The 57,671-nt window shown below is 49.9% G+C and carries 44 protein-coding genes and 2 tRNA genes (1 of these 46 running past the window's edge); 12 read left to right on the top strand and 34 right to left on the bottom strand.

All coding sequences use genetic code 11. The annotated features are described in order from the left end of the window. From sulP to QZ311_RS03450, 3 genes are all read left to right on the top strand, one after another. Positions 1-579, top strand: partial view of a sulfate permease gene (sulP, locus tag QZ311_RS03460; protein ID WP_297063910.1) — the 3' end only. The gene continues 1,125 nt to the left of window position 1, outside the view; the window shows 579 of its 1,704 coding nt (coding positions 1,126-1,704); the start codon falls outside the window, past its left edge; the stop codon is at positions 577-579. 226 nt (positions 580-805) lie between these two features. After that, on the top strand, positions 806-1,879 hold the full coding sequence (locus QZ311_RS03455; protein ID WP_297063907.1) for a GNAT family N-acetyltransferase: 1,074 nt from the start codon (positions 806-808) through the stop codon (positions 1,877-1,879). Positions 1,880-2,157: 278 nt separating this feature from the next. Continuing rightward, positions 2,158-2,961, top strand: coding sequence for a KilA-N domain-containing protein (locus QZ311_RS03450; RefSeq protein ID WP_297063904.1), 804 nt, complete (start codon positions 2,158-2,160; stop codon positions 2,959-2,961). A gap of 90 nt (positions 2,962-3,051) precedes the next feature. Here QZ311_RS03450 and QZ311_RS03445 read toward each other — a convergent pair whose 3' ends face one another. The 8 genes from QZ311_RS03445 to QZ311_RS03410 all read right to left on the bottom strand — a co-directional run bounded on the left by QZ311_RS03445 (position 3,052) and on the right by QZ311_RS03410 (position 12,740). Then, positions 3,052-3,843 (bottom strand): glycosyltransferase, encoded by a 792-nt coding sequence (locus QZ311_RS03445; protein ID WP_297063901.1) that lies wholly within the window; start codon positions 3,841-3,843, stop codon positions 3,052-3,054. Positions 3,844-3,871: 28 nt separating this feature from the next. Next, positions 3,872-5,773: an alkaline phosphatase family protein gene (locus QZ311_RS03440; protein WP_297063898.1), complete on the bottom strand. Its 1,902-nt coding sequence runs from the start codon at positions 5,771-5,773 to the stop codon at positions 3,872-3,874. A gap of 120 nt (positions 5,774-5,893) precedes the next feature. Next, positions 5,894-7,738 (bottom strand): alkaline phosphatase family protein, encoded by a 1,845-nt coding sequence (locus QZ311_RS03435; protein ID WP_297063896.1) that lies wholly within the window; start codon positions 7,736-7,738, stop codon positions 5,894-5,896. 15 nt (positions 7,739-7,753) lie between these two features. Then, on the bottom strand, positions 7,754-8,791 hold the full coding sequence (locus tag QZ311_RS03430) for a glycosyltransferase family 9 protein (RefSeq protein ID WP_297063893.1): 1,038 nt from the start codon (positions 8,789-8,791) through the stop codon (positions 7,754-7,756). A gap of 35 nt (positions 8,792-8,826) precedes the next feature. Then, entirely contained in the window at positions 8,827-9,822 is a 996-nt protein-coding gene (locus tag QZ311_RS03425) for a glycosyl transferase family 90 (RefSeq protein ID WP_297063889.1), read from the bottom strand. An 18-nt stretch (positions 9,823-9,840) separates the two neighbouring features. Further along, the gene (locus tag QZ311_RS03420) at positions 9,841-10,578 is read right to left on the bottom strand and encodes a 3-deoxy-manno-octulosonate cytidylyltransferase (protein ID WP_297063885.1); all 738 of its coding nucleotides are present in this window, start codon (positions 10,576-10,578) and stop codon (positions 9,841-9,843) included. A gap of 51 nt (positions 10,579-10,629) precedes the next feature. After that, positions 10,630-11,502, bottom strand: coding sequence for a lysophospholipid acyltransferase family protein (locus tag QZ311_RS03415; RefSeq protein ID WP_297063882.1), 873 nt, complete (start codon positions 11,500-11,502; stop codon positions 10,630-10,632). After that, the gene (locus QZ311_RS03410; RefSeq protein ID WP_297063880.1) at positions 11,487-12,740 is read right to left on the bottom strand and encodes a glycosyltransferase N-terminal domain-containing protein; all 1,254 of its coding nucleotides are present in this window, start codon (positions 12,738-12,740) and stop codon (positions 11,487-11,489) included. The genes QZ311_RS03415 and QZ311_RS03410 overlap by 16 nt, the downstream gene beginning before the upstream one ends. 172 nt (positions 12,741-12,912) lie before the next feature. Here QZ311_RS03410 and QZ311_RS03405 point away from each other — a divergent pair, with 172 nt between their 5' ends. The 4 genes from QZ311_RS03405 to QZ311_RS03390 all read left to right on the top strand — a co-directional run bounded on the left by QZ311_RS03405 (position 12,913) and on the right by QZ311_RS03390 (position 15,973). Further along, entirely contained in the window at positions 12,913-13,584 is a 672-nt protein-coding gene (locus tag QZ311_RS03405) for a phenylalanine--tRNA ligase beta subunit-related protein (protein WP_297063877.1), read from the top strand. Between the two features lie 6 nt (positions 13,585-13,590). After that, positions 13,591-14,214, top strand: a complete 624-nt coding sequence (locus QZ311_RS03400) for an L-threonylcarbamoyladenylate synthase (protein ID WP_297063875.1) — start codon at positions 13,591-13,593, stop codon at positions 14,212-14,214. Positions 14,215-14,259: 45 nt separating this feature from the next. Then, positions 14,260-15,201 carry a GNAT family N-acetyltransferase gene (locus QZ311_RS03395; protein WP_297063873.1) on the top strand — a complete coding sequence of 314 codons (942 nt, stop codon included), beginning with the start codon at positions 14,260-14,262 and terminating at the stop codon, positions 15,199-15,201. A gap of 160 nt (positions 15,202-15,361) precedes the next feature. Further along, positions 15,362-15,973: a hypothetical protein gene (locus tag QZ311_RS03390; RefSeq protein WP_297063871.1), complete on the top strand. Its 612-nt coding sequence runs from the start codon at positions 15,362-15,364 to the stop codon at positions 15,971-15,973. A gap of 83 nt (positions 15,974-16,056) precedes the next feature. Here QZ311_RS03390 and QZ311_RS03385 read toward each other — a convergent pair whose 3' ends face one another. Genes QZ311_RS03385 through QZ311_RS03355 form a run of 7 tightly spaced genes read right to left on the bottom strand, consistent with a single transcriptional unit; the run spans position 16,057 to position 25,599 of the window. Further along, entirely contained in the window at positions 16,057-16,383 is a 327-nt protein-coding gene (locus QZ311_RS03385; protein WP_123613324.1) for a DUF2149 domain-containing protein, read from the bottom strand. After that, positions 16,380-16,991, bottom strand: coding sequence for a MotA/TolQ/ExbB proton channel family protein (locus QZ311_RS03380; protein ID WP_297063868.1), 612 nt, complete (start codon positions 16,989-16,991; stop codon positions 16,380-16,382). The genes QZ311_RS03385 and QZ311_RS03380 overlap by 4 nt, the downstream gene beginning before the upstream one ends. Before the next feature lie 45 nt (positions 16,992-17,036). After that, a complete protein-coding gene (locus tag QZ311_RS03375; protein ID WP_297063866.1) occupies positions 17,037-17,705 on the bottom strand; it encodes a hypothetical protein in 669 nt (222 codons plus the stop codon). 29 nt (positions 17,706-17,734) lie between these two features. After that, on the bottom strand, positions 17,735-22,105 hold the full coding sequence (locus tag QZ311_RS03370) for a cobaltochelatase subunit CobN (RefSeq protein WP_297063864.1): 4,371 nt from the start codon (positions 22,103-22,105) through the stop codon (positions 17,735-17,737). Between the two features lie 43 nt (positions 22,106-22,148). Beyond that, positions 22,149-24,083 (bottom strand): TonB-dependent receptor, encoded by a 1,935-nt coding sequence (locus QZ311_RS03365; RefSeq protein ID WP_297063862.1) that lies wholly within the window; start codon positions 24,081-24,083, stop codon positions 22,149-22,151. Between the two features lie 4 nt (positions 24,084-24,087). After that, on the bottom strand, positions 24,088-24,741 hold the full coding sequence (locus QZ311_RS03360) for an HmuY family protein (RefSeq protein WP_297063860.1): 654 nt from the start codon (positions 24,739-24,741) through the stop codon (positions 24,088-24,090). A 30-nt stretch (positions 24,742-24,771) separates the two neighbouring features. Further along, positions 24,772-25,599 (bottom strand): calycin-like domain-containing protein, encoded by an 828-nt coding sequence (locus QZ311_RS03355; RefSeq protein WP_297063858.1) that lies wholly within the window; start codon positions 25,597-25,599, stop codon positions 24,772-24,774. A 289-nt stretch (positions 25,600-25,888) separates the two neighbouring features. Between QZ311_RS03355 and QZ311_RS03350 the strand changes: the two genes are divergently transcribed. Then, positions 25,889-26,797 (top strand): LuxR C-terminal-related transcriptional regulator, encoded by a 909-nt coding sequence (locus tag QZ311_RS03350; protein WP_297063856.1) that lies wholly within the window; start codon positions 25,889-25,891, stop codon positions 26,795-26,797. A gap of 116 nt (positions 26,798-26,913) precedes the next feature. Here the strand turns inward: QZ311_RS03350 and QZ311_RS03345 are convergent, their stop codons facing one another. Then, positions 26,914-28,470: an alpha-L-arabinofuranosidase C-terminal domain-containing protein gene (locus QZ311_RS03345; RefSeq protein ID WP_297063854.1), complete on the bottom strand. Its 1,557-nt coding sequence runs from the start codon at positions 28,468-28,470 to the stop codon at positions 26,914-26,916. A 5-nt stretch (positions 28,471-28,475) separates the two neighbouring features. Next, positions 28,476-31,613, bottom strand: a complete 3,138-nt coding sequence (locus QZ311_RS03340) for a glycoside hydrolase family 2 TIM barrel-domain containing protein (protein WP_297063852.1) — start codon at positions 31,611-31,613, stop codon at positions 28,476-28,478. A 246-nt stretch (positions 31,614-31,859) separates the two neighbouring features. On the opposite strand from QZ311_RS03340, the gene QZ311_RS03335 reads away from it, so the two are divergent. Next, positions 31,860-34,115 (top strand): inorganic phosphate transporter, encoded by a 2,256-nt coding sequence (locus tag QZ311_RS03335; protein ID WP_297063850.1) that lies wholly within the window; start codon positions 31,860-31,862, stop codon positions 34,113-34,115. Between the two features lie 60 nt (positions 34,116-34,175). On the opposite strand, the gene QZ311_RS03330 is transcribed toward QZ311_RS03335, so the two are convergent. The 3 genes from QZ311_RS03330 to QZ311_RS03320 form a co-directional block, all read right to left on the bottom strand. Beyond that, positions 34,176-35,612, bottom strand: a complete 1,437-nt coding sequence (locus QZ311_RS03330) for a HAMP domain-containing sensor histidine kinase (RefSeq protein ID WP_297063848.1) — start codon at positions 35,610-35,612, stop codon at positions 34,176-34,178. Beyond that, positions 35,596-36,276: a response regulator transcription factor gene (locus QZ311_RS03325; RefSeq protein WP_297063846.1), complete on the bottom strand. Its 681-nt coding sequence runs from the start codon at positions 36,274-36,276 to the stop codon at positions 35,596-35,598. Before QZ311_RS03325 ends, QZ311_RS03330 begins: the two co-directional genes overlap by 17 nt. Before the next feature lie 64 nt (positions 36,277-36,340). Then, entirely contained in the window at positions 36,341-37,378 is a 1,038-nt protein-coding gene (locus QZ311_RS03320; RefSeq protein WP_297063844.1) for an alcohol dehydrogenase, read from the bottom strand. A gap of 169 nt (positions 37,379-37,547) precedes the next feature. On the opposite strand from QZ311_RS03320, the gene QZ311_RS03315 reads away from it, so the two are divergent. Then, entirely contained in the window at positions 37,548-38,456 is a 909-nt protein-coding gene (locus QZ311_RS03315) for an AraC family transcriptional regulator (RefSeq protein ID WP_297063842.1), read from the top strand. A 13-nt stretch (positions 38,457-38,469) separates the two neighbouring features. On the opposite strand, the gene QZ311_RS03310 is transcribed toward QZ311_RS03315, so the two are convergent. The 14 genes from QZ311_RS03310 to QZ311_RS03245 form a co-directional block, all read right to left on the bottom strand. Continuing rightward, complete coding sequence (locus tag QZ311_RS03310) at positions 38,470-39,477, bottom strand: hypothetical protein (protein ID WP_297063840.1); 1,008 nt, start codon at positions 39,475-39,477, stop codon at positions 38,470-38,472. Beyond that, on the bottom strand, positions 39,474-40,328 hold the full coding sequence (locus QZ311_RS03305; RefSeq protein ID WP_297063838.1) for a GLPGLI family protein: 855 nt from the start codon (positions 40,326-40,328) through the stop codon (positions 39,474-39,476). Before QZ311_RS03305 ends, QZ311_RS03310 begins: the two co-directional genes overlap by 4 nt. 11 nt (positions 40,329-40,339) lie before the next feature. After that, on the bottom strand, positions 40,340-42,835 hold the full coding sequence (locus QZ311_RS03300; protein WP_297063836.1) for a hypothetical protein: 2,496 nt from the start codon (positions 42,833-42,835) through the stop codon (positions 40,340-40,342). 181 nt (positions 42,836-43,016) lie between these two features. Next, positions 43,017-43,577 carry a Crp/Fnr family transcriptional regulator gene (locus tag QZ311_RS03295; RefSeq protein WP_297063834.1) on the bottom strand — a complete coding sequence of 187 codons (561 nt, stop codon included), beginning with the start codon at positions 43,575-43,577 and terminating at the stop codon, positions 43,017-43,019. A gap of 272 nt (positions 43,578-43,849) precedes the next feature. Continuing rightward, positions 43,850-43,921 (bottom strand) — tRNA-Arg (locus tag QZ311_RS03290). Positions 43,922-44,025: 104 nt separating this feature from the next. Continuing rightward, positions 44,026-45,387 carry an ATP-binding protein gene (locus QZ311_RS03285; protein WP_297063832.1) on the bottom strand — a complete coding sequence of 454 codons (1,362 nt, stop codon included), beginning with the start codon at positions 45,385-45,387 and terminating at the stop codon, positions 44,026-44,028. Next, the gene (locus QZ311_RS03280) at positions 45,384-46,733 is read right to left on the bottom strand and encodes a sigma-54 dependent transcriptional regulator (RefSeq protein ID WP_297063830.1); all 1,350 of its coding nucleotides are present in this window, start codon (positions 46,731-46,733) and stop codon (positions 45,384-45,386) included. The genes QZ311_RS03285 and QZ311_RS03280 overlap by 4 nt, the downstream gene beginning before the upstream one ends. A gap of 165 nt (positions 46,734-46,898) precedes the next feature. Continuing rightward, positions 46,899-48,365, bottom strand: a complete 1,467-nt coding sequence (locus QZ311_RS03275; protein ID WP_297064133.1) for a TolC family protein — start codon at positions 48,363-48,365, stop codon at positions 46,899-46,901. 85 nt (positions 48,366-48,450) lie between these two features. Next, complete coding sequence (locus tag QZ311_RS03270) at positions 48,451-49,707, bottom strand: FtsX-like permease family protein (protein WP_297063828.1); 1,257 nt, start codon at positions 49,705-49,707, stop codon at positions 48,451-48,453. A gap of 1 nt (position 49,708) precedes the next feature. Beyond that, a complete protein-coding gene (locus QZ311_RS03265) occupies positions 49,709-51,001 on the bottom strand; it encodes an ABC transporter permease (protein WP_297063826.1) in 1,293 nt (430 codons plus the stop codon). A gap of 32 nt (positions 51,002-51,033) precedes the next feature. Further along, positions 51,034-51,699, bottom strand: coding sequence for an ABC transporter ATP-binding protein (locus tag QZ311_RS03260; RefSeq protein ID WP_297064129.1), 666 nt, complete (start codon positions 51,697-51,699; stop codon positions 51,034-51,036). 60 nt (positions 51,700-51,759) lie between these two features. Next, on the bottom strand, positions 51,760-53,091 hold the full coding sequence (locus tag QZ311_RS03255; protein WP_297063824.1) for an FtsX-like permease family protein: 1,332 nt from the start codon (positions 53,089-53,091) through the stop codon (positions 51,760-51,762). A gap of 9 nt (positions 53,092-53,100) precedes the next feature. After that, on the bottom strand, positions 53,101-54,411 hold the full coding sequence (locus QZ311_RS03250; RefSeq protein WP_297063823.1) for an ABC transporter permease: 1,311 nt from the start codon (positions 54,409-54,411) through the stop codon (positions 53,101-53,103). Positions 54,412-54,465: 54 nt separating this feature from the next. Continuing rightward, on the bottom strand, positions 54,466-55,713 hold the full coding sequence (locus tag QZ311_RS03245; protein ID WP_297063821.1) for an HlyD family efflux transporter periplasmic adaptor subunit: 1,248 nt from the start codon (positions 55,711-55,713) through the stop codon (positions 54,466-54,468). A 270-nt stretch (positions 55,714-55,983) separates the two neighbouring features. Between QZ311_RS03245 and QZ311_RS03240 the strand changes: the two genes are divergently transcribed. Both QZ311_RS03240 and QZ311_RS03235 read left to right on the top strand, forming a co-directional pair. Next, complete coding sequence (locus tag QZ311_RS03240) at positions 55,984-57,114, top strand: AI-2E family transporter (protein WP_297063818.1); 1,131 nt, start codon at positions 55,984-55,986, stop codon at positions 57,112-57,114. A 215-nt stretch (positions 57,115-57,329) separates the two neighbouring features. Beyond that, positions 57,330-57,414 (top strand) — tRNA-Ser (locus QZ311_RS03235). The last annotated feature ends 257 nt before the right edge of the window (positions 57,415-57,671 follow it).

Genomic DNA, 57,671 nt, shown 5'->3' with positions numbered 1-57,671 from the left:
TTCCACAACCCGAAGAGCGACATCTCTGTGCTTGCGGTGACATTCCTTCTGACTGTCATCTTTGACCTTACGATTGCTATCGAAATGGGTCTGCTGCTTGCGGTCATACTCTTCCTGCGCCGTGTCATGGAAAATACGGAAATCAAGGCCTACTCAGGTCAGCTTGACATCGACGAAGGCTCTGAGATGGCTCACCACGAGGTGCTTGATGTCAATCCCGGAGTGGAGGTCTATGAAATCGACGGTCCGTTCTTCTTCGGTGTGGCTACAAAGTTTGATGAACTTATGCGCAGCGGCATGGGCCGTAAGCCGCTTGTCAGAATCATCCGCATGCGCAAAGTGCCTTTCATAGATTCGACAGGCATCCATAACCTTGAGACACTTATTAAATCCTCTCAGGAAGAGGGAATCCACGTGGTTCTCTCCGGTGTCAAGGATAATGTGCGCACAGCCCTTGTCAATGCCGGCATCAACCGCCTTATAGGTGAGGATCATATATGTTCACATATAACAAAGGCTGTCGAGATGGCCAACAGGATTGCTCCTGCATCATCGACGCTTTCAGCTGCAAATGCGTGAGGTCCGGACGACTTCATTGTTTGAGGCAATCTGTTAAGTTATCCGTAAAGTTATATTAGGTATAGTTTCTATTCTCAGTGGCCTGTCTGTGTCAAGACCGGCCACTGATTTTTTTTGCTGTCAGTGACCGTGATTTGGCAAAGTGGCGGAATTAGGCTAAATTTGTGGTAAATTAACCGGCCTCATTGTCATCGATTGGTTGCCGATGTGGTTAAATTCTATCTCTATGCCTGAAATTACATTTGAAGTTTTCGACAGTATAAAGCCTTTGAAATCATTCTGGAAGGAGTCAGATGAGCTGGCTGCCGCAATGATTGCCGAAGGGAAGATGCCAAGGATTGAATATACCTTCTATCAGACTTTCCGATGGAATGAATTCGTCGAACGCTACTATTCCCGACAGCCTTCTGTCAGACTCGGTCTGAAACATATCGAATATATTCTGGTCAGGAACGACGGAAACCCTGTGGCTATTCTTCCGCTTATGGTCTATAGGTCAGGCAAAGTGGAGATGACCTCATGGCGTACGTCAGGCATAAACAATGTGGTGTCTGTCTACAACAACGAGCGTCATGCCGGCATATTCAAGGCTCTTGTCAATTATATTTGCGGGCGCTATCGTGGGAAAAAGCTGCGTCTGTTTGAGCTTCCGCCTGCGACTCCGTTCACTCAGGAGCTTTCCGCAATTCCGGGTGCGCGTTACACCGAGCGTGGCAGCTATCACATTCCGCTGTCGGATTTCGAGGATTTCGATGCCTACTATCTGTCGCTCAACAAGAAATTGCGCCACAACATCAAGACCCGCAGTAACCACTTCACTCATGGCGATTTGACATCGGAGCTGAAAGTGTTCACGCGTGAAAATCCTCCTGTCGGTAATTATTGGAAAAAGATATGGCGTCTGTTTTTCATGCGTAAGAACGTATGGCGTAAGAGGGACATCACTGCATTCCGTCGGCTTGTCTGCGTGTGGGAGACCCATAAAGAATGTTCCGGCGGTATGAAGACTCTGAGTTTCAGTCAACTTGACGAGACTGTGCTCTTTGTTTTTGAGATAAACGGTGAGCCGGCAGCCTTTGCTTTCCTATATCTGTCGGATGGTTATATCGTCGTGCCCAAACTTGCCATTGACACCGAGCAGCGCGCCCATGCCCCGGGAATACTTATGCTTAAGGAAATCATGAAATGGTGCTACGACAAAGGTGTTAAGGATTTTGACCTCTGTCGTGGTGAAGAGCCCTACAAGCAACAGATGGGCGCTGTCAACCAGCCTGTCAGTCGCGTAGTGGCCACGCTGTGATTGACTCAGATTAAGAAGATGCGGCAACTGATGAAAAAGTTGGCAGAGATGGAAAAGTGAACCTTCTCGATTCATGTACTGCGGGATTAGGTCAAAGAGCGGAGTTCAATGAGTTCGCTTCAGTGGATATAGACTTTTCGCAACCGCATAGTCCGGAATGAGGCTATATGCTTAGATGAGAACGGCATCATCGACATGGCAAGAACACAGAGCAAATACGCTGTATGTCAGCAAAAATATTTAACTTTGCGTATTGGCATATAGTCATATCACAGGCAATGGCAAAAATTACAGTACAAAATACAGACATAGCAGTTGTAAAATACAACGAGGAAGATTATATCAGCCTAACGGACATGGCTCGCAGCCAAATGCAAGAGCATATAATTTTCCGTTGGTTAAGTCTTAAAAGCACCATCGAGTATCTCGGAGAATGGGAAATGCTCTATAATCCCGATTTTAATTGTACCGAATTCGGTACAATTAAAAATGCTGCAGGAAGCAACAACTTTGTGCTATCAGTAAAAACGTGGCTTGAACGTACAAATGCCATAGGCATACGTTCAAAAGCCGGTCGTTATGGTGGCACATACGCACATCGGGATATAGCTTACCATTTCGGAATGTGGATAAGCCCCAAATTTCAGTTATTGCTCGTCAAAGAATATCAGCGGTTAAAGACGGAGGAACAGCGGCTATTGGGTTGGTCGGCGAAACGTGAGTTGTCGAAAATCAACTACCGCATACATACCGATGCCATAAGGCAGAACCTTATCCCCGTTGAGGTTACACCGGCACAGGCGAGCATCATCTACGCTAATGAAGCTGATGTGCTGAATGTGGCGATGTTCGGTGTGACGGCAAAGCAATGGCGCGAATCCAATCCGGACCTCAAGGGGAATATACGCGACTATGCCACAATCAATGAACTTATCTGCCTGTCAAATATGGAAAACCTCAATGCGGTTTTCATCGAGCATGGTATTACGCAGAGCGAGCGACTTGTGAAACTGAATCTGATAGCCATTCATCAGATGAGCGTGTTGGAAAGTGACGATAACAATAGAAAACTATTGAAGTAATTGTGTATGGATAGCCACAACATGATTATTTCGTGCTTAGCGAAATGATTTATTGGCCTAAGGTTGCCGAGAATGGCAATACCTGAAGGATTATAAATGATCTGAAATACCGTGGACACACACAAATTCCCGTCGGGCGGCTTTTTCATGGCCGAGTGCCATGTTTTCGGACTGGTCAGTCCATGAGAGAGGATGCGACAGATGATACTGTACCGCTGCGTTGCGCAATGAGCGGAATTTGAATCCGGCCATTTTGAAACGCCACACAAGGTCTGTGTCCTCTCCGTAGGCCGGTTTCGTGTAATCCTCGTCGAATCCGTTGATCGCCATTATGGCCTTGCGTGAAAACGACATGTTGCAGCCTGTAAGATATTCAAGTTTCCTGAAACGGTTGAGTCCGGGGATATATAAACCCTCCTCGATTCGTTTCATTCCGTTTGGACGTATAAGAGCCAGCCACATCGCCGGTTGCAGCGACGTCACCGATTTAGGGTTTGCAATGAGCTTCTGCGACATAGATTCGTTGAGCATCACGCGCTTACCGGCATTGATGAGATCGGGATTGAAATCTCTTGTGTGGGCTTCGATAAACCGAGGGTGAAGCACACAGTCACCGTCTATGAAAATCAGCTGTTCGGCCTTGGCTGCGATTATCGCACGGTTCAATGCCCTGTTTTTTCTCCATCCGTCGTCTGTTTGCGTGAGATGCCGGAAAGGGTGGATGAAATTGTAGGACTTTACGAAGTCTCTCATTTCATCCGACTCTCCGTCCTCCGAAATAATAATCTCAAAATCATTTTCGGTCTGGTATCTGAGACTTTCGAGCACTATGTTGAGAAACTTCGTGTTGCGGTAGACCGATATGATGAGCGATGCTTTCATTAATTAACGTTTTGAGTTTTTTAGAAGGCTACTTTTTGACTGTCACATCGTCCTTGTCCATGCGCTGCATGTAGCTTTGGATGATGGCACACATGTGGTTGAACATATCCTGCTCTATGTCTTTTGGCATTTTACCTTTGAGGTTTTCTTTGAGCAGCGGGTCTTTTTTATAATTGTAGATTTCTGAAATCTGCTGGTTCTCCATGCGCATCACATAGTCACCCTTGAAATATTGAGGATAGAAGTCCCAGTTGAAAGCCCATGTCTCCTCGGCCGGAGTGTTGAAGATGTCTTTTCCGAATGCAACATAGGGTTTGTCGTAGCCGAGATAGTTGAGCATGGTGGGCATTATGTCCATCTGCTGTACTATGCCGGGCTGACGGCCTGTGGGGAGTTCGCCGGAGGGATCGTAGAAAATGATGGGGATGCGGAAGCCTCCGACCTCACCGAAATAGACCTCATGTGTGCGCTTGCTGCTTGCATGGTCGGCTGTGATGATGAAAATAGTGTTGTTGAACCACGGTTGCTTTCTTGCGCTCTCGAAGAAACGTTTGATCGAGTAGTCGGCATAGCGGATACACTTGTGGAGCTTGTGGAGACCTTCGTCAACAAACACGTCCTTATATTTGTCAGGAACGGCAAACGGATGGTGTGACGACAGTGTGAATATGCTTGCCATGAAGGGTTGAGGCATTTCGTTGAGTTCGGCGCAGAAGAACTGGAGGAAGGGCTCGTCCCAGATTCCCCATTTACCGTCGAATTCGTTCATGCCTCCGAAACGCGGGTCGGCGACAAATTCGTTTTTGCCGAAATATCTGTCGACTCCAGCCTGCTTGATGAATGCGTTGAATCCGAGCGATTCGTTATCACCACCGTGGAAGAAGGCTGTCGAGTAGCCCATGTTTTTCACTTCGCTCGCAAGGGAGTTGATGTGGTTGAGGGAGTGGGGCGACAATACAAACGGACGGTCCATGCGTGGAATCGAGGCGATGACAGCCGGAAGAGCGTCGATACTGAAACCGCCGTTGGCAAACGACTGCTCGAAATACATGCTGTGTTGCAGAAGCGAGTCGGTGAACGGTGTATAACCCTTGTAAGTCCCGTTGTCAAGATCTTTGTTGAGCGCTCCGACAAATTCCTGCGCGAAACTTTCGACTACGAGTATCACTATGTTCTTTTCGCGTTTTACGAGAGAGTCGCCGGGGAGATGGACTGGGTTGTAGACGGCTGAAAGCGCCGCTTCATCCTTGAACAGGATTGGCGTTTTCTCAGCCATCTGGTTGACGGTGCGGATTATTGAGAAAGGAGTGTTGAGGACGATGCCTGTCTGTATGGGTTCACTGGCATACTTGTGTGAATAGTTGACTGAAATCGGTCGGGTGGCGGTGAAAAATGTATTTCCACGCATGCCGAAGATTGCTATCGGGGTCATTACAACGAGTGAGATGACCTGTGTCAGATAGTATCGTTTGAGCGGTTTCACCGGTGTGCCGGGTTTTCGGTAGCACTTCCAGAGAAAGACCGTCATAAGTATGGCAAGTATCACCAGATACCAGTGGCCGGTGATTTCGCTGCCGACGATGCCTCCCAGATTGTTGTCGCCCTTGAATTCCTGAAAAATCGCCATCGAAGTGCGGTGTTTTCTGAACTCGAAGAAGACTGAATCTGCGAAATTCATTACTATACATGCTGAATTTATGATGACATAGATCCATTTGGTCATCAGCCAGAACCATTTTTTCTCTTTAATATGTAGAGGGAAGAGATAGAGAAGTATGACAAGTGAATTGGTATAGAATATGGCTGATGTGTCGAAGCGCCATCCACCGAGTGACAGTGTCCAGAAGGTGCGCCACGAAAGATTTGCACTGTAGAGACTCCAGTTCTCGAATATGAATGCCAGACGGCATATTTCGTAACAGATATACACCCACAAAAGGTTTAATATCAACCTGACGGGGTTTGAGTCAAACCATCTGTAACGTTCTCGTCTATAACTGTAGCTGTAATATGTTTGCATCGGCTATATATTATGTGTTAAGATTGTATTTTATCTGTTGGCTAAATCCTCGTAAAGTTTCTGGAGTATCGCCCGGCCTTTCTTTTCGCGTTCGGTGTCAGCCCCTTCGATGGCTTCACCCGACACGTTGTCGACGATGGTGGCTCCACGTTCGTCGGTAAACATGAAGCCGTTTGTGTAGGTATGGAATGAGAACGGTTCGCGATAAGTGTCGGCGAGCACGTCGCGGCTGAATAAGAATTCGTCGTGAGTGAGGTTCATCTGTCCGAGCAGGGTTGCTGCGAGGTCGGTCTGGCTCATCAGTGTGTCTATGCGTCCGCTTTCGGCGAGAGCTCCTCCTGTGAGAAGAATCGGAATGTGGGCGTATTTCTGACGGGAGACAGGATTGTGTGAGGCGTTATATCCGTGGTCGGCCACGCATATTACAAGGGTGTTGTCCCACGCCGGTGTGGCTTTCAGACGGTCGATGAATTCGCCGAAGCAGTGGTCGGTGTAGGCAAACGAGTTTGCGACTTCATCGTCAGGCAGACGGTTGTAGGGGACGGTGAACGGTTCGTGAGAGCTTAATGTCTGGAAGGTGGTGAACCATCTCTCGCCCTTCCCGGTCTTGGCCATTATGTCGTTGAATATATAGTCGAACATGTATCCGTCCTGAATGCCCCACTTGCATGTCGGTGCTGAGGAAGGAAGATCCTTCTGACTTACGAGAGTGTCGTGGCCCGATGCGAGATAGTAGTCCGATTTGTGCATGATGGTCAGCTCTCCGCCATGTACGGCTGTGGTGACGTAGCCTTCTTTTTTCAGTCTGCGCGGTAGTGCGGGAAGATTAGGGAGCTTGCGTGTGTAGCGGATGACACTTGTGGTCGGCTGGCCGAGGTAGCCGCTGAGCAGGCAGACAAGTCCGCGGTCGGTGCGGAAACTTCCGGCAGTGCAGCGGGTGAAGAGGATTCCACCGTCGGCTGCGATGCGGTCGACATTGACAGCGACATTCTCCTTGCCTCCGAGCGAGGGCACGAATTCCGCTCCGAGGCTCTCCCAGATTACAAGCAGGATGTTGGGGCGCTCGGTCTTGAGAAGTTTTCTTGTCGGATGTCCGGCGGTCGGGAATAGCCGGTCGGTCATCTCGTTGCATTCCTTGTCATCGAAAAATCGGAATTTCCCTTTGAATTCATCCTTTGTACCTAACGAATATATTAGATTGTAGGCCGGATTGAGCGCCCAGTGGTTGAAGAAGGGATTTTTGCTGTAGTAGACCACACTCGGATTGTTAGGCCTGATTTTCAGTCCGCGTATTATCACAAACAGACACCCTGCAGCCACGATGAATATGAAGAATGTCAGCAGGCTTTTCCACCATACCATCCATGTCCCGTCGAGCAACGTGGCAGAGACGCAGGCAGTGATTGTCTGTGCGCCTGCAAAAAATATTCCCGCGACGATGAACGCCACCGAAAATGCAGCGACGAGATACCCGGCCGACACACTGGCAAAAGCGCCTTTGAGTGAACGGAGGTAGACAAAGACCGACGAATCGAGTTTGTAGTTCCAGAATTTGTAGAGCAGTGTGTCCGACACACATATCAGCCCTATGGCGAGCGATATGACTATGTTGTAGACGGTCAGGACAACAGCTGCATTGAAACAGGGCAGCAACGTGTGCACCGCGCTTATGATGAGTGGCAGTGCGGTGAGATAGGATGCAATGATGAAGTCGGAGACAAGTCCGTGGGAATATACCTGTATTACATCTTTTGCCGTTGTCCTTTCAGCATTGACATGCCTGTTATACAGACCGAAAAACGGTTTCTGTATCACTTCGAAGAACAGTGTGCAGAAGATGAAGTATATAAGTGCGAATAATACAAATACAATCATAATGTGTCTGTCGGTTTATGAATGTTTCGGCTCTGAAGTCGGCAATGACGACGCATTCACAGTCTGCCGGATTTTGTCGACGATAGTGTCGGGCGACAGCTTGTTCATGCAGTCGAAATGTCCCTTGGGGCATTCCGGCGACCCTCCGACTGAACAAGGCTGACATGCGATGTCGAGACAGACTGCTCTTTCAGGTGTCTGTCCGTAGCCCATGAATCCGCATGCGGGAGTGGTGCTTCCCCAGATACTGATGACGGGAGTGCCGGCAAGGGCTGCCATGTGCTGGTTGGATGAATCCATGCTGACCATCGCATCCATCGCGCCCATGAGGGCTATTTCGTCTTCGAGCGGATAGAGTCCGGCAAGCGATGTGCATCCGGGTGTCGCCTCCGCCCATTCTTTCAGCTGGTCGGCTTCCTCGCCTCTGCCACCGAAGAGATAGACGTTATATCCTCCGGCTGTCAGCTTTGCGATGACTTCGCGCATCTGTGCGGCAGGATAAGTTTTGTTGAAATAGCGCGCAAATGGTGCAATTCCGATTGCCGGACGTGCAGGCTCAAACGGGAGTGTCGGGGTGTGGTTCTGATACAGGCTTTTGAATGTCAGGCCGACAGAATAGCCGAGTTCGGCAAAAACCTTTGCATAGCGGTCGATGAACGAAGGCTGTGGCTGCCCGGTACGGAACAGTTCGGAGCGTTTGGCGCGCATTTTGTCGACCATGACGACCTTGACTCCGCGCAGACGGAAGTAGCGGTCGATGATCCAAGACCGCAGGACGTTGTGGAGGTCTGCTACGCAGTCGGGTTTCAGTTGACCGAGTCTGCGCAGAAGGCGCAACATCCCTCCGACACCTTTGTAATCTTTCTTGAAGTCCACACCGATGACATTGACGTTGGCCGGTGCGTTGACAAACAGTCTCGCGAAGAATGGGCGTGTGACCACATCTATATTAAGGTCGGGATAGCGTGTGGCCAGTGAATAGATGGCCGGAACGGTCATGGCCACATCTCCGAGGGCTGAAAACCTGATAATCAACATGCGCTTGGATGCCATTCTTTGCAAAGTGTTAAAGGGTTGGAGTTGATGGTTTAAGGATGAAGTGGAAGCTGACCGGTGAGCCTGAAATATCGTCCGGCTGTGAGCCGGGCTATCAGCAGTTCGCGGTCACGGTCGCGGAATCGGTCGACATACTCATGGGCGTGGCGGATTATCGCTTCGGCCTTGTCGGGATTGGCAATGTAGAATTCAAGCTTTTCGATGAGGTCTGAATAATCGGGCTTGATTTCTATATAATGGTAGTCGGGGATGAGTTTCCCTTCCATGAACCATGATTCAATTCGGGGACGGGGCATGACGGCTATGGAGTTTGACGACATCACCCATTTGAGATTTGTCGCGACATCATTGCCTTCGATTGTGGCGATAAATTTGAAATCAAGCTGGTCCTCCATCGGGATGTAGGGCTTGACAAACCGCGGATTGTCTGTGTCGCGGTTTATCTGGCCTGCATCACACATCGGATGGTCGATATATTTTTCAAGGAAAAGCCTGCGGTGGGGCTGACGGCGCACGACGTTGCGAAACACAATCATGTCACGTTTCTCGCTGAAACAACGTGAATCATTGATGAAACGGAAATGGCGCACCTTGTTGAGCGGCATAATCACCGTGTTGCTTTTGCCCTGTGTGATCGGACGCGTCTTTGCGAATGTCGGTGTCGGCAAGTCCCACGCCACATCGCCCATCAGATATGAGAACCGCAGATTTTTTGGAAAACATCTCACACATTCGTAGAGGTCAAAGAAATATGTGGTGTGCTTTTTCTTTGCCCTCCATGGAAAACGGAAACCGCCGACAGTCACTGAATCTCGGCTGTCGACCTCCGAGCCCTCTGCACAACGTGCGTAATAGTCCACACGATGGCCGATTTCGTCAAGCTCCTCCTGCGACAGATGCTTTATTTTAAGCCCGTATATGGCTCTGAACAGCACATCGGGCAGGATGTAGCGTGAGAAGTTCTTCGTGTAGAACGATATGCGCTGATAACCTTTAATGAGAGAGCGGAAGTCTGTGCGGATTCTCATCTGCGCGTCAGTTTTTTATTATGCTTGTTTGTTTAGTTCCCGGAGATATGCTTCAACACCGTCAATGTCCTTGCGGTTGTCGACTGAAAGCGACTTGCAGTGACAGTTGTAGTAGTAGATGGGCATATGGTTCTCAAGGAAGCGGAATGAGTCGTTTTCCTCGATTTTTTCAATCGGTCCGCGAGGGGTATTGTGGTAGAAATCGAGTGCCTTGCGTGTGAAAGCGCCTACACCGACAAACTTGTGGAACACGTAGTCCATCGCTCCCTTGGGATAGGGGATAGGGCTGCGCGAGATGAACAGGCAGCGGTCGTCCTTGGCAGTGACAATCTTAAGGTTGGTTGCATCGACAACTTCGACAGGATTGCTGAAATCGGTCATGAGGTTCGACACGAAGAAGTCGTCGGCCTTAAGTCCGTCGGGGATACACTGTATGATGGCCTCGCGTGTGAGGAGCGGTTCGTCGCCGTTGACCATCACATAGAGATCGGCCTCGATGCGGGTCGACACCTCGTAGAGGCGTTCGGTCGCGGTGTCGTGGTCTGAACGTGTCATCACGACTTTAGCACCGAATTTTTCGGCTGCAACCTTGATTTTTTCGCTGTCGGTGGCCACATAGACCTCTTCGAAGAGTTCAACTTCCTTGCAATGGTCGTAGACCCATTGAATCATTGGCTTGCCACAAATCAGGGCGAGGGGTTTTTCGAAGAATCGGCTTGACTCGGCACGGGCCGGAATCACACAAATTATTTTCATTTGACAGAGTTTACGGTTAGTATGAGTATGTTTGTTTTTGAAATTGAAGTCTTATTTATAGCGCCAGCGTCTGTGAGACCACAGCCATAGTCCGGGACGGCGGCGTATGGTATCTTCAAGCATTTCAAGATAGCGGCGGGTGTATGGTGAATCGCCGTCAGCGCTGTCGGGCTTGATTTCCTTTACTGTGAAATGGTAGTGCCCGCGTCCGGTTTTTTCGACATCCAGATAGAGGTAGGCGGCGTTGATGCGGTTGCCGATTTCCTCTCCGCCGGGGCTGAACGGGGTCATCTGGTTGAGGAACGTTGTGCGGTGGTGTGACACGTTGAGATTGGACCGGTGGTCGGATATGAAGCCGACAATGAACTTCCGGCCTTCGTTGCGCCAGCGGACAAGCGAGCGGAACACCTGTTTCTGCGGGACGGACACAGGATTGAATCGCGAGCGCACTTTGAGCATGAGGCGGTCGAAAGCCTTGTCGTGCAGAGGCTTGTAGACCTGCGCGCAGAATTCGGGAGTTTTGAAGTGGCGCACGATCGACGGAACCCATTCCCAGTTGGCATAGTGGCCGAGATAAAGCACCACGGGATGTCCCTCGTCGATGTATCTGTCGACGATTTCTCCGCCTGTGACAGTGATGCGTTTGTCGACCTGACGGTCCGACATGTTGAGAAGCTTGATTGTCTCGACGATGTTGTCGGTGAACTGATGATAGAAATCCTTCTCTATTTCGAGCAGTTCGTGTCCGCTTTTTTCAGGGAATGAATTTCTGAGGTTTTCGCGGATGACTTTTCGGCGGTACTTCACTCCTTTTGCAATTACGAGATAGAGCAGGTCGCTCAGTCCGTAGAGAAGCGGGAACGGAAGCAGCGAAAGCGCGCCGAAAACTCCCCGGTAAAGTGCATATCTTAATTTTTCGCGCATAGATTCTGTCTGATTTTATTGACAACCCTCCGCGTAGCTCCGGCATTCTTGCTGACATACACGGCTGCTTTTTCGGCTATTTCCCGCAGCCCTTCGTCGTTGTCCTTAAGGTCGCAGAACCATTTGTCGAGAGCTTCGGGGGTTGCCGTTATCCGGCCGATGCCGAGCTCTATCATACGGCGTGTGACCGCCTTGCGGTTGACATTCGGCCCGAATGCCACAGGGAGGCCATAGACGGCCGGTTCGATCACACTGTGGAGCAGGCGTGTGAAGCCTCCGCCAACGTATGCCCATGTGGCGTAGCGGTAGATATAGGCCAGAGCACCGACAAAGTCGATGATCAGCGTCTGTGTGCCGGTCAGATCCGACTCAGGCGTGCAGCGTGAATAAAGTTCGGATTTCCCTTCGAGGTTCTCTTCAAGATGGCGCAATATCGACGGACTGATTTCATGCGGGACAATGATGAAACGGGTGTCGCGATGTCTGTTGGCAAGCGCTGTGACCAGTTTGAGGTCTTCGTCATCGTGAAGGCTTCCGGCGATAAACACCTTTTGGCCGTCGGTGAAACGCTCGATGATTTTATCTTCCCACGGTGTGGAGGCGACAAGAATTACATTGTCAAACAGCGGGTCGCCGTTGACGGTGACATTATCGACCCCGATTTTGCCCAATAGCCGCTGTGATTCGTCGTTGAGCGTGAATATTTCCTTGAAATAACTTACGCTTTTGCGGAAGAGGTGGCCATACCATTTGAAAAACGGCCCGTTTTCACGGATTACCGACGAGACAAGGTAGGCTGGAATGCCGCGTCGGTTCAGTTCGGACAGATAATTGTGCCAGTATTCCGACACCATGAAGACTGCGCATGCAGGCCTGATGCGGTCAAGGAAATGCCGGACATTGGCCGATGTGTCAAACGGAAGATATAGCACCCCGTCAATGCCTTCGGGCATGTTTTTCGTGAGCGCTTCGTAGCCGGTGGGAGAGAAAAATGTCACTACAATGTTGCAGTCACACTCGTCTTTAAGGAGTCTGATTATCGGACGTGCTATGCCGAATTCGCCAAGCGATGCAGCGTGAATCCACACCGTAGGGCGTTTGGTGTCAAGCCTTTCTGCCAGTCTGTCCACCTCGCCTGACACCTGTCGCTGTCCACGGGCGAAACGGATAAATTTTGATGGCTCAGCGCTACGCACCGTCTTCGCTATTGCGAAGATTGCACGCCGTCCTAATCTCATTCCTAAATCATATATCTCAAGCATTAAGCCGGTCGGTAGGGATAAAAAATGAGTGGCTTTCCGACGGATGTGACGGATAAGCCTTGTTTAAGACTACAAAATTACGATAAATGTTTGAATTAATTCAATAATTTTTGGCTAATTTTGCAATGGAAACCCCTACCGGAAGAACATGGAAATAAAATTTGAACCGATAATCGCCGAGGCAGCCCCTGCGCTTCAGGTTGTAACCATTGAGGCGACAGTCAATAACAGCGAGACCTCCGATGAACTCTGGAATATGATTGAACGCGCTGCCGCTGACCTGCGTGAAGTCACCGAACTTTCCGACATCAACAAGCGTCCCGGAATCAGGGCGACACGCGAGGCATACAAAGCCTGCGGGAAAGAGCCGAACCGCTATCGTCCGTCGGCGGAAGCCTTGTCGCGCCGTGCGGTCAAGGGGATGGAGCTTTACCGCATCAATACCCTTGTCGATCTGATAAATCTGGTTTCGCTTCAGTCGGGCTATTCGATAGGCGGTTTCGATGCCGACAGGATTGAAGGCGGTGTCATGACCCTCGGGGTTGGACGCGAAGGCGAACCGTTTGAGGGGATAGGGCGCGGAGAGCTCAACATTGCCAATATGCCTGTCTATCGTGATGCTGTCGGTGGCGTAGGCACTCCGACAAGCGATAACGAGCGCACGAAACTTAGTCTCGATACAACCCGTCTGCTGATGTGTATCAATGTCTACGGAGAGGAAATGCCGATTGACGATACGGTCGCGCTCACGCTGTCGCTGCTTGAGAAATATGCCGAGGCCGACGATGTCAAGGTCGATATTTACAAACCTGAAAAATGATAAGCCATGAAAACACTTAGAATTTATCCAACAAGCATCAACGACAGGTATCTTGACGAGGTTGTCGACTGTCTGCGCGACGGAGGAGTCATCATATATCCTACCGATACGCTCTATGCCATCGGATGCGATGCACTCAACAATTCAGCTATCGAGCGCCTTTGTAAAATCAAGGGTGTGAACCCTCAGAAGCAGGTGCTCTCGGTTGTCTGCGACGGCATATCCATGGCAAGTGAATATGCGCGCATCGACAACGAGGCGTTCCGCATTCTCCGCACCAATCTGCCCGGGCCGTTTACATTTATATTGCCGGCGGCTACGTCGCTCCCCAAGGTTTTCAAGGGGCGCAAGGAGGTCGGCATACGTGTCCCCGACAATCCGATCAGTCGGGCTATTGCCGAGAGGCTCGGCCATCCAATCCTTTCGTCGTCGCTTAAAGTCGACGATGAAGTGCCGGTGTTCGATGCCCACGAGCTTGCAACGGCTTTCGAGGGTGTGGCCTCGCTGCTTATCGACGACGGTGGCTCTAACGCCGATGGAGGTTTTGATGTTCAGCCTTCTACCGTGGTGGACCTTACAGACAGCTCGTCGCCTGAAATTCTTCGCGAAGGGCGCGGAGAACTTCAGTGACAAGTGTCGCAACGGTCTCTCTAATAATTATTTTCGCAAGGACTAATGAAAATTGTAAGATATAGCCCTGAGATGAAAGGTGAGTGGGATGACTTTGTTGAGTCATCGAAAAACGGCACATTTCTTCTCAAACGGGATTACATGGAATATCATGCCGACCGTTTCCCTGACCACTCCTATGTGTTTCTCGACGACAGTGGTTCTGTGGCGGCGCTCCTTCCGGCTACTCTGAGGGATGGAGGAGTGCTTTCGAGCCATGCAGGCCTGACTTATGGCGGTCTCGTGATGAGCAACAGGACTTCAGCTGCCGATCCTCTCGGGATGTTCGCTCTGTTGAGAGACAGGTTGCGCGAAGAAGGCATCTGCAAGCTTGTCTATAAGGCCATTCCCCACATCTATCACCGTCAGGGTGCTGAAGAGGATCTCTATGCGCTGTTCAGAAACAATGCACGACTCAGCATCCGCAACCTTTCGACTGCTATAAATCTCCGCGACCCGATTCCGTCGTCGCGTCTTGGAAAACGTGCTGAGAAACGTCGCCGCAAGTGGGATATACGTGTCAGCGAGCCGGATAGCTCAGATGCGTTCTGGGATATTGTCATCGAGGACCGCCGGCTGCGCCACAACACGCGTCCTGTCCACACGGCCGCCGAACTGAACTACCTGAAAAGCCGTTTCCCTGAAAATATCCGTTTCTACATCGCCACCGATTCTTCAGGCGAAGTGCTCGGCGGAGCAGTCATCTATCTTGACCGGGGTGTCATTCATCTCCAGTATGCCGCATGCACGCAAAAAGGGAAGGATATGTATGCTACCGATGTCATTTATCATGACCTGATATTCAATATCCTTCCCGGGAACAATTATTTTGATTTCGGAATCTCAAATGAGGATGCCGGACGTTATCTCAACGAAGGGATGATTCATCACAAAGAAGAGTTCGGAGGCCGTTCGGTGGTCTACGACATCTATGAGATGGATGTCTGACCCTCGGTTTTCTCAAGCATTCTTACGTTGTGGCGGAAAATCGTCTTCATAGTGTTACAATTTTCGATGGACACTGTGAGGAACGTGACGCTACGTCATCTTGTCAGTTTTGCTGTTTTTTGTATTATCGCATCTTTTTGGCCTTTTTCTATCATTAAATTTGCATAAACTAATGACTGAAAAAAACGAAACTGACATGAAAAAATCAATGAATCTCCCGGTCTCGAAAAATTTTTATGACGATCTCTGTAAGCGTGTGGCAGCTACGTGTCAGGCGGTAGGCTGTTTTGAAGCTTATCAGGCTGCGATGGCGGTGATTGACAATTATTTGATGTCGGTTTCGGTGGGTGATGACGGGGCGTTGGTTGTGCAATCAGGGATTACCGTCGGTAATATATCAGATAATACGATTCTGCTTATTTTCACTCTGCTGCGTAGCGAGATAGACCGTGCAATCGTGCGTTCTGCCTTAGCTCGTAGGCGCGCTGGGAGGAAAGATAAACAATCTCGCCGTGGAAGTGTGGGAGTGCGTACTCAAACTGTCGTTTCGGTCAGCCAATGTCAGGAGACGGCAGTCTGTCCGAATGACCCCTCCGCCGAAGTCAGCCGGAAAGCGAAAGACAACGACTGCCGTTCTGAGATTGGTGACGAGAATGATATTGACGATGATGGTATCCCTGCTGTACCTCTCAAAAACCGCCGTCAGCGTCGGCGTGAACAGCATGCCATGAAACGCATCATGCGCGAACGCATCAAACCATTGTGGAGATGAACGTTGACAGGTGGTAGGAATCGTATGTATATATGAATTGATTGTACGTACACCGTGTACTCGGAATAAGAATGATTATTGCGTTATTCCGGCACGTAGATTATGTCGCCGTTTTCGAGTTCGTAGGCTGTGCCTACGCGCTTGCCTTTGTTTCCTGAAGAATCATTGTTGTCGGAGGGGGTGTAGCGGTTGATTTTTTCGCCTTCTTTGGTGATTATCTCCATGTTCTCTTTCCCGGGATTCTTGACCATTGTAAAGTCTTCCTGCGAGAACATTTCGGTCATATTGTAGCGGCTCACGAGCGCCACCATCAGCGCTACGGCAAACACCATTGCGACATCAAAGAGATTGCTAACAACGCTCATCGGGTCGCTGTCTTCAGCGCGGGTCAGAAGTCGGCGGCGTCTCATCGGTCGTCAGTTTTAGAATCAGACATTTTCACTACCTCGGCAAGATATTCAAGCATAGTGATGTTTTTCACGGCCCAACGCTCCTTGACCTGCTGTGTCAGGAATCCTATGGCGCTCACGACGAGCCCGACAACCGTTGTGGCAAAAGCCACCTGCATGTTGTAGGCCATCGATGCGATGTCGCCTGTTGCGAGTCCGACCAGAGCCGGGCCCATGGGGATAAGAGTGCCCATAAGTCCGAGAATCGGCCCCATTTTTGTAAGCACTTTTGATGTCGACAGATCTTTGTCAGCCTCAATCTCGTATTCCGAAAGCAGCAGGTCGATTCGCGCATGGTTTTCGCGGTTGGCAATGATTTTTTTTGCATAGGCGGTCACAACCGTGTCGGATTTTTCGGGGAGCGATTCGCTGAACGTGTCGAGGGTGGCAGGAGTGAGTTTTACGATGCGCTTATGAAACGATTCGGAATGCTTTTTGACTTGTAGATACTGGCCGAAGAATGTCCCTATGAGGATGATTGCACGGATGAAGAAAAATATGAGGAGGACGATTACGGGGACGAGCAGTCCTGTCGAAATCCAGTAGAGAATGTTGGAAATTACGTTCATTGTATTGTTTTTTGTAATAAAGTTTTAATGTTTCTGAAAAGCCTCTTATTGAAGTTTTGAGATTGTTTTACGTATCGAGCGTCGATTGACCAGTATTCCGGCCACAGTTCCGGCTGCTATGATTAGCAAGAACCCTGCGAGGGCATCCCACTCGACACTGTTAGTGCCCTTGACCGCAGTGCGTCCGTTGACGGTGGCGATTATCCCGAGAATAGCCGTGATGGCATTGACCACAAACATGAGTTCAAGCCTGAGGTCTTTTTCGGGCAGCAGGAATCTGATGAGATATGAGAGGGAAGGAGTAGCGATAAGCACACATGTAGCCGTCGCCCATGAGAGTGTAGAGAAATCATTACCCGGAAATGAAAAGATTATCTCCACGAGCAATGCGAACAGAACCGGGAATATCAGTAGTCCCGGAAACCATAGCGCTACGGCGTAAATCGCCCTTTGGACTACCGACAGTTGTTCGCCGGCAATTTTCTTGGCCATCATCACGCAGAAGGTAATCTGGAAAAAGACATCGACGGTGAGGAGTACCGAGGTGTCGAGCATCAGGTCGGGGGCATTAAGCCAGTCGGTTATCTGTGTCTTTGACTGACTGGCTGCATAAGGCCACACCAGACCTACAAACAGTGCTGCGAGCATACAGGTGGCGGTTATGCCGACAGCTTTATGGTAGGTCAGTTTCAATGCGAAATTGAAACTGACCATAAGCATTATTATGAGGACAACCGTTTCCATCACTCAGCCTGTTGTTTTTTCCGACGGCGCAGAATCACAGCCACCACTATGAGGACCGCCACGACAAATATACCGACAATCACACCGTTGATCCGGCTTGTAGTCTTCTCTGTGTTGTTCAGTTCCTCTTTCTGCATCACCATGCCGTCGTTGTCGCTTCCTGCCACAGCTTCAGCGCGGACAGACCCGATGGCCTGACTGTATTTCGCAGCGGTCTCTTTCGATACTTTCGAAGCGATGAAGTCGCGTAGCTTTGCGTTGTCGCAGACGAAACCGGAGCAAGAGGGGGAGTATTCATTGACAATCTCCGTGTGTAGACTCGCAAGAGCCTCGACCTGTTCGGGTGATGCGTCCCACATCCCTTTGCGGACAGTCTCCAGCATGACGGCCGTCATTTCCTCTATGGCGGCGGGATTGGTGGAAGTGAAGTAGTCCTTGATTCCGAGGCCATGTCTGTCGGTAACATATGTATCATAGATGTCATTCCAAAGCTCATCGTCGATTGCCGCGGGTTTCATGACGTTCCATCCGTAGGTGTTGCGGATTATGTCGGCAAATCCCGAGGCATCGCCCGCACCGCCTTTCATCTTTTCCTTGATATAGGCCGGGTTGAGGATTGTGGTACGGCTTTCGACACCGATGGCTTCCTTTACTTCCTGCATGCGAGCGTTGTTGCGGTTACGGTAGTCGCTCAGGTAGGCTTCAGGGTCTTTGCCGGTCACGTTTCTGACGGCAAGATTCATTCCGCCCATGAATTCATACACATGGTCGAGGCTGAGCGCTCCCCAAGTGTTGCTCTGGCGGGGCTGCACCACTACGTCGGTGCGCGTGAGGGCTGCTTCAAACGCATAGTCGTGCATCTTTTCCCAGTCTTCCTCACTGCCATAGGCCGCACCCATATTGTTTATGTAGGTTTCGGCTATTTCAGACTCGTTTTCCCAGCGGTCGCCGGCCTCTACCATTCCCTGAATACCGCTTCCGTAGTTGCCGTTGACACCGCCGAATACGCGAGCCGTCGACAGCTCACGGGCCTCTTTGGGTGTCACGCCTTTCTCAACAAGATGACGTTCCGATTCAACCACTCCTTCAGCCACATAGTTGGGATATTCCTTATCGGTGGCTTCGGCTGCCATCCTGACGGCACGGCTGATGAGGAAGAGGCGCGAGGCTGCGAGGTCGCGCAGCTGACCGCTCGTCTGGACCACGACGTCGATGCGCGGACGGCCAAGTTCGGCCGAGGGTATGAGGCGAAGGTCGGTGACACGTCCGAACGGGTCGCGGACAGGTTCGACTCCGAGCATATAGAGCACCTGAGCGATTGTTGTTCCCTCTGTTTCGATGAATTCGCTGCTCCAAAGTGTGTAGCTGACCTTGCGTGGAACGGAGTCACCGTGCATTTTACGATACATTGAAATCGTGTTGTCGGCAAGGCTTTTGCCTTTTTCCCAAGCAACGGCCGACGGGGTTTCCTCGGCATTGACTGCAAACATGTTGCGGCCGGTCGGAAGTATGTCGGGGTTAAGCACCGGGTCGCCACCCGATGTCGGGGCTATGTAGCCGCCTGCAAGAGCGTTGACTACGGATGAAAGCTCTGCTTCGGGACTTTCGGTCAGCGCCGCACGGTAGTTCCCGACATTTTTGACCGCACGCTCCACTTCGGTGACGGCATTGGCGAAATCAAGTTCTCGCTTTGTGTATTCGGAGCGCTTCATTCCGTGTGGCTTTCCATGTGAGCCGGATTGAGTGGCGACACCTCCGGGGTGGCCTTGTCCGTTGCCACCGTCGGCAATCCGGCCTGTCTGTTGCTTGCGCTTCATGGCAGCTTCCATTTTTTTGACAGCTTCCTCGTCTGCACCCATTTTCTTGGCCATTTCAATGGCTTTTTCAGGCGACATGCCCGATCGGGCCATCATCCGTTTCATGCCTGATGTCGACTTCCGGTCTGAAAGCTTCAGGTTCTGTTCGGCCGGAGGTGTCATCATCGCTCCCATGACCATCATGCGCGAGAGCATGTCTTTAGAGCCGCTGACAGCGGCTGTTATTGCCCGGGCGCTGTCGAGTTCAGCCTGTGTTATGCCGGCAATCCGACACAGGTATTGGTCTGTAATCTCCTGACCACCTGAAGCGAGAAGCCGGCTGACGAGAGCACGTGCCTTGGCCTGATATGTACGTGTGAATTGCGAACGGTTCTTTTCATAGTCGATAGCGGTGCGTCCGCGTTCCTTGTCGAGCCCATAGAGACTGTAGGCAACGGGGTCGACAGTCATGGCATGTACCGTCGAACTGATATGCTCATCCGAATATGGGACTCCCATTACATAGAGCGCCCCGGTGATTTTCTCATTGGCAAGTTCCTCGGCAAAATTTTCGATGCGTACAATATCGTCGGCGCTGTAAGGCTGCGAAAGAGTGCTGTCCATGCGAAGTTCGCGATGGATACCAAGCTCTACGGTGTATTTTTTGACAAGAAGCGAGGCTCTGTGTAAGGCATTCACGTCGGGACGGTCAGCGCCTGAGAGACGGTTGTAGTCATTGATTGCATCTGAAAGATTCTTATAGATGCCACGCACCTCGCTTTCCATGAATGGCGGTGTGAGATAGTTGATGATACCTGCGTATGAACGGCGTTTCGCCATCATCGCCTCACCGACATTGCTTGTCGAGTAGACATAGAAGTGGGGGATTGTCCCGACGAGTCTGTCGGGCCAGTCATCACTGCTGAGCGCCACCTGCTTGCGAGGTGTGAATTCGAGACTGCCGTGCGCACCGAAGTGGATGAGTGCGTCGGCATTGAATCCGTAGCGGGCCCAGAGATAAGAGGCCACGTAGTTGTGTGGCGGGGCAGCTTCCGTCCCATGTACAATCTTGAACTCGTCGTCGCCAAGTCCGGCAGCGGTCTGCGGTATGAGAACTGCGTTGCCGAACCGAAGGCGTGCGAGCGCGAGCTTCCCATCGTCAGTTTTCAGGCCGTGACCCGGGAAACTGCCGTCGACAGCGTCGATTTCATCACGCATTTTTTTCGAAAAGGCAGCTTTACACCAGTTGTCATAGTTTTCCTCGGATATGATTTCAGGAGAATGGGTCTTTACGAAAGAGTCTTTAGCCCCGAGAGCATACCGGTTGAACACTTTTCCTTGGTCGTTGATGAGTTTTTCAAGTTCCGCAGGGGTCGGTGGTAGGTTTTCAATCTTATAGCCCTCTTTTTTCAGGCGTGTGAGCAGATTGAATAGCGACGGGCCGACTTCCATTCCTTCCGCGACCAGTGAGTTCTGACCCGGACCTTTGAAATAGAAGATGGCAATTTTTTTGTCACGGTTGTCGGACTTCCGGAGCGAGATGTAGTTGCCGACTGTCTCGACGAATTCTTCAAGTCTGTCGGGGATAGCTGCCACGTAGGGGAGACCGTCTTTTCCATCGTAGTGAGCGAAAAGAGTGAATGGACGCACTGCACCGTCGATTTCAGGTGTCACTACGCTTTGTGAAAGGAAACCACCGTTCATACCCATCTTGTCGGCCATCCATTCGTCATAGTCACGGTTGACGTTGAGAGGTGAGAACAGCGGGATGTTATTGGCCTTCAGATAATTCACCACCATGTCGCCCATGCGTCCGTGAGCCATGTTTATCATGGCTGCCGGGGTAATGGAGTCGGCATGACCGTTTTTGATGAAAAGCTGGATTGTATTGACTGGATAGACGGTGTTGCCTGCACGTTCGAGGGCTGTAATCAGACTGTCAGGCACACCCATCTGTCCGGTGAGTATGATTGCTGGGGCGTTTTCATTGAAACGGCCTTTGGATTTCAGGTATGATTCATATTCGCTGACCGACGGGAAGTTGAGGTCTTCTTCATCGGAGGGATAATAAAGGAGCGATGACACTGATGTCTGCGGATCGGCAGGCTCATCGGTGAAGAGTTTTTTACCGTCGATATACTTGCGTACATAGCGGAGCAAGTTGCGGTAATTGTTCTTTCCGCCGTTGAGATATTGCTTTAGGAATGCCTGATCGACCGAATCGACCGATACAATGAGGTTCTGCGGATTTGTGGCGGCGGTCGTGAGCACCGGCGTGTCATTGTCGGCGGCTGATGCAAGCGACCGGCGCTGTTCGTCGGTGATTCTGAGACCCATGCCGTTGACAAAAATCATGTCGTAGTCCGACGCTTTGTCAAGTTCTTCGACAGGAAGTTCTTTGATTCGGACAAAAGAGTTGTCGTTTGCCTTTGAAATCTGTCCGAGATTTATAGCCTGATAGTTGACAAAAGCGATGCGTGTGGGTGAGGCGAAAATATTCCAAAGCAACAGGCCTGCGGCTACGATGAGCACACAGACCGATATGATAGTGATTACTTTACGTTTATTTTTCATTGCATGTTTAACGATAATGTTTTGATGTAAGCTCTTGGTCTGCCTATTTCCTGAAGAACCCGTCAATGTCGACCGACATTCCTATCGAGAAGGTAGTGCCGTTGGTGGTCGGCGAGTTGTTGTAGTAGTATTCGGGTACATAGTTGAGCAGATTGTCCACGGCCATTGTCAGGTCGAATCCTTCCCGGAAACTGTGGCGCATGTTCAGTTTCCATATCATGTAGGAAGGATAGGTGACGCGCTGTGTTTCCTCGTAGGATGAGACAGAAGTATATTCATCGACCTTTACTTTCGAGAGGAAACGTCCGTTGAGAGCGGCCATCAGTTCATAGTTTTTCCAACGTTTTGTGTAGTCGAGGCGTAGTGTGGCGGTGTGAGGGCGCGTCGAAGAGGTGTAGGGCTGTCCTTTTTTCACTTTTTCATATGTGAACATATATGAAAGTCGTGTCCCGAAGCCACAATCTGTTCGCCATGACATATTTGCGTCCACGCCCGATATTGTGACATCATCTATGTTGGTGTAGACCTGTCCTTTGAGAGCCTGACTCCAGCCGGTGGTGATGCGGTCGCTGACACGATTGCAGAATGTCCCGATGTTGAAATTGAACAATCTGCGGGTATATTCTGCGGATAGCTGGAAATTATGGCTTGTCTCGGGTTTCAGATCCGGATTACCGTAAATCATGAAGATACCGGCCATATCGAAGTCCATATACATTTCTTTGAGTGTAGGTGCGCGGAAACCGCCTGAATATGAACCTCGGAGTGCTACGCGTGGCAGCTTGTACATCATGCTCAGGCGCGATGACGCATGGCTCATTTTCGCTTCCGAAAAATAGTCGTAGCGCATTCCGGCGATAATGTTGAAGTTACGGACAAAATTCATGTCGAACTGAGCGAAACCGTCGGCTGTAATCTGGCGCTTGTTTCCATTGTCGGTAAACTGGTAGGTCTGGAGATAGTCGCGCATCACATCTCCGCCGAGAGTCAGGATGTGGCGTTTGGCGAACGTGTGATTGTACAGGGCGCGAGCGCCGTGCTGCACATTGCTGTATTTTCTGACATCCTTCGACGTGATGGTGATATAATCGCTTTTGTCATACTGGTCGAAGTTATAGGAGACTTCGAGGTTATCCTCATCGGAGAAGGTATAGAGTCCGCGCAGACCGCCTGAAAAGTCGCGGTATCTGTCTCTCGACGCGGCTTGGGCATTGCGCTGGCGGAAATAATATCCGGCACGTCCGATCAGTTTCATCTTGTCTGTGACGTTGACTGTCAAACGCTCTTTGACGTTCCAGTTGTGACCTCCATAGAAGCGGTTGTAGTCACCCTCGTTTTTCATGTCGTATGAATCGACGGAGGTGTACTGCATGGTGGTTGCACTGCTGATGCGTCCGGTCTTGAAGCTTACAACACCGCCGTAGCGCTGTTCGTTGTGTGCGCCATAGCGGGCATTGACATTCACTCTCCACGGATTGGTCTCCTCGCGGCTGATGATGTTGACCACCCCTCCGACGGCATTAGAGCCGTAGAGTGACGATGCTCCACCCTTGACAATTTCAATCCTGCCGACGTTGTTGAGATTTAGCCGGTTATAGTCGACATTGTCAAGGGTCTCTCCGGCAAGACGTTCGCCGTCGACGAGAAACAACACCGAGTTGCCTCCGAATCCTTGCATATTGAGCGAGACCTGCTGGTTCATCGAGTAGGAAAACTCGATTCCGGGAAGCTCAAGCTGCAGGAGATCGCTGATGTTTGTGGCATCGGTCTTGCGGATGTCGGTCTCCGAAATGATTCGGGTGAGGATAGGGGAGTCCTTGAGCAGTTTCGGTGTTCTCGTTCCGGTGACCACAACTGTATTCAGCTCGACTTCCCATGATTTTTCGATGGAGTCAATCTGTGCTTTTGTCAGAGACGATGACTGGGCGAAGATGAGCGAGGGAGAGAGGAGAACAAGGCTCAGAAATGTTCGTCTCATATTCTTACAGTTTCAGGGGATACATGTATTCGATGGTCATATAGCCCTTTACCCCGAGTGCGTCCATGTAGTTTGCCAGTCGCACTCCGGCGAGAGTGCCGTCGGAAAGCCTGATGACATATACTTTGTTTGACGGTGTATAGATAGGTGGCATAGAACTCTTGTCGACGTTGAGCCATTTGGATAGCTCGGGGTTATAGAACGACCCGGCATAACTGAGATAGCCGTTCATCATTGTCGACATATCGGTTACGATTGTTGTCTCGGTCCAGATGTCGCTGATATAATCGCTTCCGGCCGGAGTGACTACGTTGGCGAGCGAATAGAAGCTTGTAGCACCGGTCTCCATGACTTCGCCACCGTTTGTCTTTGCATCGTAGCGATGGATTGCTATGTCCCATGAACCGGGAGCGGGAGCGTTGACATCGAGAGCTGTCGTAGTCATGGATTTAAAGTCGATATATGTCCAGACGGTGTAGTTTGTTGCGTCGATATATATCGAGCCGGGCGAAGTGGTAGTAGCCTCGGTTACGAAGCCATATTCTGAAACCGCATCAGCCGCAGGCTCATCGTAGATGTTGCCGAGTATTCCGTTACAAGCGGAGAGCAGCATTGCTGCCACTCCCGCTGTAAGATATGTGGAAAAGTTAGTTGCCATGTGTGTCTGATTTATCATGCTTAAGGTTAATCAGACCTGCGGGGCAGAACCGGGTTTAAAGGTCACGGTCAGGCCTCCCATCACGGCAGGAACTGAAAAGGTGAAAGTCGGATTCTCCTTGTCGGCATCGATTTCTCCGGTGAATGTGCAGGCATACTCGCTGACATTCCCTCCCATGCCCATCAGAGTCTTGCCCGAGCCTTCGAGTCTGAACAGATTGCCGTCGGTGGTGACAGTCGCTTCATCAATGGTGAATTCACCCCAAGTTTCAGACGTAAGGCTTATCTTGTAGGTATTGTTGCCGTTAGATGTGATTTCAATTTTCTGATTGTCGGCATACATGTCCTTAAAATACGCGCAATCAGCCTTGGTGTAGCCTGAGTATGTTCCGGGCACTACTGTCTCTGCCGGAATTTCACCTTGCATGAAGGTTATGTTGAGACCTCCCATTACTGCGGAACATGTGAAGGTAAAGTCAGCTGTTCCGTTGATGATTTTGCCGTTGAGATTGCAAACATAATCCTTGCTTCCGCTTCCCTGCATGCCCATCACGGATGTGCCTGAGCCGGTGATTACATATTCATTGCCTGATTTGACTACAGTTGCATCCGGGATTGAGATTGTGCCCCATGAATCGGATGCGTAGTCGACATTCACTTTGTTTATTTCTGTCGAAGTGATGGAAAGTTTCTGTTCGGATGCCACCTGATTGCTGAAATAGGCGCATGATGCCACGGTGTAACCATCATATTGTCCTGCCACTTCTCTGGCAAGGTCTTTTTCGCTGTCGTCGCTGTCGCTGCACGATGTAAAGGCAAAGGAGGTGAGGAGTAGGAAGAGGAAACCTGATTTTTTCATTGTGAAGATTGGTTTATTATGTAATTGATTATTTTTCCATTGTAAATTTTTCACGATGCAAAATTAGATTTAACATTCCGGGCGGTCAATACTCAGAAATTGGGTTAATTTACCCCGGGTTTTACTTAAAAAATGGCAATTCGTCTGTGAAATGGTCTTTTTTTCATCATTTTTAGGTATAGCGTAGATTGGTTGGTTGCTGTACCTTTGCATGGGTGATTATGCCCGGGAAATTATAATGGAAAAGCAGCAGGAATATGAGTCTCATCATCGGATGAGGGAGATAATAATGGACAATAACTTATTGCTTATGGCGATAAGCAGGTTTGACATAGCATTCGGTTTCGGAGACAGTCCTATTAAAGAGGCTTGCGAGAAACACGGTGTCGATACCGGCACGTTTCTTGCGGTTTCAAATCTTCTGAGCGGTAAGAACTATCGCGGACATACAATACATCTCCCGACCTTGATGGGCTATCTGAAACATGCCCACAGTTCGTTTATCGATTTCATACTTCCCGGCATCCGCAGGAAGCTGATTGAGGCTATAAACTATTCGGATACGAATGATGTCGCTTTCCAGCTGATGAAGTTCTATGACGATTATGTCGTTGAGGTGCGCCGACACATGGAGTATGAGAATGAATATATATTCACCTATGTAGAGAAACTCCTTGGAGGAACAATTGATGAGGCTTTCAGTATATCGCAGTTTTCTGTAAACCATAGCCACATGACATCAAAACTCAACGAACTGAAAGATATATTCATTTATTCATATAACCAGCGCGATAATGACTTGTTGAGTAGCGTGTTGTTCGACATTATAGGATGTGAGCGAGACCTGATGGCTCATTTCGATGTGGAAACCAATCTGTTTGTCCCGGCGGTCGAGAGTCTTGAGAAACGTCTGCGCTCACAGCTTGCGGTCATGCACTCGCCCGATGGATGCAAGACGGAGGAGAGCGATCCGCAACTTGAATCGCTCAGTGACCGCGAGAAGGATATAATAAGATTTGTTGCCCTCGGGATGGCAAACAAGGAGATTGCCGACCGGCTGTGTCTGTCGATACATACCGTCACCACCCACCGTCGCAATCTCAGTGCGAAACTCGGCATCCATTCTCCGGCGGGTCTTACGATTTTTGCCATACTTCATCATCTCGTAGACCTTAAGGATGTCAATCCACACCAGTGAAGGAACAGACAACAATTATTTCGGCAGCTTCAAGAACGCCTTGAAGCTGCCGAAATAATTGTTGTCGATTAATCTTTAGAGTTTCAGGGGGCTGACTCTTGTGATTAAGCCTTATCTCATATTTTGAGTCTGAGATTTACGATCGATTTTGCCGGAAGTGTGAGCTGAAGGTTGTTTTTTGAAATTTTTGCCTTGTTGTAGGGGCGGAGTGTGACTTTTTCAGCCGAGTCAAAGTCATTGTAGTCGTCGATGCTGTCGGCCGTGAGAATTTCTCCGGCAATCACGGAGGCTTTCACGCCATCAAGAGGTATGGAGATTTCCGCCGGTGAGTCAAGGTCGATGTTGGTGAGGGTGATATTCATTTCCCCATCTTTCTTAGAAGCTGTCGCGCTTATTGTCGGGACTGTGCGGCCGTCGCGTACTGTGCGTGTCGATGTCTTGATGTCGAGAGGGACAAAAGTGGCATTCTGATGTGGGATATACATTTTGAATACGTAGTAGGTCGGGGTGAGCACCATGCGGTTGTCTCGTGTAAGAATCATCGACTGCAATACGTTGGCAATCTGGGCGATATTGGCCATTTTGACACGGTCGGTGTGGCGGTGGAACACATTGAGGCTCAGTGCGGCCACCATGGCGTCGCGCATGGTGTTCTGCTGATAGAGATGTCCGCGCACAGTGCCGGGCTCTTCGTCCCACCATGTGCCCCATTCATCGACGATGAGCGCCACACGTCTGTCAGGGTCATATGTGTTCATGATAGAGTCATGGTTGTTGATGACATCCTCGATTTCAAGACATTTTCCAAGAGTCCAGTAATAGTCATCGTTGTCAAACTTGGTTGCCGCACCCTTGCTTCCGTTCCATCCCTTGACGGTGTAGTAGTGGAGCGAGAGGCCGTCCATGTGTCTGCGAGCGTTTTTCATCAGCACGTCGGTCCAGTTGTAGTCGTAGTCGCTTGCACCTGATGCAATTTTGTAAAGCCGGTTGCCATTGAAGTTTCGGCAATATGTCTGATAGCGCCGATATTCGTTGGCATAGGCTTCGGGGGTGAAGCTGCCGCCGCATCCCCAGCTTTCGTTTCCGACACCGAGATATTTCAGTTTCCACGGCTTTTCGCGGCCGTTCTTTTTGCGTTGGTCGGCCATCGGACCGTTTTCGGCGGTGATATATTCCACCCATTTCGCGAGCTCCTCGACCGTCCCGCTTCCGACATTTCCGCTGAGATAGGGTTCGCAGCCGATGAGTTCACAGAGGTTGAAGAATTCGTGAGTGCCGAAACTGTTGTCCTCCACCGTGCCTCCCCAGTTGGTATTCACCATGACGGGACGGTTTTCCTTAGGACCGATGCCGTCGGTCCAGTGATATTCATCGGCAAAACAGCCTCCGGGCCAGCGCATCACGGGGACTTTGAGTTCTTTGAGGGCATTGAGCACATCGTTGCGATAGCCCGATGTGTTGGGTATAGGCGAATTTTCACCGACCCATAGTCCGCCGTAGATACAAGTGCCAAGGTGTTCGGCGAACTGACCGTAGATTTCAGCGGGTATCGTGATGCTGTCGGCCACATTGCCGAACAGGGGGGTGACTGTCGCCTTTTCGGCAGCAAGCAGTGGCATGCCGGAAAGAAGACCGGCTGCGAAAGCGAGATTTTTAACGGATGATAGTTTCATGATTGTCAGTCGGGTATGACAGGTGAGATTGTGAATGAATAATTATATGATTTGTCTTTAAGGATATAGTCTTTGTGAGGGCCGCTTCCCCAGCTGTTGTCACCTCCGAGTCCGCGTTGGGCAAAATCCACGTTGAGATACACATGGTGTCGGCTGTGGCGCACGTCGCTGTTGTGCATCTGTGATTTTTTCATTCCGGGGTCGAGGTCGGCCGGAGTTACGTCGAGGGCGCTTACATTCAATGGCTGATGTCCACTGACCTTTATGCCGAAACCGGAGTCGTCGGTCAGGGTCGCCCAGCGGACATCGGTCTTGTTGCCTGTCTCCTGCGGGCGGATGTAGGGATAGAACTGATCGGCGACCTTGCCTTCCCATATTCCCATGAAAGAAGCAGTGTTGCGGTCGGAATAATTTTCCCAAGGTCCGCGGCCATACCAACGGAAGTTGTCTTTTGATCGGTTGAGGGGAAGACGGAGTCCAAGTCGCATTAGTTCGGGCATTTCGTCGCCGTTGGCATTCAAGGTGCTTTCGACTCCGAGCCGTCCGTCGGGATGGATTGTGTAGCTTAGGGTATATGTCGCATTGACTTCGGGGAGGAGATAAGAGGCTTTGACTATGTGGAGCGCTCCGTCCGTATCATGGGTGAGTGAGGTCAGTTTCCGGTTGTGGTCTGCATAGCGCCATGCGTTGAGGCGGCGGTGGGCATTGTTGCCCCAGTCATTGTCGGTCGGCGCACGCCAGAATGACGGTGTAATCGAGCCGTTGAGCATGTTATGGCCATTGACCGTGTAGGCATATACTTCTCCGTTACGGCTGTTGACCTTGATTGTGACATTGCCTTGGCAATTGAAGCTCCAAGTGTTTCTATCTTTGCTGAATGAAGCCGGGGCGGAGTCGGCAGCTTTCGTTAAGGCAAGAGTCCCGTTGGCGATGGTGAATTGCTCGCGGGCTACTTCATGGGCGGCAGGGATGATTTCGTCGCCATTTCGGGTATAGGCGTAGACTGAAAGATGGTAATCGTTGCCGTCGTTCATGTCGACAGACGGTAGCGGCGCTTTGACTGTCTTTTTCTGTCCGGCAGGAAGATTCAGGTCAAACAGACCGTCGGCTATTTTTTCACCGTTGCGCAGCAGTTCCCAGTGGAAATCGTAGTCGCTGAGATTGTTGGCTATAAAATGGTTCTGAACTTCAAATTCGCCGCGTTGCGGGTCGATGGCCGCGAAGCGGATGTCCTGATACACTTTCTTGACCTCCATCAGTCCGGGATGTGGAGTGCGGTCGGGCTGGACGAGTCCGTTGATGCAGAAATTTTCATCATGCGGATAGTCATATGCGCCGAAGTCACCTCCATAGGCCCAGTATTCATCACCGTTTTCATCTTTAGTGAGCAGTCCCTGATCGACCCAGTCCCAGATGAAACCTCCCTGCATGTGGTCGGAACTGCGGATTATGTCGAAATATTCCTGAAAGTTTCCGGAGCTGTTGCCCATCGCGTGGGCATATTCACACATTATGTAAGGACGGGTCACGTCGGTGCGTGAGGCATAGTCCTTCATGCTTTTGATTGACGGATACATCGGGCATATAATATCGGTGTTCTGCGCTTCACCTGCCTGCTCGAACTGCACTGGACGACTTGTGTCACGCGATTTGATCCAGTCGTATGCTGCATAGAAATTTTCACCGTTGCCACATTCGTTGCCCATCGACCATACGATTACGCAAGGGTGGTTCTTGTCTCGTTCGACCATTGTGCGCTGGCGGTCGAGAATGGCATCTTTCCATTGTGGCAGATATGCCGGATGGACTGATTTGTCGAATCCGCCCTGATGTTCCGCGCCCATAGCGTGTACTTCGATGTTTGCTTCGTCGACCACATAGAGACCGTATTCATCACAGAGGTCATACCACAGCGGAGACTGCGGATAGTGGCTCAGGCGCACGGCGTTTACATTGTGACGCTTCATAGTGCGGATGTCGCTGAGCATGGTCTCGCGGTCCACCACATGGCCGTTGGTCTGGTGATGTTCGTGAAGGTTGACTCCGTGGACCTCGACAGGACTGCCGTTGACGAGCAGGCGGCTGTCCTTGATTTCCACCTTACGGAATCCGATGCGTGAGGAAGTCGATTCGATAACGTTTCCCTTGCTGTCGGTGAGCGAGATGACGAGTGTGTAGAGATTAGGCTTTTCGGCACTCCATTTTCTGACATTCCGTAACTTATGGGTCATGTCGACGGCTTGGGATGCGTTGCCGTTCAGTCTGACCTGTTTTGAAAGGCTTGCCACCTGACGGTCTGTTGCATCATAGATGCGTATGTCGAGACGGGTGTCTTTTGGTTTGACTGATTGATTTTGCAGGACGGTGTTAAGTTTCAACACTCCGTCGCGATAATTCCTGTCGAGTCCGGCATCGGCAAAGAAGTCAAGGATGCGTTCGTCGGCAGTGGAGTAGAGATATACGTCGCGGTCGATGCCCGACAGTCGCCAGAAGTCCTGATCTTCGAGATATGAACCGTCGGTCCATCTGTATACTTCGCAGGCAATCGTGTTGTCGCCGTTGCTGACAAGATTCGTGATATCGAATTCGGCTTGATTTTTAGTGCTCTGGACATAACCGGCTTTCTTACCGTTGACCCATACGTACATTCCGGCAGTGCTGCCGTCGAAGTGAAGAATGACACGCCGGCCTTCCCAAGAGGACGGAAGGCGGAATGTATGCCTGTAGCTGCCGACGGGGTTGTCGCGGTGGTCAATGTAGGGAGGGTTCTTAGGGAAAGGATAGGTGATGTTGGTGTAGATCGGAGTGCCGTAGCCAAGCATTTCCCAATTTGAGGGGACAGAAATCTCGTCCCAGCCTGAGTCATCAAATCCCGGAGTATGGAAACCTGCGGGACGGCTGTCGGGTGTTGCCGAAAAACAGAATTTCCATTTCCCGTTGAGCGGCATGACGTAGGGCGATTCATAACCGTTGCCGGCCAAGGCTTCGGCAGGAGTGGGGTATGGGTAAGAAGTTGCTCTTGGTTCGAGACGGCCTTCGGCAAACACCGAAGGATTTTCCCAGTCGGGTGTGACTGCACTCAGGCTGCTTGCGAGCGTGGTCGAGAGCACTGAAAAAATAACAGGTCTTAGAATAGTAATCATGGTTTATTATCAGGGGTTGCGACTGCTTGTGAATATCCACAAAATTAGTAAAAAAGGCCGTTAAAAACCACCATAGGGATGACAAATGAGACTTATATGTATGAAAAAGATTGATAGATATATCGGCTTAACCGACAGTTAACCCGGATTTAATATTTTGTTAACATCTCATTCCTACCTTCGCATTGAAAATAAACAGATAGATATTATTTCTAATAGGTATTTCATTTAACAGACATTTATCAGATGGATATAGTGTTTCTCGGAATTGTAATATTCCTGTTTCTGCTCGCTGTTTTCGACCTTTCGGTCGGTGTGAGCAACGATGCGGTCAATTTCCTTAATTCAGCGATAGGTTCGCGGGCCGCGACTTTTAAAGTAGTCATCACCGTGGCTGCCGTGGGGGTCTTTGTCGGTGCTTCAATGAGCAACGGCATGATGGATATAGCACGCCACGGTATTTTCAGACCTGAGCATTTTACGTTTTATGATGTGATATGTATATTCATGGCTGTTATGGTCACGGATATAATCCTGCTTGATATTTTCAACACTCTCGGCATGCCGACTTCGACCACAGTGTCGATGGTGTTTGAGCTTCTTGGTGCGGCCTTTGCCATATCGCTGTTGAAAATGGCCGGAGATTCCGGCGACCTGAGCTTGGGAGACCTTCTGAATACTGAAAAGGCTATTTCGGTGATTCTCGGTATATTCCTGTCTGTTGCAGTGGCCTTTATTTTCGGTATGGTAGTCCAATGGCTGTCACGTGCGATATTCACCTTCAACTACCGTAGCCGTCTGAAATGGAAAATCGGTATTTTCGGAGGAATCGCATCTACTGCAATCATCTATTTCCTTCTCATAAAAGGTATCAAGGATCTTGCGTTCATGACTCCGGAACTTAAGTCATGGATCAACGATAACACGATGCTTATTATAGGAGGATGTTTCGTGTTTTTCACGGTGGTGATGCAGATTCTTCACATGCTTAAGATCAATGTTTTCAAGGTCGTGGTTCTTATGGGTACGTTCTCTCTGGCAATGGCTTTTGCCGGCAATGACCTTGTCAACTTTATCGGTGTACCCTTGTCGGGTTTGTCGGCCTATAACGACTATATTGCCAACGGGACAGGCGACCCGGGTTCGTTCATGATGAATTCGCTCAACGGTTCGGCCAATACTCCGGTCTATTTTCTGCTTGGCGCTGGAGTGGTGATGGTCGTTTCGCTTGCAACATCCAAGAAAGCGCGTAAGGTGGTGGAAACTTCGGTCAATCTTACCCGGCAGGACGCTGGCGACGAGATGTTCGGCTCATCAAGACTGTCGCGCAATCTTGTCCGCTGGACCATCGGGTTCGTGTCGTGGATCAAAGAGTATATTCCACAGGGAGTGCGGCAATGGATAGGCCGACGGTTCAACACGTCGGAAGCGATTATGGAAAACGGTGCGGCGTTTGACCTCGTGCGCGGATCGGTGAACCTTGTGCTTGCAGGAGCTCTCATCGCAGTCGGCACATCGCTCAAGCTCCCGCTGTCAACCACATATGTCTCATTTATGGTGGCTATGGGCACGTCGCTTGCCGACCGTGCGTGGGGTCGCGAAAGTGCTGTCTTCAGAATCACAGGTGTCATTTCGGTAATCGGCGGCTGGTTTATCACTGCGGGTGTCGCGTTTATTGCGGCCGGAATCATCGTGACGCTTATGCACTTCGGTGGCACACCGGTCATGGTCATCGTGGCCATAGCTGCCCTCGTATTGCTCGTGAGAAGCAATATTGTGGCGAAGCGCAAGAAGGAGGATTCAGCCGACGACGTATTGTTTCAGACAATGCTCAAGACCGACGATTCGTCCTATGTCTGGGGATTGCTTAAAGAGTATCTTGCCCGTCAGCAGAGTGAATTCCTGCATTTCGCCAAAGATTCCTATGACAAGGTGACATCGGGATTTACCGGTGATGAGGCAAAGACTCTCAATAGGCTTGAGAAGTCATTGACGAAAGAAAAAGATGTGTTGAAGAGCGCACGCCGTAAAGAGACTCTGTGTCTTCGCAAAGCGTCGCCCGATGTGGCCATAGAAAAGAGTGCATGGTTTCATCTGTCTAACAACTGCTGTATGGCCATCCTCTATAACTTGCGTCGAATCAACGAGATGTGTCTTGAGCATGTCAATAATAACTTTCCCCTGCTTCCGGCAAAGTTCGTGGCCGACCTGACACCTCTGAGGGAACGTGTCGATGCTATATTCGACGAATCTGTGGTGTTGATTGAACAACCCGATGTGAACCGCACCATCGCTCTGCGAAAGGAATGTGACCGTGTGAAGGACCATATATCGGAACTGTCGCGCAGTACGTATGACCATTTCCGTGAAGGCGACACACGGAGTCTGACCGTAATGTATGTCTACGTCAATCTTCTGAATGAGACGCAGGAACTTGTCTCTAACATGCGAAAGCTGCTCAGGGCTTCCATGAAACTCAATCTTCCGCCAAGAACACGATAGGTCACTCTGACCGTCTACACCGTCCGCTGCCTCTATAACCCGGCAGCGGACGGTGTGCGTTTATTTCGATAGAGTGAAGTCAAATTCAAGTCCACCGCTGTGGCGGTTGCGGACGCTGATGTGGCCGTCATGGAAAATGACTGCGTTTTTGACAATCGCAAGTCCGAGACCTGTGCCACCGGCCGAGCGTGAACGTCCTTTGTCAATTCTGTAGAACCGTTCGAACAGATGGGGCAGATGTTTGCTTTCAACTCCCGAACCATTGTCGGTAAAGGAGAATGAGTAGTCAGTCGTTGTGTCGGAGGTCATACTCAGTCTGACCTGATTGCATCCGCTGTAGGCTATTGCATTGTCAAGCAGATTTGAGAAGATTGATTTAAGTATGTCAGGGTTTCCATTGATGACCATATTGTCAGGAATGTCGACGTTGAAATCAATGGCCGGAGCTTTGTGGCGTGCGTCGTCGAAACATTCGAGGATTATTGCCGAGAGATTGACGGACGATTTTTCGATGTGGTTGAAGCCGTCCTCCATCCGGGTGATGGTTGCGACATCAGTCAGCAGACTTCTGAGTCTGCTGCAATTGTCGAGTGCCCGACTGATGAATTCTTTGCGTTTCGACAGCTCCATGTCGGGGTGTGAGTCAATGGTTTCAAGACATACTTGTATGGAGGCTATCGGGGTTTTGAGTTCGTGGTTTATGTTGTTAGTAAGCTGTTTTTTGATGCGTATTTTTTCTTTCTCTTCTTTCAAAACCAGAAGATGCTGGCGGTCGCACTCGGCGTTTGCTTCCTGAAGCTTGGCATAGAGCATGACAATGTGGCTTGAAATCTCGCCGAGTTCGTCGTCGGGGAATGACTCGTCGGCATAGATGCGTTCGCCGCGTTCGGCTTTTTTTGCAAAATTATTCAGGCGTGTGATGTTTGTGCCGAGTTTTCTTGTTGCAAAATATGCTACGACGATGAGAATCAGTGTGACCACACACATGAAATAGATGAATCCCTTGTCGGCTTTGAGAAGTTCCGAGATGGAGATTGATGTGTAGGGGATGGCTGAGCGCACGATAGTGTGCCCGTCATACATGGCCGAGTAGAAATATGTCCTGTCGGTCGATTCCGAATGCCGCCGGAGGGTGTAGCCGCTTCCGGTCTTCAGAGCCTTGGAGATTTCACTGCGTGTCAGGTGGCTGGTATGTGGCAGGGTGGTGACGGTGTTGTCAAATGATACATTGCCATCAGGACTGATGACTGATACGCGCAGACTGTCAAACGGAAGTTTCGTCCCGGCAAGAAATTCTTCGGGCGTGATGCCATCCTTTATCGCTTCAGCCATTTTGGCGTTGAACAGCTGTAGCGATGAATTGAGCTGAATGACTTTAAATGATTTTTCCCTTTCGTACTGGAATGTGAGGAAGCATGCCAGAAGCGCCCATGCGAAGAGAACGAGCAGCAGGAAAAGTTTCTGGCTGTAACGGAGTGTTCTATTCGCTGAAACCATATCCGTAGCCTGAGCGGGTTATTATATGATGGCCGTATTCGCCCAGACGTTTGCGCAGTCGTGTGATATGGACGTCCACAGTCCTGTCAACTACTACAGCTTCGTTGCGCCACACGGTGTTGAGGATTTCTTCGCGCGAGAAGACCCTGTTGCGGTTGGAGATGAACAACTGGAGTATTTCAAGCTCCTTTTTCGGAATCTTGATTTCATTTCCGTCGATTTCGAGACGTTTGGAGTTAATGTCGATGGCGATGCCTTGAAATTTCAGTATTTCGTGGTTCGGGGTGCGGGTTTTCGCACGACGCAACACGGTTTCTATCCGTGCAAGGACGTTGCGGATTGAATAAGGCTTCGTGATGTAGTCATCGCCGCCGAGTTTCAGTCCGGCTATCATATCGTCGTCATTATCCTTTGCCGTAAGAAAGATTATAGGGACATCGGCAGTCTTAGGATTGGCTCTCATCATCTGTGCCATCCTGAAACCGCTGATTTCACCCATCATTACGTCGAGTAGAATAAGGGAATAGTTTTCAAGATTCAGTTTCAGCGCTTCTTCGGCACTGTGGGCCACGTCGACATCATAGCCTTCGATTTCAAGATTGAATCTGAGTGCCTCGCAAAGTGTGTCCTCGTCATCGACCACTAATAGTTTATATCGGCTCATGTGATTGTCTGTGATGTTGATAATTGTTATATATATTTAACAATGTGCAGAGCGCAAGAATGGTTCAATCGGGGTAGATGGCTATTTTTATCACACCGTCAAGCTTGTTTTCGAAAATCCGGTAGGCCGATTCAATCCTGCTGAGGGGATAGCGGTGGGTTATCATCGCCGTTGTGTCGATATGGCCTTCGGCAATCAGGCGTAGGATTTCTTCGCAGTCACAGCCGTCGACACCTCCTGTCTTGAAAGTGAGGTTTTTCCCATACATTTCGGGAAGTGGCAGCACCTGCGGACGGTCGTAGAGCGCGACGACGGTGACTATGGCGTTGGGGCGTGCGCATTCCCATGCCATGCGGAATGTCTCGTCAGTCCCGGCTACTTCAATCACCCTGTCTGCGCCTCCGTGCAGGCTGAGCGTTCTCACTGTCTTCAGGCATTCGGCGGGTGTGGAGACTGTGACCTGCGGGTAGTGTTGTCTGACGAAATCGCGTCGTGTCTCGTCGATTTCACATACGATAATGTTGGCAGGATGGTGGAGAAGCACACACTGGAGGGTGCAAAGGCCTGTCGGACCGGCTCCGATTATGAGCACGGTGTCATCGGCCGATATTTCCGAAATCTTTGCAGCCCAGTAGCCTGTGGCGAGAATGTCGCCGACAAACAGAGCCTGTTCGTCGGTCACATTGTCAGGAATCCTGTTGAGTCCGCAGTCGGCATGAGGTACGCGAACATGTGATGTCTGGCCGCCGTCAATCCTGCATCCGAGAGCCCAGCCGCCGTCAGGGTCGGTGCAGTTGTTGACAAAACCGTTTTTACAGAAAAAACATTCACCGCAGTAGGTCTCGACATTGACCGTCACTCTGTCGCCGGATTTGACGGATGTTACTTCACTGCCGGTGGCCTCGACAATGCCGACCATTTCATGTCCGACAGTTATGCCTTTGACCGCACGCGGAACGCTGCCGTGTCTGATATGCAGGTCTGACGAACAGATGCTCGAAAGGGTGACGCGGACTATCGCGTCTTTCGGTGAGGCTATCTGTGGCTTCGGTTTGTAGGTCAGTTCGAAGCGGCCTTGGCTTGTGTAGGTATAGGCTTTCATTGGTGTATTTACGGATTTATTGTGTCGTGCTTACAAAGGTAAGCATTATCCGTGACAAGTGTAGCCCTACAGGTTGTTGTATTTACGATGGCTTTACACTATTCCTGATATTTTTACCTTTATTCGGCCGGATGATAATTTATTGAAAAATAAGCTGTAAATTCGCAATATGGAAAGGAATATAATCAATCTCGATTCAATCGATGCTTATAATAAACTCTATGGTCTGACAACGCGTCATCCGCTTGTCACTGTCATTGATTTGAAAAATGCGGATAAGTATATAAATCATGTGCGTCTTAATTATGGAGTGTATGCCTTGTTTCTGAAAAACAATGTGGCCTGTTCCATAAAGTATGGCCGTAAGCAATATGACTATCAGGAAGGGACAATCGTAAGTTTTTCTCCGGGTCAGGTTATAGATGTCGATATGGATGTTGAAGAGGTTACTCCTGATGTGGTCGGCCTGATGTTTCATCCCGATTTGATTTACGGGACACCTCTTGCCGAAAAGATTTCATCGTTCAGTTTCTTTGATTTCTCAGAGATGGAGTCGCTTCATCTTTCGGAGGAGGAAAAAGAAATCTTTCTTGATTGCCTGCACAAGATTGACCGCGAGTTGCAACACTCTGTCGACCATCATTCTGCGGCATTACTCTCGGCAAACATACAGTTGCTGCTCGAATATCTCCACCGTTTCTATGACCGCCAGTTCATCACCCGCCATAAGGTCAACTCCGATGTTGTCGCTCAGTTCGAGCAGGCGCTGAAATCATATTACGACGGTGACACGAAGCGCCTCGGCACTCCGACTGTGGGCTATTTTGCGGATCTTGCGAATCTGACACCGGGATATTTCGGAGAACTCGTCAAAAAAGAAACCGGTCTCACTGCAAAGGAGATAATCACCCGCCATGTCATTTCCGTGGCAAAACATCGGCTGTCGGTCAGCAGCGACGATGTCAGTATCGTGGCCTATGACCTCGGATTTGAGTATCCGGCTCATTTCACCCGCCTTTTCAAGCGAGTGGTCGGACAGAGCCCGAGTGAATACCGCCGACTGATTGAACAGAATTGAGTTTAGAGGCTGTTTATAATGGAATCAGTACAAAATTTTTGCCAACCCAGCTTATAAGCATTGAATCGTTGAGAGCGGCAATACGATAAAGTGGATATGGCACATTGAAATATCGGTCGATTACTTTGCCGTTCCAGTCTATCTTGTAGATTGTTGGGGCGGTTTTGTCGGCATCGGAATATCCATACCCCCAATGCAACGCATAGATGTAATCGGAGGTATATGTTAAATCCACGGTGTGCAGACTATTCATAGCCTCGAAGTCGGCTTCTTCAAGAGTTTTCGGGTCGAAGGTGTCTTCTCCAATTTTTACCGATTTGATTGTCTTGCCGTCGGTGTCGAATATATCTATAACAGGGTGTAGTTTATAGGCAAAAGCGAGCCTTTTGTTTTTGTCAGAATAGACCATTTCTCCGGCGTTAGGCATCCATGCCTGTAATTCAGGTGATATGTTGATTTGTCTGATTGTATCGATTTTTGATGTAGTAAGGTCGGCGGTCATGGCATATTGACGGCCTCCCTTCGGTTCACGACCGATAAAGACGTATTTGTCAGGATTGGTCATATATACATCCTGAACGTATAGTGAAAGAGGAAACGGCACTGTGCTGTTTCCGTCCATCAGATACTGCCGTGTCCTGACGAATGATGTATCGTTCTCTACGGCATAAATCTCGCAATCGTCCTGACTTATAACGCGGATTGCGCCATTGTCGGAGATAAAAGGATAAGGCATATAGGAAGCATAGTAACCGTCTTCACGTTTGCCCATATCCGGGCTTATCTTGATTGTGTTGTTGGCGCTGTCGATAATTGCACGACGGAGAAGCCGTTGGCCATATCCGTCCTCACATTCAAAGACAAAAAGCAGTGTATCACCTGACATTTTCATGTCTGTTATGTGTCTTATAGCCGGTAAAGGTTCTCCGATTATGTCAAGTTTTTCCGCTACGGTAGTTGACTGTGCGCTGGCATATACTGACATGAACAGGGTGAGACCTATTATCTGTAATATCTTCATTTGATTTCAAGGGGTTTATATGGAATTGACATTTGGGAAGCATCAGCATTATTCATCACTTTACCATCTTTACCGACAATACGAATTCTGCTGCTATCACCGCCCCTTTCTGAAATCATAAAACCTATCGGCGATTTGAAATATCGGACAAGTGTCTTTTCAACATCTGCTGCCGTGCATCGTTTGTCGTTGCCGTCACGGTATGTATATTCCATTATAGGGGCGTTTGTACGCTCAAATCCTACAGCCTCCCATACAAACTGTTGTTCAGCATCTTCGACTTTTAGAATCAGACCCGGCAGACCTCCGAACTTGTAAGGGCCGAAAGGTAAAGGAATTTCAGGCGTAAACCATGCCGTATAGATGCGTCCGGCAAATTCAACAGTTGCCTTACGACAATCATAGCCCATAATTGAATCGGTGTTTTCATCGCTGAAATTCCATTCCATCGACGGAACAGAATCTGAATAAACAAAAAAACTGGACAATGACAGCCGGTATTTCAAATCGGCTTTCTCTCCACGAATGGGTCTGATGATTTCCAAAGGCCACGGATTGCCCGACACATTGGAATACGATTCCGCACCACGTCTGACCTGTTCGGTTGCCAACGAATCGAAGTGGTTGATTATGTCGCTGTAATCTTTGACACTGCGTTTCCCTATCTGCACTATTCGAGTGTCGTTGTAGGCATCTCTTTGGTCGGGGTGGAATTTATATTTAAGCAAATATGTAACCTTGTATCGGGCTGTATCAACAGTGATAGCTTTATCGATAATCCGAGAGCAGGATTCCTGTGCCGTGCCAGTAATCCACAGTAATCCAAAAATTAGGGAGAATAGATATTTCATAATTGTATTTTTTAGAATATTCTGAATCGAATTTTGAGTAACACACTGCGTGGGCGTATGTTGTAGATTGCCTTTGACTCTGTGAGAGCCGATAGGCTGGAATATACATACGACTTGCGGTTGAGCAAGTTATCGCACGACAGCGTAAAGCTGAAGCGCTTTATGGTGTATTTCGCCTCGGCATTGAGAAGAAGGAAAGACTTGTCGCCATCGTTGAAGTTGTTGTAGTAATGGTAGAGCGAGGTAGTTAGCGTAACGCCTCCGGGAATTGTAAAGTCGAGCGATGCCTTGTTCGTTACGGTGCGCAGCCACGGAAATCTGTCATATCCTTTCTGCTGTGTCGCCGACTGTGAGTAGTTACCTTGATAAGATATACCTAACCAATTGAACGGCGTCAGGCTGATGTCGGCGTTCACCCCTATACTGTTGCCGGAGTAGCGCAACATCTCGTCCTGAACGAGCAGTGGACTGTCGTAATAGGAATATGTGACAGAAGCTCCGATTTTCAGGCGTCGCCAGTCGAATCCCTGACTTGCATGGATTTTTGTCGAAATCATATCTCCGTTCTCCGATGTTCGGCGGCTGATGGTGCGCTGTACGATGCCGTCGTAATATGAACCATAAAGCACTTCGGGCGACTGTCTGTTCAACGAAACCTCCGCTCCGGCGAAACTCATTGAAAGAATATTCTTGAAATCGTAGCCTAATGAGTAATGCTGATTCATACCCTCGTAAAGCCCAGCCACATCGTAAGCCGACAACTGGCGGTAAGAGGTCAGTATGTGTCCGGAATACAGCGTTTCAATCGAGGGTGTCATATAATTCAGCATTGCCGCCGCTTTGAGGTTATGGCTGCTGTTGAATTTATATGTGAAGTTGAGCGACGGCTCGATGCGGAAACGGTTTTTGTCGGTGATGTTGCCGTCAAGTCTGTTGTTCAGTCGGAACAGGCGGTATTTCATCGGCAGATAGAGCGAGGCATGGATTTTGCGTGTGCTGAACATAATTTCTGCTCCGACTCCGGCATCGAGATAGTCGAGTGTCAGGTCGTTGTCCGTTGCATCAAGCCGACTTTCGAGAGAATTGCGATGATAGTTGACTATCGCCGACGGGTGCAACGTGAAATTGCCAAGCTTGAAAGCAGACAGCAATCCTGCGCTGTTCTCGGTGGAGATATTGCGGAAGTCCACATGCTGATACAGCATACCGCCCGGTATGATGTCAGGGAACAGATTGGGAGAAACAGACAGGCTATGCGGTCGTTTTTCCAAGTTGACAAGCGATGAAATCTCAAATCCACGGTCGGAGGAATTGCGGTGCGTCATGTGGAATTTATTGAGCAAGCGGTATGTGTCGGTCTTACCAATCTGACTTATGTTGTCGCCTCCGGCTATAATCCGGCTGTCGGCATCGATAGTGCTCCAATCAAATTTAAGCTGTTCTTTGAGATAGTTTTCATCGCCGTTGTTCATATATGTAAGGTCGCCGTATGCCTTCTGTAAACGCGCTGTTCCGTTCATCATTTCGTCAACGGTGTTCATTCCGCCGTCGGGCAGATAATTGGTTGTCGACGAATGGCTCTGCCTCGTGTCGCGGTCGCTGAGATAAGCGGCGTTGATACCGAACTCGCCCGACTTGCCGACGCGATATACGTTGTTGAATGTGGCGTTGTGCGAGCGATTGAAATAGTAGAAACGCTTGTCGATACCCGGAGCGGACGGCATGGAGATTGTCGAGATATTGTTTGTTCGCGAATAGTCGTTGTCGAAGGAATACAGTTCCTGCGACAAGTCCTCGCCGGTGTTATTGCCCTTGTATGTGGCGAGAAACTGACTGTTGCGACGGAAATATGTCGCAATCGCGGAGTTGTTCCACAGTCCTTCGTCGCCATAGCCACCACCGATTGTGGCAATGAGATTGAACACACCCTTTACACCCTCTTTCAGCCGCAAGTTGATTGATGCCTGTTCCTCCGGGCGCAGCCCTTTGAGAGCCTTGATGTCCTGATGGTTTTCAAGCACCTGCACCGTAGCGATGTTGTTGGGGTCGATGTTGTTGGTGGCAATACCGTAATGCCCTTTCATAAGGTCAAGTCCTTCGATGTAAAGATTTTTGATAGGTTTGCCCTGATAGGACACCTGTCCGGCATCCGACACCGTTATGCCCGGCATTTTCTTCAAGACATCGGCTATCGACTGGTCGGTCTGCGAGAGGAAAGAACCTACATTATAATTGATTGTGTCGCCTTGCGAATAGACTTTCTTTGACTTTACGACAACCTCTTTAAGTTCGACAGCGCGGTTCTCCACAATGATTTCATAGCTGCCGGTACGGTTAGGCACTGTAATCTGTGTTGGGGCAATCTCGATACTCGACGCTTTGAGAATAAGGCTGTCGCACTCGCTTTTCACCGACATTTGGAACTTGCCGTTTTCATCGGTGAAGGCAGAAGCCAATATCGTCTTCGGGGCATTGGCATGTGATGCAATCACACTGACAAAATCCACATTGCATCCATCTTTGCTCAAAATCCTACCGTTGATGACAGATTGTGCTATTGCACATGTCGCAATAGCATAGAACAAAAGATATATTATCAGTCGGTTACTCATTGAAAAAGAAATGTGAGCAAATTTAGGTATAAAACTTTAATTTACTCTCAACAAATGTTGAGACCGACTTAAAAAATCAGGATTTTTTTAATCTACTTAAATGAGTAGGGGTAATATTTAGGAGCGAAGCTATATCTTTGAGTGAAAACACAGTGAAAAGATTTGGATCTTGACTGATTAGTTCTTCATAGCGTTGTAGGGGAGATTTGGAATATAGGTTTAAGTGTCTGTCGTAAAGAGTGGAGAATAGTTCCCGTGCAGTAGATTCAACGACTTCTTTGAGTATAGCATCAGTCTGCATTTGTTCGGCGACCCATGACGATGGAATGCAATATATATCACACGGGACTGTAGCGATTATTGAGCATCGCGACTTTTGCCGATAAAGCGAACCGGGAAAATCACATACAAAATGATTGGTAAATTCGAGTCCTACTACGTGTGGTGTGCCGTCAGATGAATAGCATACATATTTCAATGCTCCGGATTTTATATATCCTATATAACGACCTATCGTGCCTGCGGTGATAAATTCCTCACCTTTTTCATAATGACGTAGTTCGCCGTGATTCATACATAGCTGACGCCAAAAGTCTGCGTTGATATTGTCAAGATATGAATAGAATTGCGATGACATTTTTGAAAAGGGAGATTGGCGGTTTTTATAGTTGACTGCGTCTATATTTACATTGTAACGTAAAATTACGTAAAAATATTATATAAATATAACGTGATGCAATTAATTTCTTGTCCAAGAGGTTATTTCTGGATGCTTCCGGGTGACACTCATGTAGAGTCGGACGATAGAATAAAGTGGATATAAGCAACAAAACGAAGAAACGGCAATTATTAAATTGCTGATTCTTCGTTCGTTGGTTTCTTTTGGCGGTTGTTGTTTTCCGCCGGATGTACCTCGGAGGGGAATCGAACCCCTATCTGAAAATTAGGAATTTCCCATTCTATCCGTTGAACTACCAAGGCGATAAATTCGGTGATGCAAAGGTAGGAATTTTTATGGAATAATGCAATCAATCGGACATGTTTAAACGGTTTTTGAAGTAATTCGGGCCTGTTTTTGGGTGGCTTCAGGTGAGTTGGGCCGGTGAGAATGTGATTTTGAATCGTGTCAGGCCGTCGGCGGCAGTGGCAAGCGAGAAGCGACAGCCATGTTTGTGAAGGACTTCGCTGATAAACAGAAGCCCGATGCCATGACCGTTGACTTTGGTCGAGAAGAATGGGCTGAAAATCATGGAGGCGGTCTCGTCGGAGATGCCTGCGCCGTTGTCGGTGACGGTTATCGTCGGTGGATTTGATGATGTCGCGACTATTATCCGGCCTTTATCTGGCGTAGTGAGGTCACTTGTGGCACAATGACAACCGGAATGTCTGCTGTCGATGCTTTCAACGGAGTTTTTGATTATATTTATCATCACCTGTTCCATCAGCACCGGGTCGAGGAGTACAGGGATGTCTTTGGGCGACAAGTCGAATTCAAGCGCTACGTTATGGCCGAGACATAGGCTTTCAAGCATGATTTCCCATCGGCGGAGCTGGGCGTTGAGGCTGATGGGGATAAGGTTGGCTTCAGGGATTTTGACGACATCGGCATAGGCGGTGATGAAGCTGCTCATGTCGCGGCAGCGCCCTTCGCAAACGTTTATGACCTCAAGTATGTCGGCGTTCTTTTCCTGATTTTCATTAAGAATGGCCTCGGCGGTTGTGAGCATGGAATTGACCCCGGCCATTGTGTTGTTGACCTCATGGGCTATCACGCGGATAACTTTCTCGTAGCTTTTCTTTTCGGCTTTCATCACATCGTCGGTGAGTTTTTCGATGAGGATGAACGGATGGGCGAATCCTTTGTCCATGAATGATAGCCGCGAACAGCGGTAAATCATGGAGTCGCTTAGTCTGACGGTCTCGGTCTCTCCGTTGGCGAGCCGTGACAGCGAGTGGGCGAGCTGTGTGTCGATATCCGACAGTCTGATTCCGGGAATCAGGCTGTCGGGGTTGATTTCAAGAAAAGCTCTTGCTGAAGGGTTGGCGTTGGTTATCGTGTTGTTGTCATCAAGAATGACGATACCCATCGGGGAGACACCTATGAGAAGGTCAAGGAAATGGTTTTGCTCACGCATGCGCAGGCGTTCGGTCTTCAGCGAGTCCATCATGCGGTTGAACATGTCGATAATCATGTCGGCCTCGCGTTGGTCGACATGAGCGAGACGGCTGCTGAAATCCTGAGCGCGCAGCAGATTGATGCCATTGGTGATGCTGCGGAGCGGTTTCATGATTTTCAAGTAGAAAATTATCATCAGCAGCAGGGAGAGCGCACACGAGAGGCGGGCGACCCATCCGACGATTGGATCGGCCTCGCCTGAAATCATGAATGTTGTCACAATCGAGGCGACAAGCATCATGATGATTATGAAAATCCATCGTAATCTCATAGGGTAATCCCATATTTTTCAATGCGTCGGTAGAGCGCCTGACGGCTGATGCCGAGCAGGGCGGCTGTGCGTGTGAGGTTACCGCCCGACTGAGCGAGCGCGTTTTCAATCGCGATACGTTCCTTTGATTCGAGGGTCGATGGTTCGGTGGCCCGGACTGTGGGTGATATGGGCAAGCCGGTGTATTGCGCACGGAAGTCACGTGCGTCAAGATTGGTGGCAGGCGAAACAAGCAGTGTGCGTTCCACAAGGTTCTTGAGCTCACGGATATTGCCCGGATAAGGCAGCGAAGAGAGATAGTCCATGGCTGCCGGAGTGATTTCCGGGCGTTCGCGGCCTGAAATGTTGCAGTGACGGTCGACGATATAGTCAACGAGCAACGGGATATCCTCACTGCGTTCACGCAGCGGGGGGAGTGTGACGGTGATGAGGTTGATGCGGTAGAAAAGATCTTCGCGGAATGTCCTGTCGTTGACCATAGCCGGGAGATCGGCGTTGGTTGCGCATACCACGCGCACGTCGGTGCGGCGCGGGTGGCTGTCGCCAAGCATTTCATAGGTGTGTTCCTGCAATACGCGCAGGAGTTTCACCTGACAGTTGAAATCAAGTTCGCCAATTTCATCGAGAAAGATAGTGCCTCCGTTGGCCATGCCGAAGCGACCTTTGCGGTCGGCTACAGCGCCGGTAAACGCCCCTTTCTTATGTCCGAACATCTCGCTTTCGAAAAGCGATGACGAGATGCCTCCGAGGTTGACCTTGACCATCGGTCCGTCGTGTCGCAGGCTGTTGCGGTGGATGGCTTCGGCAATCAGCTCCTTGCCTGTGCCGTTTTCGCCCATGATGAGTACGGGGGCATCGGTGGCGGCAATGCGTTCGATGGTGTTAAGGATGTTCATTAGCGCCGGTGAGCGTCCGATGATAAAAGAGCGGTCGAAGCGGGGCTTTCCCGTTTCGGATTCACTGTCAATGCTCTTTGTCGTGTTGAGCTCCAGTGCGACGTTGATGCGCTGAAGCAGTGACGCGTTGTCCCACGGTTTGGTAATGAAGTCGAATGCTCCTGAGTGGATTCCTTCGACAGCGAGCGGGATGCTCCCCCATGCGGTCATCAGGATGACCGGGACATCGGGGTGGAAAACTTTCATCTGTCTGAGCAGGATAAGCCCTTCGTCGCCTGACGTTGCGCGCGAGAAGTTCATGTCGAGCAATACGAGTTCGGGTTTTGTAGAACGCACGACAGCCATGGCTTCTTTCGGATCGGATGCCATGACTACTTCATAACCGTTGCGTGTCAGCAATAATCGCAGCGATAGTCGAATGCCTGCGTCATCATCAACAATTAAAATCATGATGCAAATTTACAATTTTACAATTTAATATTAACGTAATAATGAGAAAATGATATTTTTGTCTTGGATTCAAACCATATCGTGAAGACGGCGTGTGTTTTTCATGGGGAGGAGAGAGGAAAAGTGACGGCAGAAAAAAGGATTTCTGCCGTGTGACTGGTCGTATCAATTGCGGACTATGGCATCGATGTCGCGGTCGATGCCTGTATTGGTCGAGAAATCCCACAGGGCGACGTTACGGAGCTGGTAGTAATAGTTCCAGTAGAGATAGAGCTGGTTGATGTATGCCTGCCGGCTTTCGTCTTTGCTGACCTGCGAGTCGTTGAGGTCGAGGGTCGAGATTTTGCCGATGAGGAATGTCTCGACGTTTGTGTCGTAGCGGCGTTGGGCTATGGTGTCGGCACGAAGGGCGTTCTCAAGCTGCTGGCGCTGGTTGTTGAAACGTTCGACGAGAATGAATATATTCTGGTCGAAGTCCATCTGTTCTTTCCGCAGACGGCTCATCACCACATCGCGGTTACTTTCGCTCACCTTCACTTGTCCGCGGCGTTTTCCCCAGTCGAGAATAGGAATTTTAAATCCCATTTCAACTACTTGGTTGTCTTTGAGGCGGTCGTAGGCGAGTCCCATCTTGTCGGCAGTTCCGGTATAACCGATCTGCGCGTAGAGAGTTATCTCACGCTGATTTCCCTTTGCCCGGGCAACCTCATAGTCGGCTTCGAGCTGACGGCGACGGATATTTTTGGCGAAACTGTTGTTGGCATGGGCTTTTTCAAGCACGTCTTCGTAGTTTACAAGCGCATATGGAATTTCGGTCGGGACAACGGGGTCGAGTGTAACCTCGTCTTCGATGTCGAGGAATGCCCGGAGCTGGAACATGTCGGACTTATACTGGCTTTCACAGTCCGTGAGGCTCGAACGGGCGTTGAGCAGGTTGAGCTCGAGCTGCAGAAGGTCGTTTTTGCTTATCTGACCCATCTCGCGCTTGGCTTTGGCCACTTCATAGAGTTTTTCGGCGTTTGCGAGATTCTGGTTGGCAATGTTTACGTTTTCTTTTGACAGAAGCAGAGAGAAGTAATAGTTGATGGCGGTCATAGCCACCTGTTCGGTCGCGCTGATGAATTTCGCTTTGGCTTCGGCGTAGCGCACCGGTTCGATACGGCGGTTCCACTTGATGTTGTTGACCCCGAAAATGGGCTGCGAGAGTGTCAGTGCGACCGGAATAGACATGAAGCGGTTGTATTTCGCTCCGTCAAGCTGCTTGAGGAAGTCGAGCGACGTGTTGAGCGATAGCGTTCCGCCTGTAAGCCATATATTCTGGTCGATGGATACTTCGCCCGACATCTGGAGATTGTTGTTGCGGACGAAGGTGTATGAGCCGTCCTCGAGCTGATAGGCGCTGTAGCTTTTGCGGTAGGAGGGGACAGTGGCGTTGAAATTGATTTCAGGCAGGAGGTCGGCGCGGTAGGTGCGATAAGTCCAGTAGGCCGTGCGCAGTTCGTTGAGTGCGACTGCTGCGTCGACGCTGTTGGTGCGCGCACGGATGATGGCTTCGTCGAGAGTTATGGAGCGGACGGTCTCCCCGGTTGCGCTTGCAGTCATGGTGACTGCGAGCGCGAGGGGGAGCATCATTTTACGGATGATTTTCATTGATGGAAAATGAATGTTAGCGGTAACTATATAATATAGAAGGTATGAACCCGATGTTTCGTCATGGCTATTCGTCCATGAGAGCCTTTGCGGGAGCGATTTTCATAGCCCGGTTGGCTGGGATGAGGATACCGAGGATTATCATGAGAGCCATGAGCGCGAATGAGACGAGCAGACAGGTGATAAAACGAATCGGTTCGAAGTAAGCGCTGTGGTAGTAGGTGTTGATTTCGAAGTAGACGAGTACCCAGTCAAATGCAGCTGCAACCGGAGTGATGATGAGCAGGAGGATAAGCCCTTCGCCGATGACGCGCCGGAATATGTCGGTACGTGTCGCTCCGTTGGCCTTTCGGATGGCTATCTCGGGGACGCGCTGCTGTGTGCGGAACCAGAAAGTGCCGAGCAGACCGAGGAAGATGTTGAGCAAGAGGAAAAGGACTCCGACAATGTAGTTGCGCGTGGTGGTGGATTCGTTGCGCTGGTGGATGTAGCGGATGTCGTCAAACGACTTGACTGACGCAATGTAGTAATTTCCGATTCGGAAGTGACGGTCGGCATCTTTCATGAGGTTTTCGATGAAGTCGGTGTCCATATTGTCGCGGACGCGGACGACGATTTCGGTTAGGCCGGTGTAGTCTTCCTTGGGATAGGCTGTCATCATTGAGACGGCCCATTCGAGAGCCGAATAGTCGTTGTAGCGCACGGGGAGATATGCTCCGAGGAGACGGAGTGTGTCGTTGCTCGCTCCATTGAAGAAGTCCTTGCCGATGAAGTCACGCATGTTTTCAATGCCGTAGGAGCGCTTGAAGGCATTGTCGGAGATGAGGAATCCGCGACGATTTTCAAGAAGCTCGGAGAGCTGTTCGGGGGTCTCGCCGTTAGCGCCGTGTATGCGGAACACTTTCGGGAACTCTGGCGAGACGTAGCGGCGCACGAAGTAGCCCGCACCGCTTGTGCTGAAGGTGTCGCATGTCATCAGTGTTCCCGAGTTGGATCCGTTGTAGAAGTAGGCGTTCTGTCCGAGAGCCACGCATTCGATTTCGGGACGCTTTTCAAGACGGTCGATAAATGTCAGGAGATCGGCAGTGCGTTGCTCTTGGGTCTGATCCGGGATATAGTCGGGGCTCTGGTCGGTGAGTTCGCTGCTGTTGATGAGGTAGCAGTGCTCAGTGTCGAATCCGCGCGGTTCGTTCATGATGGAAAACGTGGTGTAGAGATTGTCGATTATATACCACATGACCACGCTTACGATGAGCAGCTCGATGGCGAGCCACACATTGGTGCGCCATTCGTTGCGTATCTGTTTTAGGAGTTTGCGTTTCATTTTATCTTTTGCCGGAGATTGCGTTGACGATGTTGATGCGCGATGCCTGCCACGATGGTATGCCCGCACTGAGAAGATTGAGGATGAAGCAGAAGAGCATGGCCCAGCCGAATGTCGACCAGTGGAAGAGCATGCCGATGCCGACACCTGTCGATGTCAGCGCTCCTGATCCGTAGGATGGGGCGAAGAGTGTGCCTCCCCAGATAAGCGCGAAAACAACGCTGAGAATCAGACCGATAATGCCGGCAAGGATGGTGATGACGAGGTTTTCGATGAAGATGTCGGTGACGATGGTGGAACGCTTCGCGCCGAACGCACGGCGCACTCCGATTTCCTCGCGTCGGCGCTGCAGACGGCTGTGGGTCATGCTGCTGAGGTTGACGGCCGGGACAAGGAGAAGTATGAGATAGATAATGAAGTGGGAACGGTGGACTCTATCCATGTCAGGCGAACTGTTGGCCCACGGTGTATTGGCGGAGACTTCCTGTGTGTATGGACGGTCGCGCATGATGAATTCCCATCCCGAAGCCTTGGCTTCGTCGCCGAGTTTGGCGAATAGACGGTTGTATTCCTCGCGGATTGCAGGGAAATCAGACGGGTCTTTGGCGAGGATGACCGCGCTGAGACCACCCATGTAGCTGCACCATGAATATTTGGCAGTATTGGTGGTGGTAAATGGTATCCATACATTCGCATAGGCCAGTTTGGCAAGGTTGGAGACATCTTTGACCACACCGCTGACGCGGTAGGGGGCATGGTTGATGCTGAACTCGCGGCCTGTGACATCGGTCGAGCCGAAGAGGCGTCGCGCTGTCGACTCGGAGAGGACGGCCATAGGGATGGCTGACTCGAAGTCGGCTTTGGTGAAGGGCTTGCCGGAGATGAAGGTGAAGTCCATCACGTCGAAAAATCCGTGGTCTACGCCGAGTTTCTCTGTCCCGAAAGCAGGCTGCCCGGGGACAGAGAGGGACGCTATTTCGGGATGGACCTCGAAAGCGGTGACGGCTTCAGGAGTCTTCATCTCGTAGAACACAGCCTTGATGGCGTTATAGCCGAGCGGTCCGTTTGATGAATCGTTTTCGCCCCATTGCTTGTGTTTAATTGAGCCGAAGCGTTGCACAAGCCAGCGGTCGCGGTTGCTTTCGGGTGCGAACGGGACAATTTCTATTTCGAGAATCATCACCACGATCATGATTAGGAATATGGCGAGGGCTGTGCCTATGACGCTGACGGTGCTGACCACCGGCTGTTGGCGCATCGAGGCCCATGCCTGCTTGAAATAATTGATTTTCATTTGTCGTAGTTTTGAAATGTCGTTGGCAGGTGTTACATGACCTGACGGCCGTCGAAGAAGCGGATGATGCGGTCGGTGAGTTTTGCCTGCTCCTCATTGTGGGTCACCATCATGATAGTGCGTCCGTCATCTTTGTTGAGCGAGTGGAGGAGGTCCATGACTTCAGCGCCCATTTTTGAGTCAAGGTTACCGGTCGGTTCGTCAGCAAGGATGATTTCGGGATTTCCGACAATGGCTCGGGCGATGGCTACACGCTGGCACTGACCGCCGGAGAGCTGTGAGGGCATGTGGCGCATACGGTGGCTCAGACCCACGCGGTCGAGCACTTCGCGGACACGGCGGGAGCGTTCGGATGCGCTCATGGAGCGGTAGATAAGGGGGAGTTCGACGTTGTCGAGAACGTTGAGCGAATTGATTAGGTGGAAACTCTGGAACACGAAGCCGAGTTTTGCGTTGCGGAAGGCTGCGAGGCGACTGTCGCTCATCTTGCCGAGGGCTGTCCCGTCGATGCTGACAGTACCGCTGGTGGGGGTGTCGAGGAGGCCGACGATGTTGAGTAGTGTTGACTTTCCACAGCCCGACGGGCCCATGACGCTGACGAATTCACCTTTTTCGATGGCGATATTTACGTTTTCCAGTGCGAGAGTTTCGATTTCGTCGGTGCGGTATATCTTGTTGATACCTTTTAATTCAATGATTGCCATGGTTTATGCTATTTTATTTGTTGTTTGATTCGTATGGTTTGACAGGTGTTTTAATTATTCATCCCGGAGTGCGTCTACCGGGTTGATCAGGGCGATTTTGCGGGCCGGGATATAGATGCCGAGGAGGACGCAGACGAGCATGATAGCGTAGATGATGAGGGAGACGATTGCGAAGTGAATTGTGAAATCATCAATCCATGTCGGCGTCATCTGCAGCATGATGGCCGACGGTGCATCGCCAAATGAATAGGCAAGCTGCTCAAGCCCTTCGTCCTTGATATATAGCCAGTAGAGGCCACAACCTAAAATCCACGCCAAGGTTGTGATGATGACCCCTTCGCCAAGCATTTCGCGCACGATGAATCCGCGTGAAGCGCCGAAGGTGCGCATGACACCGGTTTCCTCGCTGCGTTTGCGGGTCTGAAGGTAGAATGTGCCTACCATGCAGAGAAGGATGTTGACAAAGAAGAACAGTGCGACTGACATGGAGATGAAATCCTGATTGTTCATGTCGCGCGACATTGTATCGTTCATCTCTTTAAAGCTCCGCAAAGAGTGGGAATATATGTCGCCTGAACGGAGTTCCTTGGCGACTACCGGAGAAAAATCCTCTATGAATCGGTTGACATCGACTCCCGGCTTGAGGCGCATGACAGGCTTGATGGTTGTAATGCCACCGTTGCGGATAATGTCGCGTATTTTACGGGTCTTATATGTAATAGGTGTAATGGCTAAATCCGGGCGGTAGATGACATCGTTGACCACACCGACGATTCCACTGAATTTTTCCGGGTTATGGTCCTTGTCATTCTCTTCGAGGAAGCGGCCGACGGCGTTTTCGCCGGGGAAGAGGTAGTCGGCGATGCTTTTGGAGATAATCAGGTCGCGGCCCGACATGGAGGTCTCTTCATAGACTTTGCCGGTATTGGCATCAGTGATGCCGAATGTCTTGAAGAAATCGGTTCCCGGCCAGAACTGAACTATGAAATAGTAGCCGGAGTCGTCCTCACGCCCCGATGGAATGGAATTGACATTGATTGATCCGCTCAGAGGTGACAGGTCGTTGACGAATGTAGCGGATTCGACACGCGCGTCGGAACGCACACGGTCGAGGATGCGGTTGATGTGACCAAGGGCAATCTCGCCTTTCCGGTCGGCATCAAGGTTTTCGGTTTCCGCGTTTTCGTCGGTGTCAGGCTTCTGCGCGAGGCGGAAGGTCACGAGGCGGTCGAGGTCGTAGCCTGTCGGGATAACCTTTTTATATGTATCGACTACGACTTCGTCGAGCACCGTCCATGATATGAGCGCGACGAGGCAAAGCTCGATGAATATCCAGCAGTAGCGTCCGCGACGGGCGAGTATGTTTTTATAAATCAGTTTTAGCATGGCGGATAATCAGCGTTTTGAGTTAAGGGATGAGATTATGGGGCGGCGGAGCGACAGACGTACCGGGATGTAGGCCGAGAGGAGGTTGAGCAGGAGGCAGAGGAGCAGGGCTGCGATGAATATGAGCGGTGCAAACATCATCTCGGCGCTGATTTCGGCCGGGGCATCGATACATTCCCATGTCGGGATGATGAGTTTAAGAAGCATATTGCGCCCGAACACAATGATGAGCCATGCGATTATAAATCCGACAAGGCCACCGAAAAGAGTGAGGATGAGGTTTTCAAACATCACTTGCCGGGTGAGGTGTCCGCGTGTAGCCCCGAAGCTGCGGCGCACGCCGATTTCGGCGAGGCGGCGGTCCATCTGTCCGCCTATCATGCCGCTGATGTTTATGGCCGGGATGATGAGCAGCACGAGGAGTGTGATGAGCAGGGGCTTGAGGTATTCAGTCATCGAAAGGTCATCGCCGTTGGTGCGCTGCGAGAGGATGCGCATGGTGTGGCTTATCGGTGCGCTCTGGATTTTAAGCCGCTGGCCTGTGGAATCGGCTGCGTTGGCGCGCCGTACTTTTTCGGTGAGTTCGGCACGGAATCTTTCGGCCTGTCTGCGGTCTTTGAACTTGATGGGCACGGAGTAGTCTCCAAGATAGTCGCGCTTGTCGCCCTTTAATGAGGCGTTGTCTGATTTCGTGCGGATTGTGTAAGGGCAGAATACGTTGGCATACGAGAGATAGGCCACCGGATTGCCGTCGCGGACTATTCCGACGATTCTGTATGGTTTGTAGGTTATTGAAATCTCTTTGCCTACGGCTTGTTCGGGGCTTCCGAACAGACGGTTGGCAACCGAGGTGTCGACGACTATGCTGTTGATGGCCGATTCGGTCTCGGCTTCGTTGAACGGCCGGCCGGCGACGAACTCATAGGAGTAAAGTTTGAAAAAATCAGGATTCGTATCAATGATATTGACAACGATGTCGCCGCTCTGATCAGGAGGCTGGATGAAGCCTTGTTTTTGGTAGACTATTGTCGAATATTCGATATTTTCGGAATTTTTAACAAATTCGCGGATAAACGGGAGTCCGACAGATGACTGACCCATAGAATTTGTCTTATCGTTTCGGACGGTGAGATTGCTGATGTAATATGTCGTCGAGCGGTTATATTCAGGATAGAGTGGCGCGAGGTGGACATAGTAGATGATGGCGAATATCATGGTGAATGCCACGGCAAAGGCCACACCACCGATATAGAGCGAGGTGAAGCCCGGATTTGCGCGGGATTCGACCAGAAGCTGTTTCAATGATGATTTTAACTGCATTGGAGTGAGGATTTATGGTTGAATGTGATATGATTCGGAGTTGGAAGGAAAGGGTCACTTCACTTTGATTGTGTTGGAATTATTGAACCGCTTCATGTCGCTGATGACCACACGGTCGCCGGGTTCGAGTCCGCTGACCACCTCGACAAACTCGAAGTTGCTGTCGCCGAGTTTAACTGTACGTCGCGTGAGCCGGTCGTCGCCGTCGAATACATACATGTCATAAGAGCCCGGGCCGGTGTAGAACGAGCCGTTTTTGATTCGTTTCACATCCTCCATCACGTCACACATTATATATACGTCTGTTTTCAGACCGGAACGCAGTCGCTGATTTGCATCGTCGTCGAGGCGTACGGTGAATGAAATGACTCCATTGCGTGAAAGTGGTGTGACGTTGCTTACGATTCCCGGCATGCGTTCGCGCCCGATGCGGACCACGGCTTTTGAGCCGACACGGATGCGGTCGCCGTAGGAGTCGGCCAGTTCGCCGTCGACCTTGAAGTGGCTTAGGTCGGAGATGATGGCTATCTTTTCACCTTCGGAGATTTTCTGGCCTATCTGGTCGTTGATGAAGGTGAGTGTGGCGCGTCGCGGAGCACGGATTTGCGCGTCGCTGAGTGTGCGGCTCATTTCTCCGAGGCTTTTACGGGCGATGTTGATGTCGAGATTCTTGACATTGAGCCCGGCATCAGTTACGCGATGCTCGTTGGCAAGCTGCTGGCGCATCTGTTCGAGTTCGAGGCGTCCGGTGTTGTAGGCAAGCTCTGCCTGATGCACACGGTCGCCTGTGCCCGAACCGAGGCTGTCGAGATAGCGCTCGTTGCGCAGTTCGACTTCGAGTCGGTTGACGCTCATCTCTTTAACCTTGACTTGCATAGCGAGATCGCTGACTCGGGTTGAGTTGTTGACCTTCTGCTGTTCGAGCTCGTAGCGTTTCATCTCAATCTGGTCCTTAAGCTTGTTGAGCTCGGTCTCGGTGCTCTGGAGGTCAAGGCGGAGTAGGGGAGTGCCTACATCGACGCTGTCGCCGGCCTTGCAGTAGACCTCCATGATGCGTGTGCTGATTGGTGAATTGATGATTTCTTCAAACGCGGGGACTACGCTGCCCGACCCGGTGACGGTGGTCTCGATAGTGCCGCTGTCGACGGTGGACACGAGTAGGTCGTCGCGGTTTACACTTGTGCGGAGCGAAATCATGATGACGGCAAAAATTATGACCACTGCGCCTGCACCTATTATATAAGGCAGGAGTTTTTTGCGTTGTGCTCGTTTGCGTTCGTCTTTGGTGAGTTCTCTATCCATTTTTTCGGTGAGTAAGAAATAATGTGTGAATGACTTTTGTTTGTTATGACTCATAATATAGCATTTATCGTGCCAAAAAATTAAATTGTTGATTGATAATTATTTGTTGTTTCGCGCGCTGTCCGAATGCGGACAGTTTTGTCCGATTGTCCATTACCGGGGGCGGACATTGTACGGATTGTCATGTTACAATTCCGTCGATATGGTAAACTATTTGGCATTCTTGGGGATTATATATTTTAAAACCGCCTTTTAAAGATCATCACGTTTATGTCGACCTCACGTCCAATTACATTTGACCGGGTGATGCGCTTCCTGTTTGCAGCACTTGTCATTGCCGGTATAATATGGCTCGTAGATATTTTGCGTAATGTCTTGTTGCCATTCTTTCTGGCATGCCTGATTTCATATATCCTGCAACCGATTGTCGAATTCTGTATGACCCGGTTGCACATCCGTTGGCGCATAGTGGCGATATTCGTGACATTGATTACGGTTGGTGGCGTCATATTCGGGCTGGCTTATCTGTTTGTGCCTTCAATAGTGAAAGAGATTCATCATATGGGTACTCTGATTAATGACTATGCGAAGCGCGGCGATCCGATTCCGTTGCTTCCGAAGAATATCCACGACTATCTTGTAGGGCGTTTCGACGAGGCGACGATGCAGAGCCTGCTCGAAAATCAGCGTTTCGAGAATCTGATTTCCAAGGGTACTTCGCTGATTTCAGCTTCGATAAGCTTTCTGCTGCACACATTGGAGTGGTTTCTGACGTTTATCTATGTGATTTTTATTCTCCTTGACTACCGGCAGTTGATGAGGGGCTTTTCGATGATAATTCCTCCTAAATATCGCCCGATAGCCAATAAGGTCGGAACGGATATTAAGAACAGTATGAACAGATACTTCCGAGGGCAGGCAGTGTTGGCTCTCTGTGCGGCCGTGTTCTATTGTATCGGTTTTTCCATAGTGGGCATCCCTTTGGCCATTGTTCTGGGAATCCTTGTCGGGATTCTGTATATGATTCCATATTTTCAGTACATCACCGTTATTCCCGTAGCTTTTGTGTGCCTCATCTCTTCTATGGGCGGAGAAGTGACTTTTTGGACTGAGTTTGGCAAATGTCTGCTTGTCTATGCCATAAGCCAGACGATATGCGATTATATGCTTACTCCGAAAATCATGGGTAAGGCGATGGGGCTTAATCCTGCAATAATATTGTTGTCATTATCGGTGTGGGGGACATTGCTTGGATTGATAGGTATGATTATAGCACTTCCGCTTACCACCCTCATTATCTCTTATTATGGTGAATATGTCATCGGACGAGACAGCGATACACAGAATAATAAATCTGCTGCAAGGCAAATTCAAAAAACCGCTGAGAATAAAGATAGGTGATTGAATTTTGTTAATATATTTTAACAATTATATATTTAATTGGTTAACAATTTGTTATGAGATAAATAAACGCAATATTGTCGGGACGGCAGAAAAAGTTGCGAAATAATTTGCACAGTTCAAAAAAACGCTATAACTTTGCACACGTCAAAAGGAAATAAGCCACTAAAGATGACCAAGCGAGGACATCGGCTTAAGAATCTTTAAGACGAAAAGGAGAGATGGCAGAGTGGTCGATTGCGGCGGTCTTGAAAACCGTTGAGGGTCACACCTCCGGGGGTTCGAATCCCTCTCTCTCCGCTTGGAACAATCCCAATCCCCTGTAAATCCTTGATTTACAGGGGATTTTCTTTTGGATGCAATGCCAAGATTTGACACTGTTAGGCCATTGTTAGACAGAGTTGCCTAACAAAAACCTAACAGAAAAATCGGCAAACCTCAAATTGTTAGGTTTTTCAGTATAACAAACTGATTTGTCGTCATTTGGCAATGATTTGTCTACTCATACCTCAGAGTAATCAATTAACTTTGCGTTCGATTACCAATTGGATATGAGC

The sequence above is a fragment of the uncultured Duncaniella sp. genome (assembly GCF_910578445.1).
Classification (GTDB): Bacteria; Bacteroidota; Bacteroidia; order Bacteroidales; family Muribaculaceae; genus Duncaniella.
Note: the sequence above shows the minus strand (reverse complement) of the source record. Positions and strands in the feature narration are given on the sequence as shown.

Excerpts from the sequence above, each read along its gene's own strand:
- QZ311_RS03435 (WP_297063896.1), bottom strand. The coding sequence starts at position 7,738 with ATGATTGTATTTGTATTATTCGCACTTATATACTTCATCTTCTGCACA.
- QZ311_RS03330 (WP_297063848.1), bottom strand. The coding sequence starts at position 35,612 with ATGGTTTCAGCGAATAGAACACTCCGTTACAGCCAGAAACTTTTCCTG.
- QZ311_RS03240 (WP_297063818.1), top strand. The coding sequence starts at position 55,984 with ATGTCGACCTCACGTCCAATTACATTTGACCGGGTGATGCGCTTCCTG.
- QZ311_RS03255 (WP_297063824.1), bottom strand. The coding sequence starts at position 53,091 with ATGCTAAAACTGATTTATAAAAACATACTCGCCCGTCGCGGACGCTAC.
- QZ311_RS03320 (WP_297063844.1), bottom strand. The coding sequence starts at position 37,378 with ATGAAAGCCTATACCTACACAAGCCAAGGCCGCTTCGAACTGACCTAC.
- QZ311_RS03425 (WP_297063889.1), bottom strand. The coding sequence starts at position 9,822 with ATGAGAATCCGCACAGACTTCCGCTCTCTCATTAAAGGTTATCAGCGC.
- QZ311_RS03275 (WP_297064133.1), bottom strand. The coding sequence starts at position 48,365 with ATGATGCTCCCCCTCGCGCTCGCAGTCACCATGACTGCAAGCGCAACC.
- QZ311_RS03360 (WP_297063860.1), bottom strand. The coding sequence starts at position 24,741 with ATGGCAACTAACTTTTCCACATATCTTACAGCGGGAGTGGCAGCAATG.
- QZ311_RS03250 (WP_297063823.1), bottom strand. The coding sequence starts at position 54,411 with ATGCAGTTAAAATCATCATTGAAACAGCTTCTGGTCGAATCCCGCGCA.
- QZ311_RS03285 (WP_297063832.1), bottom strand. The coding sequence starts at position 45,387 with ATGAGATTACGATGGATTTTCATAATCATCATGATGCTTGTCGCCTCG.
- QZ311_RS03385 (WP_123613324.1), bottom strand. The coding sequence starts at position 16,383 with ATGAGACGCCGCCGACTTCTGACCCGCGCTGAAGACAGCGACCCGATG.
- QZ311_RS03430 (WP_297063893.1), bottom strand. The coding sequence starts at position 8,791 with ATGGCATCCAAGCGCATGTTGATTATCAGGTTTTCAGCCCTCGGAGAT.
- QZ311_RS03245 (WP_297063821.1), bottom strand. The coding sequence starts at position 55,713 with ATGGATAGAGAACTCACCAAAGACGAACGCAAACGAGCACAACGCAAA.
- QZ311_RS03340 (WP_297063852.1), bottom strand. The coding sequence starts at position 31,613 with ATGATTACTATTCTAAGACCTGTTATTTTTTCAGTGCTCTCGACCACG.
- QZ311_RS03370 (WP_297063864.1), bottom strand. The coding sequence starts at position 22,105 with ATGAAAAATAAACGTAAAGTAATCACTATCATATCGGTCTGTGTGCTC.
- QZ311_RS03405 (WP_297063877.1), top strand. The coding sequence starts at position 12,913 with ATGGAAATAAAATTTGAACCGATAATCGCCGAGGCAGCCCCTGCGCTT.
- QZ311_RS03380 (WP_297063868.1), bottom strand. The coding sequence starts at position 16,991 with ATGAACGTAATTTCCAACATTCTCTACTGGATTTCGACAGGACTGCTC.
- QZ311_RS03270 (WP_297063828.1), bottom strand. The coding sequence starts at position 49,707 with ATGAAACGCAAACTCCTAAAACAGATACGCAACGAATGGCGCACCAAT.
- QZ311_RS03420 (WP_297063885.1), bottom strand. The coding sequence starts at position 10,578 with ATGAAAATAATTTGTGTGATTCCGGCCCGTGCCGAGTCAAGCCGATTC.
- QZ311_RS03445 (WP_297063901.1), bottom strand. The coding sequence starts at position 3,843 with ATGAAAGCATCGCTCATCATATCGGTCTACCGCAACACGAAGTTTCTC.
- QZ311_RS03315 (WP_297063842.1), top strand. The coding sequence starts at position 37,548 with ATGGAAAGGAATATAATCAATCTCGATTCAATCGATGCTTATAATAAA.
- QZ311_RS03295 (WP_297063834.1), bottom strand. The coding sequence starts at position 43,577 with ATGTCATCGCAATTCTATTCATATCTTGACAATATCAACGCAGACTTT.
- QZ311_RS03410 (WP_297063880.1), bottom strand. The coding sequence starts at position 12,740 with ATGAGATTAGGACGGCGTGCAATCTTCGCAATAGCGAAGACGGTGCGT.
- QZ311_RS03415 (WP_297063882.1), bottom strand. The coding sequence starts at position 11,502 with ATGCGCGAAAAATTAAGATATGCACTTTACCGGGGAGTTTTCGGCGCG.
- QZ311_RS03400 (WP_297063875.1), top strand. The coding sequence starts at position 13,591 with ATGAAAACACTTAGAATTTATCCAACAAGCATCAACGACAGGTATCTT.
- QZ311_RS03325 (WP_297063846.1), bottom strand. The coding sequence starts at position 36,276 with ATGAGCCGATATAAACTATTAGTGGTCGATGACGAGGACACACTTTGC.
- QZ311_RS03350 (WP_297063856.1), top strand. The coding sequence starts at position 25,889 with ATGGACAATAACTTATTGCTTATGGCGATAAGCAGGTTTGACATAGCA.
- QZ311_RS03375 (WP_297063866.1), bottom strand. The coding sequence starts at position 17,705 with ATGGTCAGTTTCAATTTCGCATTGAAACTGACCTACCATAAAGCTGTC.
- QZ311_RS03265 (WP_297063826.1), bottom strand. The coding sequence starts at position 51,001 with ATGAAAATCAATTATTTCAAGCAGGCATGGGCCTCGATGCGCCAACAG.
- QZ311_RS03395 (WP_297063873.1), top strand. The coding sequence starts at position 14,260 with ATGAAAATTGTAAGATATAGCCCTGAGATGAAAGGTGAGTGGGATGAC.
- QZ311_RS03450 (WP_297063904.1), top strand. The coding sequence starts at position 2,158 with ATGGCAAAAATTACAGTACAAAATACAGACATAGCAGTTGTAAAATAC.
- QZ311_RS03335 (WP_297063850.1), top strand. The coding sequence starts at position 31,860 with ATGGATATAGTGTTTCTCGGAATTGTAATATTCCTGTTTCTGCTCGCT.
- QZ311_RS03355 (WP_297063858.1), bottom strand. The coding sequence starts at position 25,599 with ATGAAAAAATCAGGTTTCCTCTTCCTACTCCTCACCTCCTTTGCCTTT.
- QZ311_RS03345 (WP_297063854.1), bottom strand. The coding sequence starts at position 28,470 with ATGAAACTATCATCCGTTAAAAATCTCGCTTTCGCAGCCGGTCTTCTT.
- QZ311_RS03455 (WP_297063907.1), top strand. The coding sequence starts at position 806 with ATGCCTGAAATTACATTTGAAGTTTTCGACAGTATAAAGCCTTTGAAA.
- QZ311_RS03310 (WP_297063840.1), bottom strand. The coding sequence starts at position 39,477 with ATGAAGATATTACAGATAATAGGTCTCACCCTGTTCATGTCAGTATAT.
- QZ311_RS03305 (WP_297063838.1), bottom strand. The coding sequence starts at position 40,328 with ATGAAATATCTATTCTCCCTAATTTTTGGATTACTGTGGATTACTGGC.
- QZ311_RS03365 (WP_297063862.1), bottom strand. The coding sequence starts at position 24,083 with ATGAGACGAACATTTCTGAGCCTTGTTCTCCTCTCTCCCTCGCTCATC.
- QZ311_RS03280 (WP_297063830.1), bottom strand. The coding sequence starts at position 46,733 with ATGATTTTAATTGTTGATGATGACGCAGGCATTCGACTATCGCTGCGA.